The organism is Cognatishimia activa, from assembly GCF_001458335.1.
GTDB classification, from domain to species: domain Bacteria; phylum Pseudomonadota; class Alphaproteobacteria; order Rhodobacterales; family Rhodobacteraceae; genus Cognatishimia; species Cognatishimia activa.
Genome location: NZ_CYTO01000009.1, coordinates 618,306 through 663,174, shown reverse-complemented (window position 1 = coordinate 663,174; position 44,869 = coordinate 618,306). Strand labels below are relative to the sequence as shown.

Here is a 44,869-nt window from a genome sequence, read left to right as displayed (position 1 = left end):
ACAAACAAGAAGGCGTCTAGGAAACTAGGGGCTATTCATAGCGCCGTTCAACTTCCGCCAAAAAACTCTCCGCCAAATTTGCCCGATTGTCCTGCGTTGTGGCATGGGTCTGCACCGTGCTCTCCACCTCCAACAGCTTGCGCAACACCGGCACATTGCGCGGCGTCGTCGTCACCACCTGTTGCGGATGATCCCCCAAGCGCAGCCCGAATTGCAGCATGTCCCAGGTCTCTTGTGCATTCTTCCACTTCGCCAACTCATCCACCCAAGCCGCATCAAACTGCGGCCCCCGCAGCCGTTCCGGGTCATGGGCGGAAAACGCCTGCGCCATGGCCCCATTCGGCCAAGTCAACCGCCGCCGCGTTTCATGCCAGACAGGTTTTCGATCCGGCGGTGAACAGGCAATAATCCCACTCTCCCCATGCACCATCACCTCGCGCACCTGCTCCAAGGTTTCGCCCACCAAAGCCACCCGCGCCGCCTTCCCCACATCCAACGGTTTCGCCCCTTCGACCATGCAGCGCACCCATTCCGCCCCCGCACGGGTCTTCCCAGCCCCCCGGCCACCCATCACAACCCAGGTCTTCCAATCGCCACCATTCGCCAAGACGGGGGGCAACTGATGCCCCATCGCCCAGAACTCAAACAAATAAGGGAGAGCCAACAGCTCTCCCTCACTTAACCCATCCAGAAACCTGTCCCTCACGGCAACATCTTCGCAAACGAGCCAATCGGCACCCGATCGTCCGTCGGGCCTCAATAAGGTCGAGCGCATATCCATCGACAATACCTGCTTGTTGTTTTCGTCGCTCTTCAAAACGAGCCTCCATTTCTATGGCCAAACGGCTCCAGGTGCGGATATCGCTCAGCAATTTGCTCGCCTCCCGCACCGACGCGGCATCACCTGCCATGACCTCATCCTCTAGACCCCGCAAAGACTGGGTCAGATGCGCCAAAGTCTGGCGAACCGCATCAAACTCTTCTTCAACGGAAGAGCCATTTTCCGGCGTTTTTGATTGTTGCATTTGTTTTCGCCTCTCGTGTTGTTGCCTCCCACACGAGCGAAATGAAAACAGCCTTCAGGTTTCCCCAAGGCCGCGCCCATTTCTTCCAGCATGTCATATCTTTAACAAGGACCGTGACGATTGTCAATAATTCGTTTATTTACAGAGCGTTAACCGACAGATCGCAGCCTAAAAAACATCGATCAATTCGCTTTGGAGTAGGACTTCAAAACTGCCATCGTTGGCGCATGGCCATTTGCAAAAGCAAACACACCAGCACCCGAAAAACAGCCCTTCCCGGTGTCGCCTGCACGCGCTTTTATATCCGCACCCGCCAACAAAAGCGCTTCTGTTGCGACCGGGTTCCACTCTGAAACAGCAGTGATCAGGGGTGTCCATTCCAAGTTTTCAGACCGCTGTTCAATATCTGCTCCAAGCTCGACACAGCGAAGGACAATTTTCGAAAGTGCTGTGGCATCAACATCGTTCAGATTTGCAAAGCCCAAACCATGCAAAACATTCGTATGGGTCAGTCCCAAACTTGGATCCGCGCCATGATCCAAAAGCAGGGAAATAACGTCCAAAGATACGCCAAGCATGTTGGACATCGCCGCATAAAGCGCAGTCTTGTCATATTGACCAATTTGTTTGTTGATATCCCAGTCACTTAGCGCCGCACGAACGGCTTCCAAATCGCAGTCATCAATAGCTTCAAAAATTGCTGTCTCCGGCTCAATTGGCTGCTTCATACGGTCCTCGATGTCAGCAGCGAGCGACGGATTTTCCATGAGCTCTGCATGCAACCTAACGCTCATTTCCAACGCTTCACTCAGCTGTTCCAATTCCGCGAGTTCAGGATGGGCCTGTGCCGCAGCAACCAGTTCTTTCTTCAAAGCTTCACACTCGGGCAAAAGCTTCGCCTGACGCTCAAGATCAAAACCAGACAAACCCATCATCAGGTCAGTGGTTCGCTTCATCAAATCATCAATATTCATCGGAAAAGTCCTTTATCAATCCACTCTTCCTGTCCGGATAATACGGCAAATATTTGATCCAATCAGGTTAATTTATTCGAACTCATCTCCAATCTAACCCAAACGTGATTGGCTGTTGAATGGATTTCCGTGAACTCTATGCCCAACCTAATCTCAGCAAAGGGTAGCCCAATGGCTCAGATACCCCGTTTCAAAGCAGCACTGTCCTTAGCGCTTCTCCTTGCGCTCACTGCTCTGCCCCTCCCAGCAACGGCCCAAACTGATCACGCCATCGACCAATTCGGACAACCGCCCGCCATCAAAACCGGCCCACTCTCCAGCGAACTGGAAACCGCGATCCAAGTCGCCTTCATCGACAGCATGCTGGAAGGCCAATGGGGCGACCCGCAAAACATCAGCCTGCACAGGATCACGAATTCAGGCGACGCACGTGTGGCTTGGATCGTTGCTGACCTCATGCGGTTTGCTTCCAACGCGCAGCTTAACCAAGCCCTCGCCAACTCCGCCGCCGCACTGCTGGGCATTTCCCCACCCAGACGCAACCATTGGGGTGTGATCACCGACCACCTCATCGCTTGGGACATCCCTGCACCGCCGAACTATCTGCGCGTGAAACGCGAGATCTTCACCTCTGTGGTGCCGCAATGGGAACCGCTTTTTGTCGAGGGCGACATCGACTGGCGCCATGTGTCCTGGGGTGGCGTTTTCATCGACAATCGCCCCTATGACACCACCGATGACCGCTGCAACTGCATTCCAGCCGCCGATAATCCCGAAGTGCAATCCGCAGAGGAGGCCAAATGGCTGAAAAACCGCGACATTGTCTTCGGCATTGAAGTGAACGGCGAATACCGCGCCTACCCCCGCCAGATCATGGAAGTGCGCGAGATGGTCAACGACACACTCGGTGGCCGCGACCTCGCAATCCCCTATTGCACCCTTTGCGGCGCGGCTCAGGCCTATTTCACCGACGATCTGCCCAAAGGCATCAAGCGCCCAGTGCTGCGTACCTCTGGTATGCTGATCCGGTCCAATAAAGTCATGTATGACATCACCAGCTATTCGGTCTTTGACACGTTCAAAGGCAATGCGGTCACGGGACCCTTGGCCAAGAAAGGCATCACGCTCAATCAGGCCAATGTGATCACCACCACATGGGGTGAATGGAAGAAAGCGCACCCAGAAACCACTGTTTTAATTGAAGAACTGGCTTTGGGTCGCAATTTTGATTTCCGCAATGGTCGTGACGCGGGCGGCCCGATCTTCCCTGTCGGCGACGTGGACCCCCGCCTGCCTGTGCACGAAGACATCATCGGCGTCATCACCGCTTCTGGCCAACCCATCGCCTTTCAGCGCAGCAAAGCTGTTTCAGCCTTAAAACGCGGCAAAGACATCACGCATGAAAACATCCGCCTCGTCTTGGATGCAGGCGGCGTAAAAGCCGTCAACGCTTCTGGAGAGCCACTCGGAAGCCACCAAGCTTTCTGGTTTGCCTGGTCGCAATTCCACCCAGACACAGAGCTTTGGAACGGCTGACACACAAAGCCGCAAATTTTTTGCGGCGTTACCACTTGGTAAGTGGTTTAATTCCACGCAATACCTCTTACTTTGCAATCAAAGAGACCTGCCCTCCGGCGGGTCCCATTTATTTCAGAACAATTTAAACAGGGGCATCTGATGAAATACCGCAAGCTTGGCACCAGCGACCTGAACGTTTCCCGCATCTGCCTGGGCACCATGACCTGGGGCATGCAGAACACCTATGATGAAGGCGCCGCCCAAATGGACCTCGCGCTGGATCACGGCGTGAACTTCTGGGACACCGCCGAAATCTACCCGGTCCCAGCGGGCCAGGACAGCACCGGCGGCACCGAAGACATCATCGGCCAATGGTTTGAAAAAACCGGGCGTCGCAACGAAGTCATCCTCGCCACCAAAATGGCCGGCCCTGCGCCGCTCTGCCGGGGTCGTGGCTTAATGCCAGCGGATGTCGAAGAGGCCGTAGACGGCTCTCTGAAGCGCCTGAAAACCGATGTGATCGACCTTTACCAACTCCACTGGCCGCAGCGCCAAACCAACTTCTTCGCACAACGGGATTTCCAACCGCATCTGCATACGGAACTGAGCGGCGAAGACATGGAAGGCATGTTGGACGCCTTGGGTCGCATGATCGAAAAAGGCAAAATCCGCGAGATTGGCGTGTCCAATGAAACCCCTTGGGGGATCATGAAATACTTGCAACTGGCTGAAACCAAAGGCCTTCCACGCATTCAGTCCAGCCAAAACCCCTATTCCTTGCTGCAACGCAACTGGGACACAGCGACTGGCGAAGTTGCCATGAAAGAAAAGGTCGACTTGCTGGCCTACTCCCCTCTGGCGGGCGGCATTTTGTCGGGCAAATACCTAGACGGCAAACAACCCGACAACGCCCGCTTCACCCTGCCATGGGGCGCAAATATTATGGGCAGACACCACGCAAACCGCGACAGCGACATCGTCCGCAAATACGTCGAGCTGGCAATTGACAACGGACTGACGCCAACCCAACTGGCCATCGCCTTTGTGAACTCCCGCCCCTATCTGGGGTCAAACATCATCGGCGCGACATCGATTGAACAGTTGGAAGAGGTTCTGTCGGCCGAAGACGTCACCCTGTCAGAAGATGTGCTGAACGCCATTGAAGACCTGCACGACGCAAACCCAAGCCCGTCCTTGGGGCGCGGCGGCATCCGCGACGCGGGTTAACCAAAACAAAGAAAGGGCGCAGATGGCTGCGCCCTTTTTCTTTGAATATTCGGCCAAGTTGAGCCATAAAACGGCCACCTAGATTTGTTAATCAACCCTCAATTCAATTTTAATGATGTTCGGGCTTTCAACAAATGCTACGTTTTTTCTCTGTATTTCTGGCGACAATTACAGTCGCTGTCGCCGCAATAGTCATTCTTTTCCCACCGGCAAACAGTGACATAAAAGATCGCGCGTTAGCTGGTGCAGAAAACCAAACTCCTGGACGGCTCAAAGCTTACGATAGTTTACAAAACTTCGACCTAAGGAAAGAAAGCGCGACCTACACGCCACCGGTGAACATAGCCAAAAGGCATACGTTCACATTCCCTGAAAACGCCTCAACCAAACGCACTTGGTTTGGGACATCACCTGGTGGTTTTGGACCTTTTCCGACTTTGATCTTGCTTCACGGATCAAACCGACCTGGTACCTCGATGATAGACATGTGGCGCGAGACCGCTCAGCGACAAGGCATTGTCTTGATTGCTCCAGAAGCACAGAATCCGCAAACTTGGAACTTAAGTGACGATGGTCTGCCCTTTATGCAAGCACTGCGGAATGAGGCTGAAAACCATTATCCAATCGACCGTAAGCAAGTCTACGTGATGGGCCATTCTGCAGGAGGAATTTTTGTGCAGAGCTTAGCCGGAGAAGATAACCCTTTATGGCGTGCGATGGCCAGTCACGGGTCCGCAACACGAGCAAATGCGCTTCGCAGATCAAACACTCCGGTTCCACTGTACCTTTACACGGGCGAACACGACCATCTGTTTCCACAGGAGAATATGCAGCGCGCGGCCAGAATGCTCTCCGATGCGGGCCATGATGTGACTTACGTGAACATTCCCAGGCATGACCATTGGTATTACAAGATCGGGCCACAACTGGCCCCGGTGATCTGGCGTGATTTAACAGGAGGCTACGAGTAGCCAGACAAGCTACTGGTTGGCCCGCTCGGCCTCAATCTCACGCCATTTGGCAACATTGCGGTTATGCTCTGCCAATGTGGTCGCAAAGGCGTGGCCACCGGTGCCATCCGCCACAAAGAAGATGTACTCTGTGGTATCAGGGTTCGCCGCCGCCTCAAGGCTCGCACGGCCCGGATTGGCAATGGGCGTCACGGGCAGACCATCAATCTGATAGGTGTTCCACGGTGTCTCACGCTGCAATTCGCTGCGGCGCAGACCACGACCCAACGTGCCCTCACCCTTCGTGATGCCATAGATCACTGTCGGGTCAGTCTGCAGACGCATGCCGCGGTTCAGACGGTTCGCAAACACGCTCGCCACCTGACGACGTTCTTCCGCAACACCGGTCTCTTTCTCAACGATCGACGCCAAGATCAGCAGTTCAACCGGGTCAGACAACGGCACTTCGGGATCGCGAGCAGCCCAGATTTCTTCGACTGCTGTCGCCTGCGCCAACTGCATACGGTCGATGACAGAGGCCCGGGTATCCCCTTCGCTGATCTCATAGGAATCTGGCGCCAAGGTGCCTTCTGCTGGCACCTCAACTTCACCGCTCAGCAGGTCAATCTTGCCAAGCACATCAACAACTTGCCAGCTGGTCACACCCTCTGCCATCGCAATGCGATAGCGCGTGTCCGACTGCGCGCGCACCTTGGTGAAAATCTCTGGTGCTTCCGCCTCAGCAGGCTCAAAGGACACCACATCGACAAACCGATTGGTCGCAGGATCAAGCTCTCGCACCTGCACCGTCGCGCGGGTCACACCGATGCGGTAAACCACTTCAGTGCCGCAGGTGGACGCCCCGCCGCGGGTCACAATATCTGTGATCTCTTCCATGGACGCACCCGCAGGCACCAAGAAAGACCCGGCTTTCAGTTGCTGAGACTTTTCCGCATAATCCGCACCAATACGGAACAGCGCGCCATTGGTCACCGCTCCAGCCGCTTCCAGCTGCCCCGACACGCGGCGCATATTAGAGCCACGTTCGACCTTTACACAGATCGCATCGGCCAACGGGCCCGCGGCCTTATACTGGCTCTGTCCCCAAAGGATGACACCACCCAATAGGAACATCGCGACTATCAACAACGTCAGCGCGTTCGACGCGATGCTCCGCCACATGGATTTAGACCTTTCCGAAGATCACCGAGGCATTGGTGCCGCCAAACCCGAAGGAATTGGACAGCGCCACATTGATCTCACGCTCCACCTTTGCGTTCGGCGCAAGATCGACTTTGGTTTCAACCGCTGGATTGTCCAGGTTGATGGTCGGCGGTGCCACTTGATCCCGGATCGCCAGAACCGAGAAGATCGCTTCAATCGCGCCCGCCGCGCCCAAGAGGTGGCCGGTCATGGATTTCGTGGAAGACATGGTCACATTCGCCGCCGCATCGCCCATCATGCGCTCCACCGCGCCCAGCTCAATGCTGTCGGCCATGGTGGATGTGCCATGCGCGTTGATATAGTCAATCGCCGCTGGCTCCAGACCTGCGTCCTTAAGAGCTGCGCGCATAGAGCGTTCACCGCCCTCACCATCCTCAGATGGCGCAGTGATGTGATAGGCATCGCCAGACAGACCATACCCCAGCACCTCTGCGTAAATCTTCGCACCACGGGCCACCGCGTGGTCATACTCTTCTAGCACGACAACACCCGCGCCTTCACCCATGACAAACCCATCGCGGTCCTCATCATATGGACGGGACGCCGCTTTCGGGTCATCGGCACGTTTGGTGGACAGCGCCTTACAGGCGTTAAAGCCCGCGATACCAATCTCACCAATCGCCGCTTCCGCGCCGCCGGCAATCATCACATCCGCATCGCCATTCTTGATCAACCGGCTCGCATCGCCAATCGCGTGCGCGCCCGTGGAACAGGCGGTCACAACCGAGTGGTTCGGCCCTTTAAAGCCATAGCGAATAGACACTTGGCCAGAAATCAGGTTGATCAACGCCCCCGGAATAAAGAACGGAGACACGCGCCGCGGCCCACGCTCTTTGATCAGGATCGCGGTTTCCGCAATGGAGTTCAGACCACCGATACCAGAGCCAATCATGACACCGGTGCGCAGACGATCCTCTTCGCCCTCAGGGGTCCAAGCGGCGTCTTGCACGGCCATCTCGGCGGCGGCAATGCCGTAAAGGATAAAGTCATCGACTTTACGACGTTCTTTTGGGGCCAGCCAATCATCGGCATTGAACGTCCCATCAGAGCCATCGCCCAAAGGCACTTCGCAGGCATATTTGGTGGTGACATTTTCCGCATCAAACCGGGTGATCGGACCGGCACCGGATTGCCCGTCCAAAATCCGCGTCCAGCTTTCTTCCACACCAGAAGCCAGAGGGGTCACAAGCCCCAGACCAGTAATGACGACACGCCGCATTTCGCTGCCCTTTCCTCAATTCGTTGCATGCTCATACCAAGGCTTGGGTGGCAGGGGCAAGAGTGGGTTGAGGGGTTGGTGGAAATTGGCTGGATTGTCTTGAGGACATTTAAGGCAATGAGCGCAATCACCGCTTTAATGAAATTCGTATTTTCGTATACTAAATCAAATTTAAACGAGAAAAGTACTTTCATGAGCGGATTTGAACCACAGTCTGAGCCAACTGCAAAAGACATTGCAACTGATTGGGAAATAGACATTGAGTATTTAGAGACAACCAGCTGGCACCTCATAGAACGAGTTGGAAAAGAAGGCGAAATTTACGGCTATTTGCTAGAATTTAGTGAAGACACAGACATTGCAATTTTAGATGAACTTGGTGTCGCTGATGGTCAAAATTCGCGAGAAGTCAGCCTCAACGCTTTTGATGCGCCCGAACCGGAAGGAACTATTGAAGAACTAACCGGTTCGCGTGTTGTAGACACCCGTTCTTCGCGCGCCAAACGCTGGTCTAGACTGACCGAAATAACGGTTAGGAATTTTAAAGCAGCGCAAGAAGCTAAAATTCCAATAGGTGATGTCACTATACTTGTTGGTCCAAATGGGTGCGGCAAATCATCAGTGCTCCAAGCCATCCATTGGGCCGCGAGAGCCGCTAGCTATGTCCTGCCTAAAAACCAAAAGGAAATGATCTCTTTCGAAAGACTGGACTATATCCCGTCTAGCGAACCGCTTAAAACACTACACAACGGTGAGCTAAAGACTGGATCAAAATCCGAAGCGGTTGAAGTTTATTTCAGGCACGAATCCGATACAGACGGCCAGACGCAAGCTTCCGTTAAAATTAGAGCAGCTAGAAACAAAGGGGGCATTACAGCCTACATGGAAGGTGGAAGCGCTGTAACACCTTATAAGCAACGCGTACAATTTATTACAGCCTACATCCCTGGACTAGCCGGCCTCTCTGAGAGCGAAGCAATTTTGGCGCAACCGACACTCCGTCGACAAGCATCTAGCGGTGATGCCGGAGGAGTGCTGCGGAATATTTTGTACAACTTAAGTACTGATAGCAGCTTCGACAGCGAACCAGGTGCTGGCAGAACTAGGCTAAATGCACTCAATCGCCTAATTGCTAGTGTTCATCCGAATTCATCAATTGGTGTTTCATTTGATGAACGAGAAGATTTTCACATCTCGGCTACAATCAAAGACACCAAAAGCGGAAACGTTCGGCCCCTCGAAACTGCCGCCACGGGCATCCTTCAAGTCGTACAAATCTTTGCTTATCTAATTTTGTTTAGGCCGAAAATTATGCTTATCGACGAACCGGATGCCCACTTGCATCCTGATAAGCAAGAACGTTTGGTCGAAGCATTAGAAGCGGCTTCAATTGAATTCGAAACACAAATCATTTTGACCACGCACAGCCCCAATATAGTTCGAGCAGCCAGCTTAGCCTCAAAATTGGTTTGGATGCGTGACGGGACTGTTCAAACCCAAGATGATGAAGCAATCCGCAGGCTCTTAGGTTGGGGAGGATTGGATAAATCTATCCTGCTATTCGCAGAAGACAAAGACGACAAACCTCTTCGCGCAATTCTCCGACAATGGCCAAAATTGTCGGCTCAAGTTTCCGTGTGCCGATGTTTTGGAATCGAAAACCTGCCAAAAGATAAATTTTTGGAGGGTTTGCTTATCGATGGTGAACTCAAAGTAAAAGCAGGCATTCACCGAGATGGCGACTTCATGACGGAAGACGAAGCAGAAATGTGGCGCAAAAGCTTTTCCACTGACGGAGTTTATCCCTGGGTAACGGCGGGATCGGACTTAGAGGGATACTTTTGTTCTGCAAAGTATTTGTCGGCGCTTTATGGGATCAGTGAGGCAACTGCCGAAGAGTGGAGGACCGAAGCCGCGAGTAATGTAGTACGAGTCCGGAAAGAGTTTTTTGAGAAAAGAAAACAAATCATGCGCTCTCTATGGCCTGATGGTGGGTGTCCAAAAGCGGAAGATCTATGGCAAGCTGCAGGAGAGCAATCACCAGCGACTGTAAAAGGTAAAAAACTGCATAAAGCGCTAAAACCTATCGCAAAAAAGTACGGCTACGACGACGCTTTAATAAATTCGTTTACGACTCCAAAAGGTTTTACCGTCGCGCCTGAGCTATACGATATTTTGGAAAAGGCCATCGCCGCAGAAAATTAGTCTGCAATCAAACGACTTAGAACTACTTGGCGTCCTCCCTTCCCCAAGCCCCCCACCGCTTGCGCGAGGTTTTTCCGACTTGATCTCTAACGAAGCCTAAGAAGCTCCGGAAATGAATTTCAATGCGTCGCCGAAAGACTGGATGGTCTCTGCTGCGTCGTCAGGGATTTCGATGCCGAACTCTTCTTCGAAAGCCATAACCAGCACTACGGTGTCCAGAGAGTCTGCGCCCAGATCGTCAAAAAACAACCGCGCCCCTTCTCAGGAGCGCGGTTTCTAGGATCCGGGTCGCATCAAAGTCGCTGGAGCGCCACGGGAAAACGCGCTCCTAAACCCGTTCCTTAAACAAACTGAGCCTTCGGCTCCGGTGCTTCCTGCGCCAGCTCTAAGGCCTCTTTCAAATCCAAATCCTTGGCAAAAAGCGACCGCCCCACCATTGTGCCGCTGATATTGGCCACGTATTTCAGGCGCGACACGTCATCGGCCACGTGCACAGTGCCCCGTGCAATCACCGGGTGGCGCGTGGCTGCAGACAGACCCGAGATTACCCCAAGCTGGCCGTCCTGATCGCCGATGTCGGCATCGATATCCGTCACGATCACCCCAGCGAGCGGCGCGTCATCATAAGCGCGCACAAAATCCTCGGGCACCATCGCGCCGGGATTGCGCCAGCCTTCGGTCATCAGCTTGCCTTGGAAAATGTCCACCGCCAGCACGATCTGATCCGGGTAGCGCATGGCCAGTTCCTGCACCGTGCTTGGGTCTTGCACTGCCAGAGTGCCCACCACCACACGGCCTGCGCCTTTGTCGATCCAATGCTCAATGCGTTCGCGGGACCGCATGCCGCCGCCGATCTGCACGGAGGCAGGCACTGTGCGGATCATCTCTTCGATCAAGGCGTCATTGTCGCCTTCACCGGCGACGGCATCCAAGTCAGTCACATGCACCCATTCGGCCCCATCCGCAGCAAAACCCTGCGCCGTCTCCACCGGGTCCACATGCCAGATTGCTGGTTCCTCAAGGCGTCCACGCTCCAGCGTCACGCATTTGCCGTTCTGCAATTCCAATGTGGGATATACAATCATGCCTTCCTCCAAAGCTCATCGCGTCCCGCGATCGGGCACACACGCCCTTTGGGACAAGCTTCTACAGTAACCCGGCTTTCTCCTGATCCCAAATCGGCGGGTTTGGGCACAAAACCGACTTGGGCCAAAATAATCGCTTCTGGAAGGAAACAGCCTCCACCGATAAAGGTAGAGGCTGCATATCGTTGTTTAAGCTTTTTCGCGCATTTTGAGCATCTCAAGGCTCGCTTGTATCTCTGGCTGGCTTAAATCGCGGGCAATCACCACAATGCGCGAACGGCGGTCCTCTTTGGACCATTCCTTAAGCTGTACGGGTGGATCAAAAACGTGTTGGACGCCGTGGAACACGAATGGCAGGTCGACGCTTTCAAGGAACACAATCCCCTTGATGCGCAGCACGTCAGGGCCCCGCAAAGAAATCAACGTATCCAGCCACCGGTCAAACACCACGTCCGGGATCGGGTCATCCAACACAATTGACGCGGATCCGATCCGGTCGTCATGCATGGAGCTGGCCACCGGTGTCGATTTCGTAGAGGCAAAGCCCGATAGGTTGGCCAAAGGATCGGCTTTGGCTGGCTGTGTCGCGCCTAAAGGTGCAGACGCCGTAGCCTTCGCATCGCTGGTCCACGCCAAGACATCCGACGTCTTGGCATCCGGCGTCAGAGCACTTAACCCATAGATTTTATCCGAGATCCCCTGCCCTTTCACAGAATGGACAATCTGGGCTGCTGGGTTCAGACGGCTTAGGCGATCTTCAAATGCGGTGACTTCAGAGGGGGACACCAGATCGGTTTTGCTCACCACAATCAAATCCGCCGTTGCTGCCTGAGACACCGCCTCAAACTGCGCATCCAGAGTTGCTGGCCCATTGACCGCATCCGCAACAGTCACCACGCCATCCATCTTCGTGGTCTTTGCAAGGTGTCGATCCACCAGCAGCGTTTGCAATATCGGGCCGGGATCAGCCAGACCCGTGGTCTCAATCACAATCCGCTCAAACTCCAATTGCTTGTAGGCCCGCCGTGAAAGCAACAGCATGATGGTTTTTGACAGATCACCCCGGACCGAGCAGCACAGGCAGCCCGATTGCATCAGGGTGATTTCGTCCCCGGATTCCTCGATCAGATCGTGATCTAGCCCTTCTTCACCGAACTCGTTTACAATCACGGCTGCGCGCCCGTTGGACGCATCGTTTAAAATCGCGTTCAGAAGCGTGGTTTTGCCGGCACCCAGAAACCCTGTGAGAATCGTCACAGGCACCCTGATGTCATTGGCTTTGGAGTCTGTCATAAAAAGCTTTCCTTAACTGCGCAAACGGCGCGAAACTTCGCATCATTATGCACCTCGTCGGCGCTGAAAATATGTTATGATATAACGTTGATCAAGCGGAGTTTGATCAGACCTCGTCCCCCATCAACCGCCGTTCCAACCACCGAACCCCCGCAGAGACGATGAGGATGAGAACCAAATATTCTAGGACGAGGATCGTATAGATTTCGAGCGGTCGATATTCTGCCACCACCAACTCGTTGGCTTTCCGCGTGAGCTCCTGCATGCCAATGACGGACACGAGCGAAGACATCTTCAGCATATAGACAAACTGATTGCCCAAGGCTGGCAATATGCGCCGGATCGCTTGCGGCAAGATCACATAGCGCATGGTGTCGCGGTAATTCAGAGAAATGGATTGCGCCGCCTCGTATTGGCCGCGTCCAATGGACTGGATGCCCGCGCGGAAAATCTCTGCCTGAAAGGCGCTGTCGCTTAACGCTAAGGCAAAAACGCCAGCCCAAAAGACGCCAAGGGTGATCCCTGTGATGGCAGGCAGTCCGTAATAAACCCAGAGGATCAGCACCAATACCGGTACGGCGCGCACGATTTCGACATAGGTGCGGTTAAAAACCCGCCAGCCGCGTTTCTCTGACAAGCCCGGCAAGGCCACCAGCAGGCCGACGACAACCGAAATCGCTATGGCCGTCAGCGACATCTGGATCGTATAAATCGCCCCGCTGGCCATGAATTTGAGGTTATTGAATCCTGATGGCGTGGTTGGGTCCACCACGTACCAGCCCCAATTGCCCGAACAGCCGCTAAGCAAAAACAGAGAGGTACCGAGGATGAGAAGGTTTTTCATGGCTCTATCCTCAGTGGTTCAAGATTTGATTGATGAACTGCGCAAAGCGCTTGGATTTCGGCGCAGAAAACACCTCTTCCGCGGGGCCGACTTCAACGATCTCCCCCTGATCCATAAAGACCATCCGATCCGCCACCCGGCGCGCAAAGCCCATTTCGTGGGTCACCACAATCATCGTCATGCCGCTGCCGGCAAGTTCCGTCATGACCTCCAGCACCTCAGCAATCATTTCGGGGTCAAGCGCGGACGTTGGTTCATCAAACAGCAAAATCCGCGGCTCCATGCAAAGTGAGCGCGCAATCGCCACCCGCTGCTGTTGCCCACCAGACAGTTGCCGCGGGTATTTGTCCGCTTGGTCCCGGATCTGCACCCGTTCCAAGTAGGTCAACGCCCTGTCCCGTGCGTCCTTAGGGGAGAGCCCCAGCACCCGACGCGGCCCCAAACAGAGGTTTTCTAGGATGGTCAAATGCGGGAACAGATTGAACTGCTGAAAGACCATGCCCACGGAACCGCGCACCTTTTCCATGGCCGCATCATTGGTCAGCTCTGTGCCGTCCACAGTAATGCGCCCAGCATCATGACGCTCGAGCCGGTTTATGCAGCGGATCAGCGTCGACTTCCCCGACCCAGATGGACCACACACCACCACCCGCTCCCCCAGAGCCACGTCCAGATTGACGTTCTTTAAAGCCTGAAAATCCCCAAAGTGTTTGGACACATTTTCCATCGAAATGATGGGCTTGGTCTCAGTCTGGGATGTGGTCATGGGCCTGCTCGTCAAAATGTGATGTTTTTTTGCGGTTTTGCGTGTTTTTAGACTGTTTGCATTTACTATTCACCATGCAACCCTAGTTCCAGTTTCATCAAGTAGATGTGTTGGAAGGAAAATCCATGAAATTTCTTAAAGTTGCAGCCGCCGCGGCGGTATTGGCCACAAGTGCACTACAAGCATCGGCGCAGTCAGCACTGAATGAAATCCTATCCGCAGGGGTTCTGAAAGTCGGCACAACCGGCGACTGGAACCCAATGACCATGCGCGACGTCGCCACCAACACGTACAAAGGCTATGACATCGACGTCATGACCGAGCTGGCCAAAGATCTGGGCGTTGAGATTGAATTTGTCCCAACCGATTGGAAAACTCTGGTGTCCGGCGTGACCTCTGGCCAGTACGACATGACCGGTTCCGCATCTGTGTCAGCCTCCCGCGCCAAAGTGGCGGGCTATTCTGACAGCTACTTCGCTTTGGTGACCGTGCCACTGACCTTGAAGAAGAACGCCGACCGTTTCACCGGTTGGGATGATCTGAACAAGGCGGATGTCTCTGTGGCCGCGACCTTGGGCACCACCCAAGAAGCGCAAGTGAAAGCCTATTTCCCAGATGCACAGCACCGCATTGTCGAAGCCCCCGCGCGCGACTTTCAAGAAGTGCTGTCTGGCCGCGCGGATGCCAACATCACCTCTAACATCGAAGCGGCGACTTTGGTTGAGAAATACGACAACCTGATGATCGTGCCGGTTGAAGAAGGCCGCTCCCCGACCCCAGTGGCGATGCTGCTGCCGCAGGCGGATCAGGTTTGGATCAACTATGTGAACACCTGGATTGGCCTGAAGAAGGAACAAGGCTTCTTTGACAGCTTGGGTGCGAAATGGGGGTTGGCGTCTGAGTGAGTTTGAGCTGAATTTACAATGAGAAAGGCCACCCGGTTGGGTGGCCTTTTTTGTACTTGTCTACTTTTTTGTTTTGCGGTGCGGCGAATGACAGTTATGAGCCCAGAGTGAGTAATGCTGCACAAGCAACATGCTGCTCACGCAAAAAATTGGTGCGTTGGACAGTCGACCAAGAGCGGTCCTTTGCTTTGAAATCATCTCCTGACGGCTTCAAGCTGCAGCAGACACTAGAAGCGAGGCATCGTTTTAAAGGCGGCCACTCATTTCCAATAGGCATAAAAAAATTGATTAGATCACTCAGCCGCCGCAAACCCTGATATCAATTGCCGTAAGCCGATCGTTGCGCCGACAAAAATCGCGACCAAAGCAACCGGGGCGCTGAAGGCGAGGATGGAAAAGGCTGAAATTCCCTGCCCGACGCTGCAACCTACCGCCAAGATTGCGCCTGGGCCCATTAAGGCTGCCCCAAAAATCTGGCGGCGCAGCTCGCGTGGGTCTTCGCAAGCCTCCCAGCGGAAATGTCCTTTTGAGTATGAGCCCAATGCAGCACCAGCAAGAACGCCGATGACCGAGCCCACTGAAAATGAAAGTGTGTTTCCTGATGCGGTCATACCATAAAAAATCGTGTCGCCTATCGGTGCTGCAAATGAATGGGTCTCGACTGGCTCAAGGCCAAACCCATTTGTCGCAACGTACCCCGTCCCGATCCAACCCGTAACAATCGCAATCCCGACCAACGCGCCCCAAATAACTTGCTTGGGAGAGTCGATAAAGCGTCTATTTGCAAGGCTAACCGTTGTGATCAAGCCGCCAATGAGCAGACCACCGGCAAGCATTGAAATGCCAAGCTGTGCTTCCATCCATTGGCTTATACCTTGCGGCGCATCTGTTCCGGTTATGACTGGAAAAATGGCGACTCGCGCATGAGCCAAAGGGCCTGACATAACGAAGTATGCAGACAATCCCATGACTATGACAACGACGAAAGATCGCAAATCGCCGCCGCCAAGGCGGGCCAGAGCGCCGTAGCCGCAGTTACCAGAAAGGGCCATCCCATAGCCAAACATCAACCCACCGATGATTGTCGCAATCGGGTTCCAAACTCGATCCAGGTAGGCGGTATCTGCTGCCGTAAATGTTTCAAATTGCAGTGCAATGTGGCTGCCGATCACCGCAATACCGATAGCCAGCCCCCACATTCTGAGACGGCGACTGTCGTGCCCGTATTGGAAGTCTTCGATGGCCCCAAGGGTGCAAAACCGCCCAACGCGTGCGGCCAGCCCAAGGATCAAGCCGCCAAAAAGCCCAATAATTGCAGCAAAATTTGCTTCGCCAATCGTTTCCAACACGTCCGTCTCCTCCCCGATACGGCTGTGCAACAAAGTCGTTTACTCTTCTACTCCGCCGAGCAAAACATCTCGTAAACAACTTCCATGATTTTCTTTGGTCTGTCATCTTTTAGGCGATAATAGATTGCCTTACCTTCCCGACGTGGCGAAACGAGCCCCTCAAGTCGCAACCGTGTTAGCTGTTGAGAGACCGCGGATTGCCGCGCTGACAACAGTTCTTCGAGTTCTGTCACCGATTTTTCGCCTGTCGCCAAATGGCACAAGATCATCAATCTACCTTCATGGCTTATCGCCTTAAGAAAATTCGATGCGGTTTCTGCATTTGTCATCATACGTTCCATGTCTTCATGGCACATATTCTTGTCAAAGACCGGCAAACGCGATGTGGTTTGAGAAGGTTGCGCGGCTTCAGCTGTCATTTGTCTTTCCAGTTTCGTCTATTGCGATATTCGCGTCTGTGAACAGCGATTTAAGGAGAGCCCAGAAAAAATCTTCGCCGGGATAGCCTTCAATGCGTCCAACTTCCTGCCCATCATGGGCCAAAATGAAGGTCGGGGTAAAGCGCACGGAATTTGTAAGTAAGACATCCGGTGTTTCATCCCGGCGATTGTAGCGAATGAGCGGAGCGGTTTTGCCAACGGCTGTCTTTGGATAGATGGGTCCGATCTCTTCGGTCCACCTCGCACACCAATAGCAGCCACGTTCTTCGGCCATCAAAAGAACGGTCTCTGCCTTAGCGAGCGAAAAAAATGCGACAGTCATAGCCGCTGACAAAACGAAGCTTCGCAACATTCAGACTTCCGTTCTTGGAGCGTTTCCGTCAAACATAATCAAATATTTGAATTTATCAAGGCGAAGGAGAGCGCATGGATATCGGGTTGTTTGCCGCATTTGGCGCCGGGTTGTTGTCTTTCGTTTCCCCCTGCATATTGCCAATAGTGCCTTTCTACCTGACCTACTTGGCGGGAAGAAGCGTGCACCAAATGGCGGAGCAAGGTTCAATACCCAGCCGTGTGCGATGGCATATGATCCTGACGTCCATCGTGTTTTCAATGGGTATGATTACCGTTTTTGTGTTGCTGGGCTTGGTCTCGACGACCCTAGGGCAAGCGCTACGCGACTATTTTGATGTGCTGCGCTGGCTAGCTGCAGCGATCGTACTTGCAATGGGGCTGCAGTTTCTCGGGGTGTTCAAATTGAACTTCTTGCTGAAGCAGACTGGCGTGAGCGTTTCAACCTCAAACGGCAGCACCTTAATGGGAGCCTTTATGCTTGGTCTTGCCTTTGCCTTTGGATGGACGCCTTGTGTTGGGCCAATTTTGGCGGCGATTTTGTTTATGGCGGCAGGGCAAGAGCAGGTTTTTGAAGGGGCTTCTCTACTGATCTCCTACGGTTTGGGAATGACATTGCCTTTTATTTTCGCTGCGGCCTTTATCGTCCCGTTTCTGAATTGGATTGGGCGGTTCCGATCTAAACTCGCTCATATTGAGCGTGTGATGGGTGTGTTGCTGATCGTTTTCGCGCTGCTGATCGCCTCTGATTCCATCTCAATTTTTGCTTATTGGATCCTAGCGCAGGTTCCCGAGTTCGGAAAAATAGGATGAGATTGAGGTATCCTTTCGTATCGCCGGTCACGTGACTTTCTGCACCGCAGCGTTTGGAAGACCCAATAATTAAAGCTGTGATTGGAAAATCATTGTGCAGGCGCAACATATTAATAAATTCAAAATAATGAATTTGTTGTTGCGAAATTTCGTTGGTGTGCCTTAGTGTACAGGCAAGGGTTTACACCCGCAGGGGAGGAGGCGAAGCCATTTAGGCTATCGCGCACAAGCAGCGAGACTGGACTCAGTCTGCGCATCCGTATCCTGCACCTAATTGGAATCACGTGCCTTTGGCACGATACTGGAGAAGCGGATGACATTCTCAAGACGACAGGTTCTCGCGATCAGCGGTGGGGCAATCGCCTTCGCTGGTCTGCCAGCCGTGCCTGCTTTTGCGAGCCTTGCAGAAGATGCAATTTCTGAATTCACAGGTGGAACGGCGCCAGGCGCAGGCGATCTATCAATCTCGGCACCAGAAATCGCTGAGAACGGAAATTCGGTTCCAATAGAGTTTGATGCACCAGGTGCAGTGGCCGTTGCAATTTTTGCAGACGGGAACCCGACGCCAAAGGTCGGTGCGTTCACGTTCGGTCCGCTGAGCGGGTCACGCTTTGCCTCCACGCGCATCCGATTGGCGACGACGCAGAATGTTATCGCCATTGCGCAAATGGAAGACGGATCATTCCAGCGCGCTGAAGCCAATGTCAAAGTCACAATCGGCGGCTGCGGCGGCTAACATACGAAGGAGCTACCCATGGCAAAAGGTGTAAAACCCCGCGTGAAAGTGCCGAAGACAGCGGCTGCTGGCGATACAGTCACCGTTAAGACGCTAATCAGCCACAAGATGGAAAGCGGGCAGCGTCACGGCGACGACGGTGCGTTGATCCCACGATCCATTATCAATCGTTTCACAGCTGACTTTAATGGTCAGAACATTATTGATGTGGCGCTCGAAACGTCGATCTCCACAAATCCATATTTCGAGTTCGAAGCGGTTGTGCCCGAAGCTGGAGAGTTCCAGTTCACTTGGTACGACGACGATGGGTCTGTGTACGAAGCGAAGAAGAAAATCGCCATCGCCTAACCCCCTTTAGCAGCCAATCCAATTCAATGCGGACCCGCGACATACACATGAATACATGCGCATATATGATAACGGTTAGACGACCATGATCTCCCGTCGTGACTTTCTTCAAGTCGGAATGGCTGCATCCGCGATGCTCGGGGCTTCTGGTTTTGGCAATTGGGCGCGGTTGGCCGCTCAACAAAGCCTAACCCAAGACGACCTGTTTCAGTTCGAAACCTTCGGAAACGTTTCCTTGATCCATGTGACGGATATTCATGCGCAGCTGAAACCGATCTATTTCCGCGAGCCCTCCGTAAACATCGGTGTTGGAAGCAACAAAGGTGCGGTGCCTCATCTGACCGGCGGCAATTTCCGCAAATTATACGGTATCGCTGATGGTGGCCCGAGCCATTATGCGTTGAGTTCTGGTGATTTTGCCGCGTTGGCAAAAGGTTACGGGCGTGTCGGAGGCTTGGATCGTATTGCAACCGCCATTAACGCGATCCGAGCTGACCGCCCCGATGCCATTTTGCTGGACGGTGGCGACACTTGGCACGGGTCTTACACATGCTATCACACGCAAGGCCAAGATATGGTCAACGTGATGAACGCACTCAAGCCAGATGCAATGACCTTCCATTGGGAGTTCACGCTTGGATCCGAGCGCGTAAACGAGATCGTCGAAGGCCTTCCTTTCGCAGCCCTAGGCCAGAACATCTTTGACGCGGAATGGGATGAGCCAGCAGAACTCTTCCCGCCCTATAAGTTCTTTGAACGTGGCGGCAGCAAAATCGCTGTCATCGGCCAGGCGTTCCCATACATGCCGATTGCCAACCCCGGTTGGATGTTCCCGGAGTTTTCTTTCGGTATTCGAGATGAGAACATGCAGGCCATGGTCGACGAAGTGCGCGCCGCCGGCGCGGATTGTGTGGTTGTCCTCAGCCATAACGGTTTTGACGTCGACAAAAAGATGGCTTCGGTGGTCAGCGGCATCGATGTGATCCTGTCTGGACACACCCATGACGCACTGCCAGAGCCGGTTGTTGTCGGTCAGACGATCGTTGTTGCCTCCGGGTCCAACGGGAAATTCGTATCACGCGTTGATCTGGATGTGCGCGATGGCCGTATGATGGGGTATCGTCACAAGCTTATCCCGATTTTCTCTGATGTGATTGCACCAGACCCAGAAGTCGCGGCAGTGATCGAGGCGGAACGCGCGCCCCATGAAGTAGCAATGCGTGAAGTGATCGGTCAAACCGACGGTACGCTTTATCGCCGTGGCAATTTCAACGGGTCCTGGGATGACCTGATCTGTGATGCGCTTCTGTCCGAGCGAGAGGCCGAGATTGCCCTAAGCCCAGGCGTCCGATGGGGGCCATCGCTTATTCCGGGTCAAGATATTACGCGTGAAGACATCTGGAACGTGACCTCTATGACCTACGGCGAAGCCTATCGTACCGAAATGACGGGTGAAACGCTGATGGCCGTATTGGAAGATGTGGCCGACAACATCTTCAACCCGGACCCTTATTATCAACAGGGCGGTGACATGGTGCGCACCGGTGGGCTTAGCTATCGGATCGACATTAACCAACCGCAGGGTGCGCGGATTTCGGACCTGACCCTTTTGCGGACAGGCGAAAAAGTTGATCCATCCAAGTCCTATTCCGTCGCTGGTTGGGCCTCGGTCAACGAAGGTACCGAAGGTCCTCAGATTTGGGATGTGGTTGAAGCACATATTCGAAAACTCGGCACGGTTTCCGTGTCGGAGAACAACAACGTCGACATTGTCGGCGCTTAACGAAGGGGAGGAGACATCAATGGATGACATAAATCTATCATCGTCTCGTCGAGCATTTCTAAGGGGTAGTGTCGCCTTAGCCGGTGCGACCGCGGCTGGGGGAGCAGCTGCGTCGCAACCGGATCCGCTCATTACAGAATTGCAGGACTGGGCGTCGATAACAGGTGAGGGAGTGGATGAAACGCCCTATGGGCTGCCAATAGAGTTTGAAAGCGACGTGATCCGTCGCAACGTGCCTTGGCTGACGGCGGATCCAATCTCGTCGATCAACTTCACGCCGATCCATGCTTTGGACGGGACGATCACGCCCCAGGGCTGTGCGTTTGAGCGCCACCACTCGGGTGCGATCGAGCTGCGTAAAGAAGATTATCGCCTGATGATCAATGGGTTGGTTGATACGCCTTTGGTCTTCACCTATGAAGATATTGAACGCTTTCCGCGGGAAAACCACGTCTACTTCTGCGAATGTGCGGCAAACACGGGCATGGAATGGGCTGGCGCACAGTTGAACGGCGTCCAGTTCACTCACGGTATGATCCATAACATGGAGTACACGGGCGTGCCGCTCCGGCTTCTCTTGAAAGAAGCAGGGTTGGATCGCGCTGGCGACCTGTCTGATAAATGGGTGTATGTCGAAGGCGCAGACGCGTCCTCGAATGGGCGCTCTATTCCAATGGAAAAGGCACTGGACGACGTGATCGTCGCCTTCAAAGCAAATGGAGAAGCACTCCGCAAAGAACATGGCTACCCCGTGCGTTTGGTTGTCCCCGGTTGGGAAGGAAACATGTGGGTAAAATGGCTTCGTCGTATCGAAGTGACTGATATGGCTGTCGAAAGCCGCGAAGAGACGTCCAAATACACGGATGTGTTAGAAGATGGCACGGCACGTAAATGGACCTGGGTCATGGACGCGAAATCCGTCATTACGTCGCCAAGCCCACAGTCGCCAATCCCCCATGGTCCCGGTCCTTTGGTGATCTCAGGTCTCGCCTGGTCTGGGCACGGCAAAATCACCCGTGTGGATGTCTCCAAAGATGGCGGCATGAACTGGGAGACGGCGCGTCTTGGCAAACAAGGTGACAGCAAAGCGCTGACGCGTTTCTATCTTGATACGGAGTGGGATGGCGAAGAGATGCTGCTACAGGCCCGTGCCATGGATGAGACCGGATACGTGCAGCCGACCAAAGACGCATTGCGCGAAGTTCGCGGTGAAAACTCCGTTTACCACAACAACTGCATCCAGACTTGGTTTGTAAACAAAGACGGGGAGGCAGAAAATGTCGAAGTCTCCTAATATTCTTGTCCCGGCATTGGGCGGGACCGCGCTCGTGCTTGGGGTTGCCTATGGTTTGTCCTCTAGAGAGCACGGTGATACGGAAATTGAACTGTTGCAGGATCGGGTCGAACAGGTGCTTGTGCAGGCAGACGATGCACGTGCGCAGGCGGCAACAGAAGTTGCCACGGCGAATGCTTTGAAGGCCGAAATTGAAGATGTGCGAGCAACCGCTGCATTGCAGGTCGCCAGTGGCGGATCATTGACCCAACCAGCGCCTCGTTTGGTAGAGAGCCTTGGTCTTGGTCGTGAAGCACACCAAGAAGAGATCGCAGCATGGGATGTCGATGTTTTGCCTGATGGTCGTGGGCTTCCGCCGGGCAAGGGTGACGTCTATACCGGCGAAGAAGTCTTTGCGACCTATTGTGCAGCCTGCCATGGTGACTTTGCCGAGGGTGTAGACAATTGGCCTGTTCTGGCCGGTGGATTTGACACGCTTGCAGATAAGGACCCTGTCAAAACGGTTGGCTCCTACTGGCCCTATCTATCTACCGTTTGGGACTATGTGCATCGTTCAATGCCATTCGGTGGCGCGCAGACGCTGACCGATGATGAGGTCTACGCGATTGTCGCCTACATTCTCTATTCCAACGACTTGGTCGATGATGACTTCGAACTAAGCCATGAAAATTTCATGGACGTTGAGATGCACAACGCCGACGGTTTCGTCGTGGAAGGCCGCGACACCGAGGAATATCCAATTTGGCGTGACGAGCCATGTATGTCTGACTGCAAAGACAGCGTCGACATTACCATGCGCGCCTCTGTTTTGGATGTGACGCCGGAGACCGAAGAAGAAGGCGAGGACGATGCGGCACTCGAACTGCCCCAAGAAACGCCCTCTACGACGACAGTTCAGGAAGCTCCGGTCATCAAAACAGCGGCAGTTGCAACGCCTGATCCGGAACTGGCCGCTGCTGGTAAGAAAGTATTTCGCAAGTGCCAATCCTGCCACGCGGTAGGCGAAGGCGCGAAGCACAAAACAGGGCCAGTGCTCAACAACGTGTTAGGCAGTCAAATCGCGTCCGTCGATGGATTTAAGTATTCCAATGCACTTACCGAAGCCGGTGCGGCGGGGGGCACTTGGGATGCAGAGACACTCGCAGCGTTTTTGGAGAATCCTAAGAAATATCTGAAAGGCACAAAAATGGCCTTCGCAGGCCTAAAACGAAAGGAGGACCAGGAAGCCGTTGCTGCATACCTGGCCACCTTTCTCGGAAACCCGGGCTGAAGAAGTCCAGCCGATAGAGGCGGCCTTTACGGTCGCCCCGGACATATTGGCAATCGAAGGGGATTTTGCATATGGCGAATACCTTTCAAGCGAATGCACCACCTGCCATCAGGCGACCGGTGCCAATGATGGAATTCCCGGAATCATCGGGTGGGAGACCGAAGATTTCGTGATTGCGATGCATGCGTATCGCGAAAAACACCGGGAAAACCCGGTGATGCAAATGATCACCGGCCGTCTGGCCGATGATGAGATCGCGGCTCTTGCGAGTTATTTCAAGAGCTTGGGAGAATAATGCGAACGGGAGGAGAAAACCAATGGCATTGAACAGACGGAGTTTCCTAGGAGCGTCAGCCGCAGGCTTGTCGGTGCTGGCGGCACCAACAGTCCAAGCGGCCGGACACGGTAAGCCAAGAGTTGTTGTGATCGGCGGCGGTGCTGGTGGTGCGACCGCAGCGCGCTACATTGCGAAGGACAGCAAAGGCGAGGTTGATGTGACCTTGGTTGAACCGACGCGAACCTACTATACTTGCTTCTTCTCCAACCTTTATTTGGGTGGCTTCAAGAGCATTTCGGATATTGGCCATACCTATGGCGGCCTCGCGGCACGGGGCGTGAACGTTGTGCATGACTGGGCAACCGGCGTTGATCGTGCTGCGAAGACCGTAACACTCGCGGGTGGCGCAACGCTGAACTACGACAAACTGATCCTATCCCCCGGCATCGACTTTGTTGATGGCGCTGTTGAAGGTTGGGATATCACCGCTCAAAACAAGATGCCCCATGCCTACAAAGCGGGTTCTCAATCGGAATTGCTCAAAGCTCAGCTGGCGGCGATGCCAGAAGGCGGCACATTTATGATGGTTGCGCCACCAAACCCATATCGTTGCCCTCCTGGGCCTTATGAGCGGGTTTCGATGGTTGCTCACTACCTGAAGAACAACAACCCAACCGCGAAAATCATCGTGGCCGATCCGAAACCTAAATTCTCCAAAATGGCTCTCTTCCAAGAGGGTTGGGCGAACCACTACGAAGGCATGATCGATTGGATCGGTGAAGACTTCGGTGGTGGCAACGTTTCCGTCGATCCAGGGGCCATGACCGTGACTATCGATGGCGAGGTTACCAAAGCAGATGTCTGCAACGTGATTCCGGCAATGAAGGCTGGTCGCATTGCTGAAATCGCTGGCGTCACCGACGGCAACTGGGCGCCCGTGAATGCGGCGGATATGTCCACAAAAGCGGATCCTGATGTCTACGTTCTTGGGGACGCGTCCCAACAGGGCGACATGCCAAAGTCTGGCTTCTCAGCGAACTCACAGGCGAAGGTCTGCGCAAATGCAGTGCGCGGTGCGTTGACGGGCTCTCGTGTATTCCCAGCGAAGTTCTCCAATACCTGCTGGTCGCTCATCGACACAAATGATGGTGTTAAGGTGGGTGCCACATATGAGGCGACTGACGAGAAGATCGCCAAGGTTGATGGCTTTATCAGCGCGACTGGCGAAACTTCAGACGTGCGCAAGGCCACCTATGAAGAGTCCGAAGGCTGGTACACAGGCATCACCAACGACATGTTCAGCTAACTCGAATTCTGATTGGTGGCAAAGCCAATCGAATGCGGAACCAGCCGCGGCGCTCCTTGTGCCGCGGCTATTCTTAATTGAGCTTGGGTGATTTTTAATACTTAATAAGGTTTGCTATTTTAGTGTCGAGGCGAAATTGGGCATGTTCGGCGTACGGCTAAATAGACCCGTTTATGGATCACAGCGAATGTCCAAAAATTCGGCCACATTTCAGATTTAACCAGGGATCTGGGAAGTTTTTCGCGAGTGCGGCGAACGGCAGTTTTGTCCGCAAAGCAGACAACGATTTCGCGTTGCAAACTCTCACCCAACAAAAAAACCCCCGCCGAAGCGAGGGTTTTTCTAAAATTATCTCTAAACGAAGCTTAAGCAGCTTCGGAGATGAATTTCACTGCGTCGCCGAAAGACTGGATGGTCTCTGCTGCGTCGTCAGGGATTTCGATACCAAACTCTTCTTCGAAAGCCATAACCAGCTCTACAGTGTCCAGAGAGTCTGCGCCCAGATCGTCGATGAAGGATGCGTTTTCGACAACTTTGTCTTCTTCAACACCCAGGTGTTCTACAACGATCTTTTTTACGCGTGCTGCGACGTCGCTCATATCAATTCCTCGTTCGTATCGGCCTTAAGGCCTGTGGTTCCGCAAAGCGGAGAATCTATTGCCCAAATGGGCGGCTCTTGTTCCGGCTCCCCCGGATACCCCGAAAAAGCCAGCGGCTCACCCGGAAACTGCGCCGCCTATAGCATATGAAATGCACAAGGCAAACGCTTTCGCACTGTAAAACCCGAAAGGCCGCTATGCGGTTTTTGCCCCATCCCAGCCAATCAAGTGCTTACAACATGGCCATGCCGCCGTTCACATGCAAGGTGCTGCCTGTGACATAACCTGCTTCGTCGCTTGCCAGATAAAGCACAGCAGCGGCGATTTCCGCTGGCGAGCCCATGCGGCTCGCAGGGATTTGCTTGTTGATCGCTTCTTTTTGATCGTCATTCAGCTTGTCAGTCATCGCAGTGGCAATAAAGCCCGGCGCAACCGCATTTGCTGTGATGCCGCGGCTCGCCACCTCATATGCGATGGACTTGGTCATGCCGACCATACCCGCCTTAGAGGCTGCATAGTTCACCTGCCCCGCATTGCCGGTTGCGCCAACCACAGAGCTGATGTTGATGATGCGGCCCCAGCGGGCTTTCATCATTGGACGCATGACGGCCCGGCACAGACGCATCGCTGATGTGAGGTTCACATCAATCACCTGCTGCCATTCTTCATCAGACATGCGCATAAAGATCTGGTCTTTGGTGATGCCTGCATTGTTCACAAGGATGTCCAAGCCACCCATTGCTTCAATCGCTTGTTTTGGCAGCTCTTTCACCGCATCCGCGTCGCCCAGATTACAAGGCAGCACAAATGCGCGCTCGCCAAGCTCGGCGGCCAATGCTTCCAGCGGCTCTACCCGTGTGCCAGAAAGGCCAACATTTGCGCCCGCGGCGTGCAGGGCTTTGGCGATCTCGCCGCCAATGCCACCCGATGCGCCAGTGACCAGCGCGGATTTACCTGTTAGATCAAACATTTGAACTCCCGAAATTCAAATCAGTTGGTTTATGCCAGCTTCTCAGCAGCGGCTTTTACATCATCTGGTGTGCCCACGGCGGTACATGCAATCGCACGATCAATGCGGCGCACCATACCTGAGAGCGCTTTGCCTGCGCCGATTTCGTAAATCTCGCTCACGCCTTCGCCGCTCATCCAAGCAACAGATTCACGCCAGCGCACAGAGCCAGTCACCTGCTCAACGAGCAAAGACCGGATCGTCGCCGTATCGGTCACCGCTTGGGCGCGCACATTGGCGACCACTGGGACCGTTGGGCGTTCGATATTCACATGTGCCAAGGCTTCCGCCATGACTTCCGCCGCCGGCTGCATCAATGCGCAGTGAAATGGTGCACTGACTGGAAGCAAAACCGCGCGTTTTGCGCCTTTTTCTTTTGCCAGCTCGACCGCACGTTCCACGGCGGCTTTGTGGCCTGACACCACAACCTGGCCCGGATCATTGTCATTGGCTGCTTGGCAAACTTCGCCCTGGGCCGATGCCTCGGCAACTTCTGCAGCCGCTGCGAAATCCAGCCCCAGAAGAGCCGCCATCGCGCCAACGCCGACCGGCACCGCCGCTTGCATTGCTTCACCGCGTGTCCGCAAAAGACGCGCCGTATCTGCGATGGTCAAAGAACCTGCCGCTGCGAGCGCTGAGTATTCCCCCAAAGAGTGGCCAGCCACATAGGACGCCGCCTCAATGGAAACCCCTTCCGCCTCAAGCGCTTTCATTGCGGCCAGGGATGTGGCCATCAAAGCGGGTTGGGCGTTTTGGGTCAGGGTCAGCTCGGCTTGGTCGCCTTCCCAAATCAAAGTGCTGAGTTTCTCACCCAGAGCCTCATCCACTTCATCAAACACAGCCTGTGCCGCTGGATAAGCCTCGGCCAAAGCTTTGCCCATGCCGATGGTCTGTGCGCCCTGCCCTGGAAAAACGAATGCTCTGCTCATGAGAACTCCCAAATCTTTGCGTTTTATCCGCAATACCGTGTGCTGTGCAGGACTGCAATGTCATTGCGCGGGCTCGCACGGAGTTTCAGATTGCGCGCCCCTTTGCGCAATGGCTCAACATGCGTAGTCTAGACAAAGCCAATCAACCCGCAGGACCCTTTGATGAGCCTTACAAATTCCCACGCCAATTACGGCAGTATCGCCAAGGTCTTCCATTGGATGACCGCATTTCTGATCCTGAGTGCTTTCGCCCTTGGACTAATCGCCCAGAACCTCCCGTTTGAAACCAACGATCAGCTTTCATTAAAAGCCAATGTGTTTTCGGCTCATAAGACTGTGGGCATTTTGGCTTTCTTTACAGCGTTTTTCCGAATTCTTTGGGCAATCACCCAAACGCGACCTGGCTTGCTGAACGCAGACAATAAGCTGGAAGCGACCGCAGCAGAGACCGCGCATTGGCTTTTATACGGCTCCATGTTGCTTGTTCCGCTGACTGGCTGGGTTCATCATGCATCCACCACCGGTTTTGCGCCGGTCTGGCTGCCTTTTGGGAACAACCTACCTTTCGTGCCGAAGTCGGAAGCGGTTGCGAGTTTCACCGCGACGCTGCACTTCTTATTGGTCATTGTGCTGGGGTTGACCATTCTGGCCCATATCGGCGGCGCTATGAAGCACTTCGTGATCGACAAGGACCAGACACTGCAACGCATGCTCCCTGGTCGTACGCCTGAATTAGAGGTCGCCCCTCACGGTCGCAGCGTTGCGCCCATCGCGGCAGCCCTTGCAGTATGGGCGATCGCGATGACCGTCGGAGCCTTTGGCGGTTTTTTCAATTCACATGACCATGAGGCTGAAGCCGCTGAGCTCGCTCAAGTGGACTCCGATTGGCAGGTTGCTGAAGGCACGCTTGAGATTGACGTTTTGCAGTTTGGTTCAAACGTCACGGGGACTTTCGCGGATTGGACAGCGCAGATCAGCTTTGAAGAAGAAGCCGTCGATGGTCGTCATGGCGACGTCACTGTGGAAATTGCCACAGGCTCGCTGACTTTAGGATCAGTGACCGATCAAGCCATGGGCGCAGACTTTTTTAATGTTGCCGAGTTTCCGACAGCGACCTTTGCTGCGGAGCTGGCCCCGTCCCCTCACGGTGATGACGAGTATATTGCGGATGGGACGCTGACGTTGAAAGGGGTCGCTATGCCTTTGCAGCTGGTATTTCAGTTAGAGATCGACGGTAACACGGCCTCCATGCGCGGTGAGACGTCTATCCAACGCCTGGATCATGGGATTGGTGTAACCATGAATGACGAAAGCAATCTTGGCTTTACCGTCGGGGTGTCCGTCGCACTAACCGCCGAACGACAAGAGTAAAAAAGAAAACCCGCCGGATCGCTCCGGCGGGTTTGTTTTTAGGACGTGATGACAGGTCTTAGCCTGCCTTCGTCGCCTCAATAGAAATGGTCACTTCAACTTCGTCGCTGACGAATGGTGCGGCCATGCCAACGCCATAGTCAGAACGCAACAGAGTGGTTGTGGCGTCAAAGCCAGCCCAAGGCTTGCCCGCCTGTGGGTGATCGCCGGTTTTGTTCAGTTTCGCATCCAGAACCACGGATTTCGTGATTTCATTGATGGTCAAATCGCCAGTGATCAAAGCCGTGTCGTCGCCGGTCACCTCGATGCCGGTCGAAACAAAGCTTACGGTTTTATCATCAGATGCGCCCAGTAGGTCTGGAGACATGAAATGACCGAGGCGCTGTTCCCAGCCTGTGAACATGGTTGTCACAGGAAACGCGACGGACACAGAAGACTCTGCAGGCGCGTCTTGATCAAACATGATCTCGCCTTCAAAACCAGAGAACATGCCGTAGGTGGTGGAGTAACCTAAGTGATTGTAAGAGAAAACGATTTGGCTATGGCTCGCGTCCAAAACATACTTTTCTGCTTCGGCATGAGCCAGCGTTGCAGCAGCCATCATACCAGCTGCGAGGATAAGAGATTTCATGGATAAGTTCCGTGGTTGATTACACTGAAGCCACATGAACATGTGTAGCGTGAAAATCCTATTCACGCTCACTCAACAATTTTTGTGCAGATCCGCACAGGCGGTCTCTTGCCAAATCGCAGATAGGCTGAGCAGTCAGGCCGTTGCGTGCAGGCGCGCGGCCTCTTGGCGCAACACGGCACGGGCATGGCCATCAAGATGAAGATCAAAGAGCGGCGCATCCTGCTCGTCTGACATCGCTGCCACAGGCCCTTTCAGCGTCAAAACGGAGCCCCTCGGCGCAATACGGTCAAACTGACGCTTAAATCCACGGCGAAGCCCCTTGCGCGAGGCCATCTTCCATTCTTGCGTGGTACGGTCAAAAACCAGTTCGACTGGCCGGCTGGCACCGCCAACGCGGGCAAAGCTGACCCCAATCGCGATCAACAGGACGCCCATCATCGCCTTCATGACCCCAGCAGTTTCGGTTTCAAAGCCAGGCAACACCCAAAGCGCGGCACCAGCGGCAACCAGTCCAAGGCCGATACCGACAGAGACAGTCCGGCGCACGGTTTGGTACAGAGAGTTAAACAACTGAAAGCTGTTGGAGGGCGCGACTTCTATCACCATGATTGACCCGACTTTCTTCAGGAATTAACGATGTTTGCAACCTGCGACCCGAAAACGGCACAAATTGGGCAAAGACCTCTGAAATGTGGCGGAAACAGTTTGTTTCAAATCCCAAAAACGCTTGCTTAAATCGGGCAATTCGCTATACAGCGCCATCCTTTTTGCAAATATTTAGAACCGCGCAGTCTCTCGTGGGTGAGGCGCAGGAAGGTTAATGTCTCGCTCTTTGAAATGCGCTTGAAATGAACTGGAGTTCACATGCCACTGTATGAGCATGTTTTCATCTCGCGTCAGGACTTGTCCAACACGCAAGCTGAAGGTCTTATCGAACATTTTGGTTCCGTACTCTCCGACAACGGTGGTTCCATCGTTGAGTCCGAGTACTGGGGCGTGAAAACGATGGCCTACAAAATCAACAAGAACCGCAAGGGCCACTACGCTTTCTTGAAAACAGACGCACCTGCGCCTGCTGTTCAAGAAATGGAACGCCTGATGCGTCTGCATGACGATGTTATGCGTGTTCTGACCATCAAAGTTGACGAACACGGGGAAGGTCCGTCTGTTCAGATGCAAAAACGTGACGATCGCGGCGACCGCCGTGAGCGCCGCAACTGATAGCGCGAAGAAAGGACAGTAAACCATGGCTGCAAAACCATTTTTCCGCCGTCGTAAGGTCTGCCCATTCTCTGGTGAGAATGCGCCTAAGATCGACTACAAGGACACAAAACTTCTGCAACGCTACATCTCTGAGCGTGGCAAGATTGTTCCTTCCCGCATCACTGCGGTTTCCGCCAAAAAACAGCGTGAGCTGGCCCGTGCAATCAAACGCGCGCGCTTCCTCGCTCTGCTGCCTTACGCCGTGAAATAAGGAGAGACTGTTATGCAAGTTATCCTTCTTGAGCGCGTGGCCAAACTGGGCCAAATGGGCGAAGTTGTTGATGTGAAGCCGGGCTACGCTCGTAACTTCCTGCTGCCACAAGGCAAGGCGCTGACAGCGTCTGACGCCAACGTAGCATCCTTTGAGGCGCAAAAAGCGCAACTCGAAGCACGCAACTTGGAAACCAAGCAAGAAGCAGAATCCCTGGGTGAGAAGCTGGCTGGCCAGCAGTTCATCGTGATTCGCTCCGCTTCCGATGCTGGTGCACTTTACGGCTCCGTTACACCTCGTGACGCAGCAGAAGTTGCAACCGAAGCAGGCTTCACCGTTGACCGTAAGCAAGTTGCTTTGATCTCTCCGATCAAAGACCTGGGCTTGCACAACGTAGAAGTTCGTCTGCACCCAGAAGTCTCTGTTGAAATCGAACTGAACGTTGCCCGTTCCGAAGAAGAAGCAGAACTGCAAGCGTCCGGTAAATCCATTCAGGAACTGGCCGCGGAAGCAGAAGCAGAAGCAGAATTCGAAATCGCCGAACTGTTCGACGATATCGGTTCCGCAGCAGCTGACGACGACAACCTGGTTGAAGACGCACCTGCAGAAGAAGCTGAAGCGGACGAAGAGTCCTAATCTGCTTTGTAAGAATAGGCGTCGCGCCCACAGGCGCGCCGCCTCGCATGCAAGCCAGTGCTGAATGATTCAGCACACCACTACTCTAAGGCGAAGAATTTGCCCTGACGCCATAATTCAGGCAGAAAGGCTTGCAGAATAATAAAAGTCGCCTCGAGACGGATCGCTCCCCGCTGTCTGTGTCGTATTAGTAGTTAGAACCACAGGTGAAGTATGAATAAGATCGATGTCTTGGTTGGCAAAAGGATCCGTGCGCGTCGCCACGCTATGGGTATCAGCCAAACAGAACTCGGCGACGCTATTGGCGTTAAGTTCCAACAGATTCAAAAATATGAAACCGGTGCAAACCGAGTGAGCGCGTCCCGTCTTTGGGCGGTCGCCGAAAAGCTTGGGGTGGATGTTGTTTACTTCTTCGAAGGCATCAAACGCTCTGATGACGCAGCGGATATTGCTGGGTCCCCTATTGATAAAATGGAATTTCTGTCAGATCGTGACGCTATCGAAATGATGGAGCTCTACCGCAAGCTTCCCACCAGTCAGCGCAGTGCTGTTTTGGCCTTCATGCGGTCTATGGCGCTGGACGCCGGCAACAACCTGAGTGTCGCGAACTCCTGATCGCGGCACTTGCGACTTGGGAGTGAAGAGGTCAAAACTTGGACCTGATTGATCTAAACACACAGCCAGAGAACGAAGCGCGCTTTCCCGCGTTTATCGACGACCTGTGCAACAAGCTCGATATAGAGTTTGCATCCTATGCGGCCATGAGCCCGATTTCAGGAGACGTACGTTTTTACGCCAATTACCCAGCCAGCTGGGTAGATCACTATTCAAAGAACGAATTGCACCACGTGGATCCAGCAATTCACATGAGTGCAAAAAGCGTTGCGCCAGTGGACTGGCAACGTTTCAACCGCGATGAGAATTTTGATCGCGTTTTTGGATCTGGCCGCGATTTTGGAATTCCTGACGTTGGTCTATCGGTGCCCATCCGAGGCCCGTTTGGGGAATTTGGGCTCCTGAGCGTGTCAAAGAATTGCAGTTTGGACACCTGGCAAAATCAAAAGCGCCAGATCATCGGTGATCTGCAAGTTGCTGCGGTGCACATGCATGACAATGTCATGCAAACCGAATTGCTGCCGCGATATTTTCTGAGACCACAGCTGTCTTTGCGCGAAAAGGAAATCCTGCAATGGGCTGCGGCTGGTAAGAGCCAGCAAGACATCGGTGACATTCTCTCAATTTCCCACCGCACAGTAGAGGTACATCTGCGCAGCGGACGAGAGAAGCTGAATACCCTCACAACAGCGCAAGCGGTCGGCAGAGCCGTTGCCTTGGGATTGATTTACCCTGGTTAGGTGCCTCTAATTTGGTCTCTGATCTTCGTTATCGAGCCCAATCCAATTGCTAATCGCGTTAGAATTTTAAGCTAACTTTAGCCAAATTTACCGAAAATTAGGAGAACTACGGGAAACCCCTAATAGCGTGGCGTGTTCCGCTGAAGGATTATTAACCACGAACAACCATTGGGTAGGGGTGGCCATGATCACAGTCATTGATGCGCTAAACGAAGCCAAATTCACTCAAGTTTTAGATGAAGTTTATCAACTTCGCTCCAGGGTCTTTTCTGACCGGTTAGGTTGGGCGGTTGACGTAAAGGACGGAAGAGAATTCGACCTTTATGACAGCCTTAACCCCGCTCACTTGGTTTGTCTGGATGACGATGGCGACGTCGTGGGCTGTATGCGCTTGCTGCAGACGACGGGGCCAAACATGTTGGCTGATATCTTTTCTGACCTTTTGGATGGCGAGCCGCCGCTCCGATCCACTCAGATATGGGAAGCCACTCGCTTTTGTATCGACACAGAGAAATTGAAAGGTGGCAAATGCCGGAACTCGATTTCGCACTATACGTCTGAGTTGATGGTGGGTGTTTTTGAATATGCCAAATCCGCAGGGATCGCGGATATTGTCGCCGTGATTGATCCGGTGATGAACCGAGTGATGAAACGGTCTGGCAATGCGCCATACGACTATATCGGCAGCACCAAACCCATGGGGGTGGTCAAAGCCATGGTCGCCTTAATGGACTGTACCGAAGAACGCATCACATCCATTCGCGAATTTGCAAATATCAATCACGATGTTTTCTTGGACGACGACACCGCGCTCGAATTATTTGAGGAAGGCCAAGAAGCGAAATTACGCGCCCATTCGATCGCGGCAGAACCTATGCCTGAAATCGTGGCACCCTCACCAAAAACATCGGATTTGCAGCAATATTGTTATGAACAATTCCTAAACGCCCAAGATGACAAGGACGCAGTGGCCGCTGCACGCCTGCTTTCAATTCTGGCCGAGAAAATTGGCACCGATGATCCTGCAGAGCTGCAACGTATGGCGCGCAGCTTACCGCAGCGCCGACAGCCTCTTGCTGCGCCCTCTTCCAAAAGCGTTCTTCCGTCCGCACAGGCTTAACTGAGATCCGTCTGATCATCCCCCAGACGGGTTGCGTACCCCAACGACGCAACACACCGGGGGGCGCTTTATTTAAGCGCCCCCCTTTTGTATTCAAAGTTTGGTTTCAAAGCGCATAGGCCGATCGAAAACAAAAAAGGCTGCCCAATTCGGGCAGCCTTTTCATTCTCACTAGGGCGGAAAGACTTATTCGTCTTCCAGCGCCTCAACTGCCTTTTGCAGATCGTCCTTGGAAACCTCTTTGTCAGAGATCTCAGCCAGTTCGAAAACATAGTCCACAACTTTGTCTTCAAACAGTGGCGCACGCAGCTGCTGCTGCATCTGTGCGTTTTGCTGAACGAACTCAAAGAACTGACGCTCTTGGCCTGGGTACTGACGTGCTTGGTTCATGATCGCTTGGGTCATTTCCGCATCGGTCACTTCAACCTCTGCTTTTTGGCCCAGCTCTGCCAGCAACAGGCCTAGGCGCACGCGACGCTCTGCCAGTTTTGTGTGCTCTTCAGTTGGCTTGATCTCTGGGTGGTCGTGACCTTCCACCTCAGGGTTCTCTTCGTGCCACAGCTGGTGCGCGATTTGACCCGCTTCCGCGTCCACCAGGGATGGCGGCAAATCGAAGGACACTTTCGCGTCCAGCGCATCAAGCAGCGCACGCTTCTGAACCTGACGGGACGCACCTGCGTATTCCGCTTCCAGACGCTCACCCACTTGGGTTTTCAGCGCGGCCAGATCTTCGGCACCAAATTTGGTCGCCAGCTCGTCATTGATTTCCGCAGCAACCGGCTCTTTCACTTCTTTGATGGTGCAAGAGAAGACCGCTTCTTTGCCCGCCAAGTGCTCGGCTTGGTAATCTTCTGGGAAGGACACAGTGACGTCTGTCTCTTCTTCCGCTTTCACGCCAACCAGCTGCTCTTCAAAGCCAGGGATGAATTGACCGGAACCCAGCACCAGTGGGAAGTCTTCGCCTGCGCCGCCGTCAAAGGCTTCGCCGTCGATTTTACCAACGAAATCCATGACCACTTGGTCACCGTCTTTCGCTTTGGAGCCCTTACGACGCGCTTTGAAGTCTTGCGCTGTTTCCGCGAGGTTTGCCAATGCTTCGTCAACATCCGCATCTGCCGCTTTCACAACCAGCTTCTCCAGAGAGATAGACTTCAGGTCAACTTCTGGGATCTCTGGCAGAGCCTCGTAAGACATTTCGACGTTAACGTCGTCGCCTTCTTTCCACTCTTCGCCGTTCTTCATTTCGACTTTTGGCTGCAGAGCAGGACGGTCACCGGAATCCTCAAAGTGCTTGGACATCGCGCCATCAACAGCTTCTTGCATGGATTCACCCAGCAAACGCTGACCGAATTGCTTTTTCAGCAGAGCCATAGGCACTTTGCCTTTGCGGAAACCTTTCATTTCGATTTCCGGCTGTGCTTCAACCAGCTTTTCGTTGACTTTTTCTTCCAGCTCAGCGGCGGTGATGACGATATCGTAACCGCGCTTCAGGCCTTCATTCAGGGTCTCGGTGACCTGCATTGTGGCATCCTTCTTAAAGTTGGGCGGTATTGTGCGCCGCAGCCTAATAAATCAGAGGCTCTAATAGGGGTTCTTACGCAGTGGCGCAAGGCGAATGTGGGTCAAAAAGACGAACCGACAGAGTTCCGCCAAAGCATCTCTTCTTAGCCGCTGATCTATCGATGAAATCTAAAGAAGAAGTGGTGCGGGTGAAGGGACTTGAACCCCCACGCCTTGCGGCGCCAGAACCTAAATCTGGTGCGTCTACCAATTCCGCCACACCCGCATCCGGTTGAAACGACTCTCTCAAGCGTTTCGTTCGGGCTACCTAGCAAAGCTCGAAACCGGATGTAAGAGGAAAAATGCACCTTACAGCCCTAAATCGCGAAACACCGCCGGGAGCTGTTCCGGGATATCCTCGGCGATCAATCCGGGCCCGAACTTCAACGCGCATTCCACATGCAACCACGCGGCGGTTTCGGCGGCCCCCATGGGATCAAACCCTCTCGCCAAAAGCCCCGTAATAAAGCCCGCCAGCACATCGCCAGAGCCGGCTGTTGCAAGCCATGGGGCGGATCGCTCGTAATGGGCGGAATTGATCGAACAGCGCCCATCGGGCGCAGCAATCACCGTATCCGCCCCTTTGAAGAGCACCACGCACCCTGCCCGCTTTGCAGCCTCGCGCGTTGCATCGACCTTGGAATAGGCCGGGCCTTTTGTGGGCACCGCGTTAAGCTTTTCAGAAATATCCGGGAAGAGCCGCGCGAATTCGCCGCCATGGGGCGTCAGCACGCATTTTTCATGGAGCATTGCAAAGAGCGCATTCGGTTCATCTGCAAAGGCTGACAAAGCATCCGCGTCGAGCACCGTAGGCCGGGCTTGCTGCCCGGCATCCAACGCAGCCGCAACCAATGGCTTCGCGCGATCTAGCCCTAAGGCTGGGCCAATGCACAGCGCGTTGATGCGTTTGTCTTCAAGCGCCGCCGAAAGATCGGCCGCGTCATCAACCGTTTTCATCATGATTGATGTGACTTGTGAGGCCACCTCTTGGCACGCATCTTCGGGAACACACAATGTGACCAGACCAGCACCGACCCGAAGCGCTCCGCGCGCCGCAAGACGGGCGGCACCTGTGTGACCACGTTCACCGGTAAGGACGACCGAATGGCCATTCCCAAACTTGTTTTGATCCGTTAATTTTCTGAGCCAATCTTGATGGGCTGCTTGCAACAGCTTGCAGATTTGTCGCCAATTTGATTTTCGCCACTCATGTGATGGCCGCAATCCTATGTCTTTGTTGACAACTTTCCCGCATTTCTCAACCGCATCTCCTATAAAATGCCCAAGCTTTGGTTGATGGAAACATACCGTGATGTGTGCCGACGCAGAGAACCGCCAATGCTCATCCCGATGTGGGAAATCTCTTCCGCTGTCTGCACATACTCCGCTCGGAAAATCGATCGCGACAATTGCCGGTCTTCCGATCTCATGTAGAGGCTCTACTTGGAAGCAATCGACCATATCTTCCATGTTCCAGAAGAGCTCACCTAAATCAGGAAGCGCTCTTGTCGTTCCGGTGCCAAACAAGGCGTCAATCAAGAGGTCGCAACTCCAGCCTTTGTTCATCGCGCAAACAGAGACGTCGTTCACCTCCCCCAGATCCGTCCACCGCTCATAATTTACCCGCGCGTCAGGCGGCAGCTTTTCAGCCTCCCCATACAGAAACACCTCAACCGCCCAGCCCCGCTCATGCAAGAGCCGCGCCACGACAAACCCGTCACCGCCATTATTGCCCGGCCCGCACAAAACCCCCGCACGAAACGGCACTTCTTCTTTGTCTAAATACTCCGGGGAGCCCGAGGGGCTGGCCCCTCGGCCACTTGCGCCCGCCAATTCCGGCCATTCTTCAAAAATGGCCTCAACCACTCCCTGCCCCGCGCGCTCCATCAATTCCAAACCGGTGACCTCACCGGAATCAATCGCCGCTTGTTCAATGGCGCGCATTTGGGCAGCTGTTAAAAGTTCAGTCATTTAATTCCTCAGATGTTAGGCTCGCGAGATTCAATTCAGCTCAATTTGAATCCATATTGCCTATTTTTTAATCACCACTTACAAATCAGGCCTGCGCGCATAGCCCGTGTCATCTTAGCCAATTGTGACCCCGCCGTGAAAGTGGGATCAGCAATTCAAGTATCTTTCAGGTGAGGAGTCCCCGATGAAAAAGATCGAAGCGATCATCAAGCCCTTCAAATTGGATGAAGTCAAAGAAGCCTTACAAGAGGTAGGCATCCAGGGTCTTTCGGTGATCGAGGTCAAAGGTTTTGGCCGCCAAAAAGGACACACAGAACTGTACCGTGGTGCAGAATATGTGGTGGACTTCCTGCCAAAGGTGAAAATCGAAGTTGTTCTGGATGACGACATGGTCGACCAAGCGGTTGACGCCATCGTAGATGCGGCAAAGACCGACAAAATCGGCGACGGTAAGATTTTCGTCAGCACAATTGAACAAGCCATCCGCATCCGTACCGGTGAATCCGGCTCTGATGCACTTTAACCAATCATAATTATCTGTAACCGAAAGGGATGAGAGAATGAGCGCAGACGCGGTTCTCAAGCTGATCAAAGACGAAGAAGCGGCATATGTCGACATTCGTTTCACTGATACACGCGGTAAACTTCAGCACGTAACTGTAGACGTTGACCTGGTCGACGAAGACTTCCTTGAAGAAGGCTTCATGTTTGACGGTTCCTCCGTTGCCGGCTGGAAATCCATCGAAAACTCCGACATGAAACTGATCGTAGACACAGAGTCTGCATATGTTGATCCGTTCTATGCGGAAAAAACAATCTGCGTGCACTGCTCTATCGTTGAACCAGACACGGGTGAAGCCTACGAACGTGACCCACGTGGCACAGCGGAAAAAGCAGAAGCATATCTGAAGTCTTCCGGTATCGGTGACGCGGCTTACATGGGCCCAGAAGCTGAATTCTTCCTGTTTGACGACGTTCGTTTCTCTAACTCCATCAACAAAGTATCCTACGAAGTTGATGCTCAGGACGCGTCCTGGAACACAGACACAGAATACGAAATGGGCAACACAGGTCACCGTCCTGGCATCAAAGGCGGCTACTTCCCTGTAAACCCAACAGACGACGCACAGGACATTCGTTCCGAGATGCTTTCCACTATGAAGCGTCTGGGCATGAAAGTGGACAAGCACCACCACGAGGTGGCAAGCTGTCAGCACGAGCTGGGTCTGATCTTTGACAGCCTGACCAAGCAAGCGGACGAACTGCAGAAGTACAAGTACATCATCCACAACGTGGCGCAGTCTTACGGCAAATCCGCAACCTTCATGCCAAAGCCAATCTACGGCGACAACGGCACAGGTATGCACGTGAACATGTCCATCTGGAAAGATGGCAAACCATTGTTTGCAGGCGACAAATACGCTGATCTGTCCCAAGAAGCTCTGTACTTCATTGGTGGTATCCTGAAGCACGCGAAAGCGCTGAACGCCTTCACAAACCCATCCACCAACTCCTACAAGCGTCTGATCCCAGGCTTTGAAGCACCAGTTCTGCGCGCATATTCTGCACGTAACCGTTCTGGCTGTGTTCGTATTCCTTGGACTGAATCTCCAAAAGCGAAGCGCGTCGAAGCACGCTTCCCTGACCCATCCTCCAACCCATACCTGTGCTTCGCAGCGCTGTTGATGGCTGGTCTGGACGGCATTCAGAACAAGATCGATCCAGGCGAAGCTATGGATAAGAACCTGTATGATCTTCCAGCGGAAGAACTTGCAGATATCCCAACAGTCTGTGGTTCCCTGCGCGAAGCGCTGGACGAGCTGCAAGCGGACATGGACTTCCTGCTGGCCGGTGACGTGTTCACCAAAGACCAAATCGAAGGCTATATCGAGCTGAAGATGGAAGAAGTCGAACTGTACGAACACACTCCACACCCAGTGGAATTCGGCATGTACTACAGCTGCTAATTTCAGCAAATCGATGCAAAAGGCGCTCTTCGGAGCGCCTTTTTTATTTTTTAGCTTCGTTGCTTGCCCGACATGTTGACGCTTTAAACGTTACATTACTATCAAAAACCAAGCCTTGTATTTTCTTGAGATTGTTTCGTTAGATGGGGATTTCTTAATGAATTCTTCGACCAGAATTGAATGGATGGATTTGGCCAAGGGGATGAGCATTTTCCTAGTGGTCTTGTTGCATTGTGAGTTGAGGTTACGCAGCGAAGAACTTTCTAGTTCATTCTTTGTGTCGGTCTCTGATTTATTTAATCCGGTCAGAATGCCTTTGTTTTTTGCGGTTTCAGGTTTTCTAGCCGCTTCAAGTATCAACAAAAGCTGGCGCGATCTGCTGTCACGCAAGGTCTGGCGCTTTGTCTACATTTACGCGCTATGGTCCATTATTTTTATCGTAGCGTTTCTATTTATCCGACCAATCAATGGCGAGATAACTGCATGGGAACAAGTTTCGGTTTGGTTGGAAAGTTTTTTCCGCCCCGAGTTCCCCATTTGGTTCATCTGGGCGCTTGCCTTCTACTTTCCTATCGCAAAACTGGCGACGCTAAAGCCGAAGATCGCAACCGCAGCTTGCATAATTCTCGGGTTTGTCGGAGCGTCTTCCTACCTGAAAGGCGAACTGGGATTTGCGTACACACAAGAAAGTCTTTTTCTATATTTGCCTTTCTTCGTAATCCCAGCACTTTACGGTCAACTCGCGATTCATTGGGTCTCTGAAAACCCAATAAAACTCGCCATTATTGCCGCGATAATATCTCTTTTTGTCTATTTGATGCCAAGCATCCCAAGCTATAGTATAGACCACGGAATTTCCTACTCTCTCGCAAGGATTGCTGGTCTATGTGCGGGAATTTCGATCTCTGTGTTTCTATGCAAGACACGTTTTCTCAGCGCGCGCTTCGTATATATGGGAAAAAACTCTCTGCAAATTTACCTTATCCACCCGCTGTTGATTGCGATAATTGTCAACTCCTCTGATTTGGAAGCCTTGCCATACTTTGCGCATTACGGTGTTGCTTTGCTTGCGATTACGGTAACCATAATCTGTTTGATCTTAGGTAATTCGTTCAGGAAGGTGGGAGCAAACTGGCTATTTGAACCAACTGGCGTGTTTGGAAATCTGCCCAAAAAGAGGTTTGCTTGATTGTAGAACCGGCATTCAAAAATTAGATCAGACCCTCAAAAAAGTATTCTGAAATTCGCGCTTTGGATACCATCCAGAACACTTCTCAATTCCAGATGAGCTTTAGACCATTCTAAATCGATACCGTGCCAGTTCCTGTTCAAAATTTCTTCCCGATGCGTGTGCAGCATCCGCATTCTTCCTATCCCAATTCATTTGATTTAAGATGACCGGATTTCTTCTCCTTTTTTGAATGACCATAAATATTACCCGTTTCCTCACCACGCCTCACCATCCCGTGACAAAGCTGAAAGGTCCCTTGGGTTTTTCTCTCAGTTCGCCCAAGTTGAATGACGAAGGAGAAAGGATCGACCCAAGTATGACCACGGAACGTATCACATTTATGGGCCATAGCGGCGAGAAGCTGGCGGCGCGACTGGATGTACCCGATGGGCCGCATCTGGCGACGGCGCTGTTTGCCCATTGCTTTACCTGTTCCAAAGACATCCCTGCAGCGCGGCGCATTGCGGGTCGTTTGGCAGCCATGGGCATCGCGGTTTTACGTTTTGATTTTACAGGGTTAGGCCATTCTGAAGGTGAGTTCTCTAACACCACATTCTCATCCAACGTAGCCGACCTCCACGCCGCGGCGGCCTATCTGAAAGAACGCGGCATGGCACCCAATATGCTGATTGGGCATTCATTGGGCGGGGCGGCGGTGTTGCGGGCAGCGGGTGACATGCCGAGTGTGAAAGCCATTGCTACGCTGGGCGCACCGTTTGATCCGCATCACGTGACCCATAATTTTGGCGACGCGTTGGATCAGATATCTGAGGCAGGTTTGGCGGAAGTGGATCTTGGCGGACGCCCTTTCACGATCCGTAAAGAATTCGTCGAAGATATCACCGACCAAAAACTGGCCCCGGCGATTGCCGATCTAAAGCGCGCTTTGCTTGTGATGCATGCGCCATTGGATAATGTGGTCGATATCAGCAATGCCGCAGAAATTTTTGGAGCGGCAAAACATCCTAAGAGTTTTGTCACCTTGGATGACGCAGATCACCTGATCAGCCGCCCAGAAGACGCGGAATACGCCGCAGAGGTGATTTCAGCTTGGGCCGCGCGCTATTTGACGCTCACCCCTCCTGCCCCGCCGATTGGCGCGCCAGAAGGGGTCGTGCGCGTGGCAGAGGCCGACGCGGCTGGGTTCTTGCAAGACGTAAATTCCGGGCCGTTTCATCACACGGTTGCGGATGAGCCTTTGGCCTATGGCGGCACCAATAAGGGCATGACACCCTATGGGTTTCTGAGCGCGGGTCTTGGGGCTTGTACCTCCATGACAATCCGCATGTATGCGCGGCGCAAAGGTTGGCCACTGGACCATGTTTGGGTCGATGTCAGCCACAATAAGGTGCACGCACAGGATGCAGGCACGGGTTCTGGCGAGCGGATCGACAGCTTTAGGCGCGTGATCCATTTGATTGGGGACTTGGATGCAAGCCAACGGGCGCGATTGCTTGAAATCGCTGACCGCTGCCCAGTGCATCGCACAATGGAGAAGTCCAGCCATGTGGTCACAGAACTGGCTGAGGACTGAGATACGAGAGGGGGCTTCGCCCGGTTTTCGTTTTAGGGGGCTTCGCCCCCGGGCGAACAGGTTCGCCCTCCCCCAGAGTATTTCTGCAAAGGTGAATAGGATTAGGGGCGCGTGTAGCGGCTGAGCATCACATAGTCTTTGCGAGGGCCTTTGACAGTCCAGCTTGCTTGCCAATTTGGCCAATCTGAAAAGTCATAGGCAACGTTGTAGTTGTCAGGATCACATTGATGGTGATCCTTTGGCGTTGGGGTTTCGAGCGCGACCGCGTGGAAGTAGCGATTGTCGTCAAAATGAACGGCGATTTGCCCCGCACCATTTGGAAGCCAAAAGTAGCGCCTTGTGGCGTGCATTGGGGCGGACCCAGGAAAGGTAATTTCCATCGTCTCATTGTAGATAAGGCCGTCCCCAACCTGATCAGACTGCATTGTAAAGACTGCCTCGCCCGCGGCTGTGATTTGGGTGTTTGCGATATGATCTTCGATCTCACGCGTGACCCGCCACGCCCCTACGAAGTCGCTCAGCTGACTTGGGGGCATTTTGTTAGCGCCTTTCATAGCAAGCAGGCAGGAAATCCCGCCTCAAAGGCCATAAAAACAGGGGAATTTGTGCAATCATCTAGTGCGCCGCCTTGTTCCTTACCGTCCCCCAGTCTATACGGCCTGCGACATCTCTTAAAGAACACAAGGCTGTGACATGATCCCACGTTATTCCCGCCCAGACATGGTGGCCATCTGGTCCCCTGAAAGCAAATTCAAGATCTGGTATGAGATCGAAGCGCACGCCTGTGACGCACAAGCGGATCTGGGGGTTATTCCACGGGAAAATGCCGACGCGGTTTGGAAAGCCAAAGACGTGGATTTCGATGTAGCGCGCATTGATGAGATCGAAGCGGTCACAAAACATGATGTGATTGCGTTCCTGACCCACCTTGCGGAACATGTGGGTTCTGAAGAAGCGCGTTTTGTGCACCAAGGCATGACAAGCTCAGACGTTCTGGACACCTGCCTGAACGTCCAACTGGTGCGCTCTGCGGATATCCTGATTGAGGATATGAAAGGCCTGCTGGCCGCGCTGAAAAAGCGTGCGATTGAGCACAAAGACACTGTTCGCGTCGGCCGCTCCCACGGCATCCACGCAGAGCCAACCACCATGGGTCTGACATTTGCGCGTTTTTATGCGGAAATGGACCGCAACTTGGATCGCCTGAAAGCAGCACGCGAAGAGATTGCAACGGGAGCGATCTCTGGCGCGGTTGGCACATTCGCCAATATCGACCCTGCGGTTGAAGAACATGTTTGTAAGAAACTGGGCCTGAAACCAGAGCCGATCTCCACTCAGGTCATTCCACGCGACCGCCACGCCATGTTCTTTGCCGTGCTGGGTGTCATCGCCTCCTCTATTGAAAACGTCGCGATTGAAATCCGTCACATGCAGCGTACCGAAGTGCTGGAAGGCGCGGAGTTCTTCTCTATGGGCCAAAAAGGCTCTTCTGCGATGCCACACAAGAAGAACCCGGTTCTGACAGAAAACCTGACCGGTCTGGCCCGTCTGGTCCGTTCTGCTGTGATTCCAGCGATGGAAAACGTGGCGCTGTGGCACGAGCGTGATATCTCACACTCTTCTGTAGAGCGCGCGATTGGCCCTGATGCCTGTGTGACCCTTGATTTCGCGCTGGCGCGTCTGACCGGTGTGATCGACAAGATGCTCGTCTTCCCAGAGAACATGCTGGACAATATGAACAAATTCCCGGGTCTGGTGATGTCTCAACGCGTGTTGCTGGCATTGACCCAAGCAGGTGTTTCCCGCGAGGACGCCTATGTCATGGTTCAGCGTAACGCGTTGAAAGTTTGGGAATTCCGCACAGATTTCCGCGAAGAGCTGTTGGCGGACGGTGATGTTGTGAAAGCCTTGGGCGAAGACGGCATCAACGAGAAGTTCAACATGGACTACCATACCAAACACGTGGACACGATTTTCAAACGTGTGTTTGGCTAAGTCGAACCAACCATAGAATTAGAAAAGGCCCGCGCATCTTGCCGGGCCTTTTTTATTCGCAAGTTTGAGTGCTCTAGCGCAGCTCTGCCGCAGCTACGATAGGGCCAAAGCCCTGACGCTGAACGATCACGACAACTGGCGCATCACCGGGCACGTTCGTGCGCAGGGTTTTCGCGCGCCGCGCGTTCCATTCACCAACCGTTTTCCAAGACGTCACAATATTGTGGTAAGAAAGCGTCCGACCCGCGTTTTCGCCGCGTTTGATGGCGACCGTCTCTTTGG

General features: G+C 53.4%; 45 protein-coding genes, 1 tRNA gene and 2 pseudogenes. 25 read left to right on the top strand and 23 right to left on the bottom strand.

What is annotated here, in order from left to right:
- Positions 1-37: 37 nt before the first annotated feature.
- The 3 genes and pseudogenes from TA5113_RS07770 to TA5113_RS07765 form a co-directional block, all read right to left on the bottom strand.
- Positions 38-775: pseudogene (locus TA5113_RS07770) on the bottom strand (terminase large subunit domain-containing protein); the annotation flags it as partial.
- Positions 675-1,025 (bottom strand): hypothetical protein, encoded by a 351-nt coding sequence (locus TA5113_RS16845; RefSeq protein WP_131726473.1) that lies wholly within the window; start codon positions 1,023-1,025, stop codon positions 675-677. The gene TA5113_RS16845 and the pseudogene TA5113_RS07770, both read right to left, overlap by 101 nt.
- Positions 1,026-1,207: 182 nt before the next feature.
- Positions 1,208-1,999 carry an ankyrin repeat domain-containing protein gene (locus tag TA5113_RS07765; protein ID WP_058315740.1) on the bottom strand — a complete coding sequence of 264 codons (792 nt, stop codon included), beginning with the start codon at positions 1,997-1,999 and terminating at the stop codon, positions 1,208-1,210.
- Between the two features lie 171 nt (positions 2,000-2,170).
- On the opposite strand from TA5113_RS07765, the gene TA5113_RS07760 reads away from it, so the two are divergent.
- The 3 genes from TA5113_RS07760 (at position 2,171) to TA5113_RS07750 (ending at position 5,715) form a co-directional block, all read left to right on the top strand.
- Positions 2,171-3,535 carry a DUF3179 domain-containing (seleno)protein gene (locus tag TA5113_RS07760; RefSeq protein ID WP_058315739.1) on the top strand — a complete coding sequence of 455 codons (1,365 nt, stop codon included), beginning with the start codon at positions 2,171-2,173 and terminating at the stop codon, positions 3,533-3,535.
- Positions 3,536-3,676: 141 nt separating this feature from the next.
- The gene (locus TA5113_RS07755; RefSeq protein ID WP_058315738.1) at positions 3,677-4,744 is read left to right on the top strand and encodes an aldo/keto reductase; all 1,068 of its coding nucleotides are present in this window, start codon (positions 3,677-3,679) and stop codon (positions 4,742-4,744) included.
- Positions 4,745-4,878: 134 nt separating this feature from the next.
- On the top strand, positions 4,879-5,715 hold the full coding sequence (locus TA5113_RS07750) for a dienelactone hydrolase family protein (RefSeq protein ID WP_058315737.1): 837 nt from the start codon (positions 4,879-4,881) through the stop codon (positions 5,713-5,715).
- Between the two features lie 9 nt (positions 5,716-5,724).
- On the opposite strand, the gene mltG is transcribed toward TA5113_RS07750, so the two are convergent.
- Positions 5,725-6,876 (bottom strand): endolytic transglycosylase MltG, encoded by a 1,152-nt coding sequence (mltG, locus tag TA5113_RS07745; protein ID WP_058315736.1) that lies wholly within the window; start codon positions 6,874-6,876, stop codon positions 5,725-5,727.
- Positions 6,877-6,880: 4 nt separating this feature from the next.
- Complete coding sequence (gene fabF, locus TA5113_RS07740; protein ID WP_058315735.1) at positions 6,881-8,137, bottom strand: beta-ketoacyl-ACP synthase II; 1,257 nt, start codon at positions 8,135-8,137, stop codon at positions 6,881-6,883.
- A gap of 117 nt (positions 8,138-8,254) precedes the next feature.
- Here fabF and TA5113_RS07735 point away from each other — a divergent pair, with 117 nt between their 5' ends.
- Positions 8,255-10,342: an ATP-dependent nuclease gene (locus TA5113_RS07735; RefSeq protein WP_245627180.1), complete on the top strand. Its 2,088-nt coding sequence runs from the start codon at positions 8,255-8,257 to the stop codon at positions 10,340-10,342.
- 96 nt (positions 10,343-10,438) lie between these two features.
- On the opposite strand, the pseudogene TA5113_RS07730 reads toward TA5113_RS07735, so the two are convergent.
- The 5 genes and pseudogenes from TA5113_RS07730 to TA5113_RS07710 form a co-directional block, all read right to left on the bottom strand.
- Positions 10,439-10,588: pseudogene (locus TA5113_RS07730) on the bottom strand (acyl carrier protein); the annotation flags it as partial.
- Positions 10,589-10,683: 95 nt separating this feature from the next.
- Positions 10,684-11,427 (bottom strand): 1-(5-phosphoribosyl)-5-[(5-phosphoribosylamino)methylideneamino]imidazole-4-carboxamide isomerase, encoded by a 744-nt coding sequence (locus TA5113_RS07725; RefSeq protein WP_058315734.1) that lies wholly within the window; start codon positions 11,425-11,427, stop codon positions 10,684-10,686.
- Between the two features lie 189 nt (positions 11,428-11,616).
- A complete protein-coding gene (locus TA5113_RS07720; RefSeq protein WP_058315733.1) occupies positions 11,617-12,720 on the bottom strand; it encodes a CobW family GTP-binding protein in 1,104 nt (367 codons plus the stop codon).
- A gap of 106 nt (positions 12,721-12,826) precedes the next feature.
- Positions 12,827-13,564: an amino acid ABC transporter permease gene (locus TA5113_RS07715; RefSeq protein ID WP_058315732.1), complete on the bottom strand. Its 738-nt coding sequence runs from the start codon at positions 13,562-13,564 to the stop codon at positions 12,827-12,829.
- Positions 13,565-13,574: 10 nt separating this feature from the next.
- Positions 13,575-14,330 carry an amino acid ABC transporter ATP-binding protein gene (locus tag TA5113_RS07710; RefSeq protein WP_058315731.1) on the bottom strand — a complete coding sequence of 252 codons (756 nt, stop codon included), beginning with the start codon at positions 14,328-14,330 and terminating at the stop codon, positions 13,575-13,577.
- Positions 14,331-14,455: 125 nt separating this feature from the next.
- Between TA5113_RS07710 and TA5113_RS07705 the strand changes: the two genes are divergently transcribed.
- The gene (locus tag TA5113_RS07705) at positions 14,456-15,235 is read left to right on the top strand and encodes a transporter substrate-binding domain-containing protein (RefSeq protein ID WP_058315730.1); all 780 of its coding nucleotides are present in this window, start codon (positions 14,456-14,458) and stop codon (positions 15,233-15,235) included.
- Between the two features lie 293 nt (positions 15,236-15,528).
- Here the strand turns inward: TA5113_RS07705 and TA5113_RS07700 are convergent, their stop codons facing one another.
- From TA5113_RS07700 to TA5113_RS07690, 3 genes are read right to left on the bottom strand one after another with little or no spacing between them, the layout of a single operon-like run.
- Complete coding sequence (locus TA5113_RS07700; RefSeq protein ID WP_058315847.1) at positions 15,529-16,584, bottom strand: YeeE/YedE family protein; 1,056 nt, start codon at positions 16,582-16,584, stop codon at positions 15,529-15,531.
- A gap of 47 nt (positions 16,585-16,631) precedes the next feature.
- Complete coding sequence (locus TA5113_RS07695; RefSeq protein WP_058315729.1) at positions 16,632-17,003, bottom strand: ArsR/SmtB family transcription factor; 372 nt, start codon at positions 17,001-17,003, stop codon at positions 16,632-16,634.
- Positions 16,993-17,376, bottom strand: a complete 384-nt coding sequence (locus tag TA5113_RS07690; protein WP_058315728.1) for a thioredoxin family protein — start codon at positions 17,374-17,376, stop codon at positions 16,993-16,995. The genes TA5113_RS07695 and TA5113_RS07690 overlap by 11 nt, the downstream gene beginning before the upstream one ends.
- Before the next feature lie 74 nt (positions 17,377-17,450).
- On the opposite strand from TA5113_RS07690, the gene TA5113_RS07685 reads away from it, so the two are divergent.
- The 8 genes from TA5113_RS07685 (at position 17,451) to TA5113_RS07650 (ending at position 25,202) form a co-directional block, all read left to right on the top strand.
- Positions 17,451-18,188, top strand: a complete 738-nt coding sequence (locus TA5113_RS07685) for a cytochrome c biogenesis CcdA family protein (protein ID WP_058315727.1) — start codon at positions 17,451-17,453, stop codon at positions 18,186-18,188.
- Positions 18,189-18,501: 313 nt separating this feature from the next.
- The gene (gene soxY / locus TA5113_RS07680) at positions 18,502-18,924 is read left to right on the top strand and encodes a thiosulfate oxidation carrier protein SoxY (protein ID WP_058315726.1); all 423 of its coding nucleotides are present in this window, start codon (positions 18,502-18,504) and stop codon (positions 18,922-18,924) included.
- Between the two features lie 18 nt (positions 18,925-18,942).
- A complete protein-coding gene (soxZ, locus tag TA5113_RS07675; RefSeq protein WP_058315725.1) occupies positions 18,943-19,272 on the top strand; it encodes a thiosulfate oxidation carrier complex protein SoxZ in 330 nt (109 codons plus the stop codon).
- A gap of 85 nt (positions 19,273-19,357) precedes the next feature.
- Positions 19,358-21,055, top strand: coding sequence for a thiosulfohydrolase SoxB (soxB, locus tag TA5113_RS07670; RefSeq protein ID WP_058315724.1), 1,698 nt, complete (start codon positions 19,358-19,360; stop codon positions 21,053-21,055).
- 19 nt (positions 21,056-21,074) lie between these two features.
- Entirely contained in the window at positions 21,075-22,349 is a 1,275-nt protein-coding gene (gene soxC / locus TA5113_RS07665) for a sulfite dehydrogenase (protein WP_058315723.1), read from the top strand.
- Entirely contained in the window at positions 22,333-23,619 is a 1,287-nt protein-coding gene (locus tag TA5113_RS07660; RefSeq protein ID WP_165589394.1) for a c-type cytochrome, read from the top strand. Before soxC ends, TA5113_RS07660 begins: the two co-directional genes overlap by 17 nt.
- Positions 23,579-23,914: a c-type cytochrome gene (locus tag TA5113_RS16940; RefSeq protein ID WP_165589393.1), complete on the top strand. Its 336-nt coding sequence runs from the start codon at positions 23,579-23,581 to the stop codon at positions 23,912-23,914. Before TA5113_RS07660 ends, TA5113_RS16940 begins: the two co-directional genes overlap by 41 nt.
- Positions 23,915-23,936: 22 nt before the next feature.
- A complete protein-coding gene (locus tag TA5113_RS07650; protein WP_058315721.1) occupies positions 23,937-25,202 on the top strand; it encodes an NAD(P)/FAD-dependent oxidoreductase in 1,266 nt (421 codons plus the stop codon).
- Between the two features lie 365 nt (positions 25,203-25,567).
- Here TA5113_RS07650 and TA5113_RS07645 read toward each other — a convergent pair whose 3' ends face one another.
- The 3 genes from TA5113_RS07645 to fabD form a co-directional block, all read right to left on the bottom strand.
- Positions 25,568-25,801, bottom strand: coding sequence for an acyl carrier protein (locus TA5113_RS07645; protein ID WP_058315720.1), 234 nt, complete (start codon positions 25,799-25,801; stop codon positions 25,568-25,570).
- A gap of 232 nt (positions 25,802-26,033) precedes the next feature.
- Entirely contained in the window at positions 26,034-26,771 is a 738-nt protein-coding gene (gene fabG / locus TA5113_RS07640) for a 3-oxoacyl-[acyl-carrier-protein] reductase (RefSeq protein ID WP_058315719.1), read from the bottom strand.
- A 29-nt stretch (positions 26,772-26,800) separates the two neighbouring features.
- Positions 26,801-27,739: an ACP S-malonyltransferase gene (gene fabD, locus TA5113_RS07635; protein ID WP_058315718.1), complete on the bottom strand. Its 939-nt coding sequence runs from the start codon at positions 27,737-27,739 to the stop codon at positions 26,801-26,803.
- Positions 27,740-27,901: 162 nt separating this feature from the next.
- On the opposite strand from fabD, the gene TA5113_RS07630 reads away from it, so the two are divergent.
- Entirely contained in the window at positions 27,902-29,110 is a 1,209-nt protein-coding gene (locus TA5113_RS07630) for a cytochrome b/b6 domain-containing protein (RefSeq protein ID WP_058315717.1), read from the top strand.
- Between the two features lie 58 nt (positions 29,111-29,168).
- Here TA5113_RS07630 and TA5113_RS07625 read toward each other — a convergent pair whose 3' ends face one another.
- Together TA5113_RS07625 and TA5113_RS07620 are read right to left on the bottom strand one after the other, a co-directional pair.
- Positions 29,169-29,741, bottom strand: a complete 573-nt coding sequence (locus tag TA5113_RS07625) for a YceI family protein (RefSeq protein WP_058315716.1) — start codon at positions 29,739-29,741, stop codon at positions 29,169-29,171.
- Positions 29,742-29,876: 135 nt separating this feature from the next.
- Entirely contained in the window at positions 29,877-30,350 is a 474-nt protein-coding gene (locus TA5113_RS07620) for a hypothetical protein (protein ID WP_058315715.1), read from the bottom strand.
- Positions 30,351-30,608: 258 nt separating this feature from the next.
- Between TA5113_RS07620 and rpsF the strand changes: the two genes are divergently transcribed.
- From rpsF to TA5113_RS16635, 6 genes are all read left to right on the top strand, one after another.
- A complete protein-coding gene (rpsF, locus tag TA5113_RS07615) occupies positions 30,609-30,965 on the top strand; it encodes a 30S ribosomal protein S6 (RefSeq protein WP_058315714.1) in 357 nt (118 codons plus the stop codon).
- 25 nt (positions 30,966-30,990) lie between these two features.
- Positions 30,991-31,218 (top strand): 30S ribosomal protein S18, encoded by a 228-nt coding sequence (gene rpsR / locus TA5113_RS07610; RefSeq protein ID WP_009805008.1) that lies wholly within the window; start codon positions 30,991-30,993, stop codon positions 31,216-31,218.
- A 12-nt stretch (positions 31,219-31,230) separates the two neighbouring features.
- Positions 31,231-31,854 (top strand): 50S ribosomal protein L9, encoded by a 624-nt coding sequence (gene rplI, locus TA5113_RS07605; protein WP_058315713.1) that lies wholly within the window; start codon positions 31,231-31,233, stop codon positions 31,852-31,854.
- 213 nt (positions 31,855-32,067) lie between these two features.
- Positions 32,068-32,469, top strand: coding sequence for a helix-turn-helix domain-containing protein (locus TA5113_RS07600; RefSeq protein WP_082625915.1), 402 nt, complete (start codon positions 32,068-32,070; stop codon positions 32,467-32,469).
- 38 nt (positions 32,470-32,507) lie between these two features.
- Complete coding sequence (locus TA5113_RS07595; protein WP_058315712.1) at positions 32,508-33,209, top strand: autoinducer binding domain-containing protein; 702 nt, start codon at positions 32,508-32,510, stop codon at positions 33,207-33,209.
- Between the two features lie 184 nt (positions 33,210-33,393).
- Entirely contained in the window at positions 33,394-34,329 is a 936-nt protein-coding gene (locus TA5113_RS16635; protein WP_082625914.1) for an acyl-homoserine-lactone synthase, read from the top strand.
- A gap of 186 nt (positions 34,330-34,515) precedes the next feature.
- Here TA5113_RS16635 and tig read toward each other — a convergent pair whose 3' ends face one another.
- The 3 genes from tig to TA5113_RS07575 form a co-directional block, all read right to left on the bottom strand.
- Positions 34,516-35,850, bottom strand: coding sequence for a trigger factor (gene tig / locus TA5113_RS07585; protein ID WP_058315711.1), 1,335 nt, complete (start codon positions 35,848-35,850; stop codon positions 34,516-34,518).
- Between the two features lie 180 nt (positions 35,851-36,030).
- Positions 36,031-36,115 (bottom strand) — tRNA-Leu (locus TA5113_RS07580).
- Positions 36,116-36,198: 83 nt separating this feature from the next.
- Complete coding sequence (locus TA5113_RS07575) at positions 36,199-37,860, bottom strand: bifunctional ADP-dependent NAD(P)H-hydrate dehydratase/NAD(P)H-hydrate epimerase (RefSeq protein ID WP_058316666.1); 1,662 nt, start codon at positions 37,858-37,860, stop codon at positions 36,199-36,201.
- Between the two features lie 184 nt (positions 37,861-38,044).
- Between TA5113_RS07575 and TA5113_RS07570 the strand changes: the two genes are divergently transcribed.
- From TA5113_RS07570 to TA5113_RS07555, 4 genes are all read left to right on the top strand, one after another.
- Positions 38,045-38,383, top strand: coding sequence for a P-II family nitrogen regulator (locus tag TA5113_RS07570; RefSeq protein WP_058315709.1), 339 nt, complete (start codon positions 38,045-38,047; stop codon positions 38,381-38,383).
- A 37-nt stretch (positions 38,384-38,420) separates the two neighbouring features.
- Complete coding sequence (gene glnA / locus TA5113_RS07565; protein WP_058315708.1) at positions 38,421-39,827, top strand: type I glutamate--ammonia ligase; 1,407 nt, start codon at positions 38,421-38,423, stop codon at positions 39,825-39,827.
- A 157-nt stretch (positions 39,828-39,984) separates the two neighbouring features.
- Positions 39,985-41,016 (top strand): acyltransferase family protein, encoded by a 1,032-nt coding sequence (locus tag TA5113_RS07560; RefSeq protein ID WP_058316665.1) that lies wholly within the window; start codon positions 39,985-39,987, stop codon positions 41,014-41,016.
- A gap of 358 nt (positions 41,017-41,374) precedes the next feature.
- Positions 41,375-42,592, top strand: a complete 1,218-nt coding sequence (locus tag TA5113_RS07555) for a bifunctional alpha/beta hydrolase/OsmC family protein (RefSeq protein ID WP_058315845.1) — start codon at positions 41,375-41,377, stop codon at positions 42,590-42,592.
- A gap of 101 nt (positions 42,593-42,693) precedes the next feature.
- Here the strand turns inward: TA5113_RS07555 and TA5113_RS07550 are convergent, their stop codons facing one another.
- Positions 42,694-43,128, bottom strand: a complete 435-nt coding sequence (locus TA5113_RS07550) for a DUF6314 family protein (protein ID WP_082625925.1) — start codon at positions 43,126-43,128, stop codon at positions 42,694-42,696.
- Between the two features lie 157 nt (positions 43,129-43,285).
- On the opposite strand from TA5113_RS07550, the gene purB reads away from it, so the two are divergent.
- On the top strand, positions 43,286-44,587 hold the full coding sequence (purB, locus tag TA5113_RS07545) for an adenylosuccinate lyase (protein WP_058315705.1): 1,302 nt from the start codon (positions 43,286-43,288) through the stop codon (positions 44,585-44,587).
- Positions 44,588-44,660: 73 nt separating this feature from the next.
- Here the strand turns inward: purB and TA5113_RS17175 are convergent.
- A partial coding sequence (locus TA5113_RS17175; protein WP_258953916.1) for a DUF1223 domain-containing protein occupies positions 44,661-44,869 on the bottom strand: 209 nt, incomplete at its 5' end.

What these genes read in the sequence shown, in the direction of transcription:
- TA5113_RS16845 (WP_131726473.1), bottom strand. Translation starts at nt 1,025, where the DNA reads ATGCAACAATCAAAAACGCCGGAAAATGGCTCTTCCGTTGAAGAAGAG.
- TA5113_RS07765 (WP_058315740.1), bottom strand. Translation starts at nt 1,999, where the DNA reads ATGAATATTGATGATTTGATGAAGCGAACCACTGACCTGATGATGGGT.
- TA5113_RS07760 (WP_058315739.1), top strand. Translation starts at nt 2,171, where the DNA reads ATGGCTCAGATACCCCGTTTCAAAGCAGCACTGTCCTTAGCGCTTCTC.
- TA5113_RS07755 (WP_058315738.1), top strand. Translation starts at nt 3,677, where the DNA reads ATGAAATACCGCAAGCTTGGCACCAGCGACCTGAACGTTTCCCGCATC.
- TA5113_RS07750 (WP_058315737.1), top strand. Translation starts at nt 4,879, where the DNA reads ATGCTACGTTTTTTCTCTGTATTTCTGGCGACAATTACAGTCGCTGTC.
- mltG (WP_058315736.1), bottom strand. Translation starts at nt 6,876, where the DNA reads ATGTGGCGGAGCATCGCGTCGAACGCGCTGACGTTGTTGATAGTCGCG.
- fabF (WP_058315735.1), bottom strand. Translation starts at nt 8,137, where the DNA reads ATGCGGCGTGTCGTCATTACTGGTCTGGGGCTTGTGACCCCTCTGGCT.
- TA5113_RS07735 (WP_245627180.1), top strand. Translation starts at nt 8,255, where the DNA reads ATGAGCGCAATCACCGCTTTAATGAAATTCGTATTTTCGTATACTAAA.
- TA5113_RS07725 (WP_058315734.1), bottom strand. Translation starts at nt 11,427, where the DNA reads ATGATTGTATATCCCACATTGGAATTGCAGAACGGCAAATGCGTGACG.
- TA5113_RS07720 (WP_058315733.1), bottom strand. Translation starts at nt 12,720, where the DNA reads ATGACAGACTCCAAAGCCAATGACATCAGGGTGCCTGTGACGATTCTC.
- TA5113_RS07715 (WP_058315732.1), bottom strand. Translation starts at nt 13,564, where the DNA reads ATGAAAAACCTTCTCATCCTCGGTACCTCTCTGTTTTTGCTTAGCGGC.
- TA5113_RS07710 (WP_058315731.1), bottom strand. Translation starts at nt 14,330, where the DNA reads ATGACCACATCCCAGACTGAGACCAAGCCCATCATTTCGATGGAAAAT.
- TA5113_RS07705 (WP_058315730.1), top strand. Translation starts at nt 14,456, where the DNA reads ATGAAATTTCTTAAAGTTGCAGCCGCCGCGGCGGTATTGGCCACAAGT.
- TA5113_RS07695 (WP_058315729.1), bottom strand. Translation starts at nt 17,003, where the DNA reads ATGACAGCTGAAGCCGCGCAACCTTCTCAAACCACATCGCGTTTGCCG.
- TA5113_RS07690 (WP_058315728.1), bottom strand. Translation starts at nt 17,376, where the DNA reads ATGTTGCGAAGCTTCGTTTTGTCAGCGGCTATGACTGTCGCATTTTTT.
- TA5113_RS07685 (WP_058315727.1), top strand. Translation starts at nt 17,451, where the DNA reads ATGGATATCGGGTTGTTTGCCGCATTTGGCGCCGGGTTGTTGTCTTTC.
- soxY (WP_058315726.1), top strand. Translation starts at nt 18,502, where the DNA reads ATGACATTCTCAAGACGACAGGTTCTCGCGATCAGCGGTGGGGCAATC.
- soxZ (WP_058315725.1), top strand. Translation starts at nt 18,943, where the DNA reads ATGGCAAAAGGTGTAAAACCCCGCGTGAAAGTGCCGAAGACAGCGGCT.
- soxB (WP_058315724.1), top strand. Translation starts at nt 19,358, where the DNA reads ATGATCTCCCGTCGTGACTTTCTTCAAGTCGGAATGGCTGCATCCGCG.
- soxC (WP_058315723.1), top strand. Translation starts at nt 21,075, where the DNA reads ATGGATGACATAAATCTATCATCGTCTCGTCGAGCATTTCTAAGGGGT.
- TA5113_RS07660 (WP_165589394.1), top strand. Translation starts at nt 22,333, where the DNA reads ATGTCGAAGTCTCCTAATATTCTTGTCCCGGCATTGGGCGGGACCGCG.
- TA5113_RS07650 (WP_058315721.1), top strand. Translation starts at nt 23,937, where the DNA reads ATGGCATTGAACAGACGGAGTTTCCTAGGAGCGTCAGCCGCAGGCTTG.
- TA5113_RS07645 (WP_058315720.1), bottom strand. Translation starts at nt 25,801, where the DNA reads ATGAGCGACGTCGCAGCACGCGTAAAAAAGATCGTTGTAGAACACCTG.
- fabG (WP_058315719.1), bottom strand. Translation starts at nt 26,771, where the DNA reads ATGTTTGATCTAACAGGTAAATCCGCGCTGGTCACTGGCGCATCGGGT.
- fabD (WP_058315718.1), bottom strand. Translation starts at nt 27,739, where the DNA reads ATGAGCAGAGCATTCGTTTTTCCAGGGCAGGGCGCACAGACCATCGGC.
- TA5113_RS07630 (WP_058315717.1), top strand. Translation starts at nt 27,902, where the DNA reads ATGAGCCTTACAAATTCCCACGCCAATTACGGCAGTATCGCCAAGGTC.
- TA5113_RS07625 (WP_058315716.1), bottom strand. Translation starts at nt 29,741, where the DNA reads ATGAAATCTCTTATCCTCGCAGCTGGTATGATGGCTGCTGCAACGCTG.
- TA5113_RS07620 (WP_058315715.1), bottom strand. Translation starts at nt 30,350, where the DNA reads ATGGTGATAGAAGTCGCGCCCTCCAACAGCTTTCAGTTGTTTAACTCT.
- rpsF (WP_058315714.1), top strand. Translation starts at nt 30,609, where the DNA reads ATGCCACTGTATGAGCATGTTTTCATCTCGCGTCAGGACTTGTCCAAC.
- rpsR (WP_009805008.1), top strand. Translation starts at nt 30,991, where the DNA reads ATGGCTGCAAAACCATTTTTCCGCCGTCGTAAGGTCTGCCCATTCTCT.
- rplI (WP_058315713.1), top strand. Translation starts at nt 31,231, where the DNA reads ATGCAAGTTATCCTTCTTGAGCGCGTGGCCAAACTGGGCCAAATGGGC.
- TA5113_RS07600 (WP_082625915.1), top strand. Translation starts at nt 32,068, where the DNA reads ATGAATAAGATCGATGTCTTGGTTGGCAAAAGGATCCGTGCGCGTCGC.
- TA5113_RS16635 (WP_082625914.1), top strand. Translation starts at nt 33,394, where the DNA reads ATGATCACAGTCATTGATGCGCTAAACGAAGCCAAATTCACTCAAGTT.
- tig (WP_058315711.1), bottom strand. Translation starts at nt 35,850, where the DNA reads ATGCAGGTCACCGAGACCCTGAATGAAGGCCTGAAGCGCGGTTACGAT.
- TA5113_RS07575 (WP_058316666.1), bottom strand. Translation starts at nt 37,860, where the DNA reads ATGACTGAACTTTTAACAGCTGCCCAAATGCGCGCCATTGAACAAGCG.
- TA5113_RS07570 (WP_058315709.1), top strand. Translation starts at nt 38,045, where the DNA reads ATGAAAAAGATCGAAGCGATCATCAAGCCCTTCAAATTGGATGAAGTC.
- glnA (WP_058315708.1), top strand. Translation starts at nt 38,421, where the DNA reads ATGAGCGCAGACGCGGTTCTCAAGCTGATCAAAGACGAAGAAGCGGCA.
- TA5113_RS07560 (WP_058316665.1), top strand. Translation starts at nt 39,985, where the DNA reads ATGAATTCTTCGACCAGAATTGAATGGATGGATTTGGCCAAGGGGATG.
- TA5113_RS07555 (WP_058315845.1), top strand. Translation starts at nt 41,375, where the DNA reads ATGACCACGGAACGTATCACATTTATGGGCCATAGCGGCGAGAAGCTG.
- TA5113_RS07550 (WP_082625925.1), bottom strand. Translation starts at nt 43,128, where the DNA reads ATGCCCCCAAGTCAGCTGAGCGACTTCGTAGGGGCGTGGCGGGTCACG.
- purB (WP_058315705.1), top strand. Translation starts at nt 43,286, where the DNA reads ATGATCCCACGTTATTCCCGCCCAGACATGGTGGCCATCTGGTCCCCT.